The following is a 55,873-nucleotide window of genomic DNA, read 5'->3' as shown; positions in this document are numbered from 1 at the left end:
GACGAGCCTCAGCACATTGTAGGCAATGACCAGCATCACCGGGGCAAGCATGAACGATGGCAGCGGCGGTGGCGTTTTGAAGCCGCCCGCCAGCGCATCGGTCGCCCATTTGAAGAAATAGGGACCGGCGACCAGCGTCACCTTGGCGACGACCAGCAGCAGCGTCGCCCAGGTCACCCGCGCCCTGAGATCGGCGCGGTCGGCCGGCCACATATAGGGCCAGAGATTGCGCAGTGTCGTTAGTGTCGAGGTGTCGGAGGAGACGGTTTTTTCGGCCACTTTTCTTGCCTTTTGGGTGAGAGGGTCAGCGGCCGGAGCAGCAGGAATTGATGAGCGCGCCCAGCGATGCCGACACGTCGGCCAGTGCCGCGCGATCGACCGCATAACGCGATCGCTGACGGTCGGGCTCGAACCGGACAAGGCCGGCCTCGACCAGTATTTTCAGATGCTGGGAGATCGTCGACTGGGCCAGAGCGAAACGGTCGACGACCTCACGGCAGCAGCAGGAATTGCTGGCCGACAGATGCCTCAGTATCTCGATCCGCGCCGGATGCGAAAGTGCTGCGAACCGCGCCGCGACAGCGCGGCTGTCCGGCATGCAGCCAGGCAGTGCCGAGGCGGCATGGTCTGGTAAGGGAACGCATTCTGTCATCGTTCATCGGCGATAGACGATGAACGATGACAGGGCAAGCTAGGCCGATGGGTAGATCGCCGGAATTGCCGGTCTATCCCTATTCCGTCTTCATCGGTGCGGTCGTCGCCTGCTCGCCCATTGCCTTGAGGTCGGCGGCTTCGCCTTCCTTCGACTTTTCCGGAACCTTGAACACCTGCCCCGGCCAGATGCGGTTCGGATTCCTGATCTGGTCCTGGTTGGCGAGGTATATGGTGGAGTAGCGCACGCCGTGACCATAGACGCGCCGTGAGATCCGCCACAGTGTGTCGTTGCGCCGAATGATGACCGCGCTGTCGGCATGTTCGAGCTTGGGCGACACGATTTCGGGCACGTCGCTTGACGGCGTGGCTGCTGCGACGTTAGCCGGAGCCTCGGTGGCTGGCGCGGCGGGAGCCGGCGCGGTCTCGCCCGGAGCAGCGGCGGCAACAGCGGGCGCCGCGGGCTTGGCCTCGGCGGGCTTGGTCTCGGTGGGCTTGGTCTCGGCGGGGGCAACGGCGGCGACCGCCTCGCCCGGTTCGCGCTCGAAGGGCACCGCGGCGCGGGCCACCACCTTCACGCCATCGGCATCGAGGCCGTCGACATGGATGGTATAGCTGCCGACCGGAATATCGCGCGTCGCCTCGACCAGGAAATGGCCGTCCGACGAGGTCTGCGCGTCGCCGAGCAGGATGTCGTTGGCGTAGGCGCGCACCTTGCGGCCCGGATCGGCGAGGCCGGCGACAAAGATCTTGTTGCCGTCGATCTCGACTGCCTCGACCACGATCTTTGGTTCGGCCACGGCTGCCGCGGGCGCGGCCGGTGCCGCCGGACTGGGTTTTGCTTCAACCACGGCTGGCGTGGCCGTCGCCGGCGCGGCGGGCGCTTCAGCAGCAGGAGCGGCAGCCTGGTCGCCGGTTGCCGGCGCCGGCTTTGGCTCAGATGCCGGAACCGTCAGCAGTTCGGCCGGCTTGCCCGGCTCCTCGACCATGGCCAGCACCTGGCCAGCCGCATTCGCGGGCACCGAGACGACTGCGGTCTGCGCCGAGGCGGTCACGACCGCGCCAACCGTCGAACGCAGGGCGATCGTATAGTCGCCGGGCTTCAGCGGATCTTCGAGCACGATGACAAAGGCACCATCGGGACCAGCAACCGTGGAGCCGATCACCGTCGCGCCGTTGAGAATTTCGACCTTCGAGTTGGGCGCCGCGTTGCCGGCAACGACGATCGAGCCGTTGCTCTCGACCCGTACGACATCGAAAGTCGGCGCGATCGGACCCGCCGTCGCGGGCGCCGCAGGCGCCGCAGCGTCGGTTGCAGATGCTGCCGGGGCCGTCGCCTGAGGTGCCGCGCCCGGCGCGGCCGGCATCGCCGGAGCCGGCAGGCGCCCTTCCGTGCCAGGATCGGCCGGCTTCGGCGCCGCGGGCGGCGTCAACGCCGCGACTTCCGCCGGCGGTGTGCGATGAAGATACGGGTCGAGTGCGCCCGATACATAGGCGGTTCCCGCAGCCGCTACGGTCCCACCCGCCGCGAACAAGAACGCCTTCAATGGATTGATTGCCATGTATTTCCCTGCCCCTTAGCCACCTAACGCCGGTCTAGCGTGTTTTGCCATGACCGACAAGAAAAAGCCCGGCCTTCTCAACCCTAGGGCTTGACCGCGCTTTCAGACCCAATCACCAATCATCGGCATGAACACGATTCGATCCGTTTGCGTCTATTGCGGCTCATCTCCGGGCCGCGATGAAATCTATGTCAAGGCCGGCCACCTGCTTGGACGCTCAATTGCAAAGGCAGGCCTGCGGCTGGTCTATGGCGGCGGCACCAAAGGCATTATGGGCGCCGTCGCCGAGGGCGCGCTCAAGGCCGGCGGCAAGGTGACGGGCATCATTCCGCGCTTCCTGATCAACAAGGAAGCAACCGAAACCGCGCTTGACCGGCTCGACGAGTTGTCGATCACCGACAACATGCACGAGCGCAAACACAAGATGTTCGAGAAATCCGACGCCTTTGTGGCGCTGCCTGGTGGCATCGGCACAGTCGAGGAGATCGTCGAGATCATGACCTGGGCGCAGCTTGGCCATCACCGCAAACCGATCGTCTTCGGCAACGTCAACGGATTCTGGGATCCGATGACGGCGTTGCTTGATCACATGGCGGCGGAAGGCTTCATTCATACCGCGCAGCGTGTGAAGCCGCTGGTCGTCAACGACCCCGAGGCCATCGTCGCCGCCATCATGGTCGCCGGCTCCTCGGTCGACGCACCGACCGAGGGCGTCCAGTCGGTGATCGACAAGATGTAAGGTTGCGGGAGTAGAGCAGTAGGTTTGCAGTGTCGGAGCGTACACTTCCCCCTACTGCCTGCTCCCTACTCCCTCCGAGCAGCTTGCCCCAGGTCGGCGACATTCCCGGCAGCGGCATGATGTTCGAAGTCGGCAGCGATGCCGATGTGCGCGGCCATCTCGCAACCTTGCCACTGGTCAAGGCTGGCATGATGGACATTGCCGCGATCGTGCCACTCAATCCCTATCGGGGATTTGGGCCGGAGCGCTGAGGCCGACGGCCGCGACAATCGAGGTCGTCAGCAGGACCGCCAGGCCGACAAGCGCCTTGCATCTCATCAAGCCACGCGGCACGCTGGCGCTGCCGCTTGCCAAGGGCCGAACGAGCCTTCGACTGACGGGCGATAAATCGCAATCGATGAAGGTGCAAATTGCATTCGACCGACTATCTCGGCCAACTGTTCGGCCTCGAAGGCAAGCATGCCTTCATAACCGGCGCCAGCCGTGGCCTGGGCCTCGCCTTCGCGGAGGCGCTTGCGAGCGCCGGCGCGCGCGTCACGATCGGCGGCCGCAAGGCCGACGATCTCAAAGCGGCCGCGGACAAGTTGCGCGCCGCGGGCCATTCGATCACGGAAGCGGTGATCGACGTAACCGACACCCAGTCGGTCGACCAGGCAATCGCGGCGGCGGAAACCGGCACCGCACCGATAGACATCCTGGTCAACAATGCCGGCATCCAGCGACGGGCGCCGTTGGAGACCTTCAGCGACGCCGACTGGGACGCGTTGATGGCCACCAACCTGGACGGCGTGTTCAAGGTGAGCCGGGCCGTCGTAAAGGGCATGATCGCGCGCCAAAGGGGGTCGATCATCAATGTCTCCTCGGTGCAGAGCGTGCTCGCACGCCCGTCGATCGCGCCCTACGCGGCGAGCAAGGGCGCCATCACCATGCTGACCAAGTCGATGGCCGGCGAATGGGGCCAGCACGGCGTGCGCGTCAACGCCATCGCGCCGGGCTATTTCAAGACCGAGCTCAACGCCGCGCTGGTCGCCGACGAGACATTCTCCGCCTGGCTGACCGGCCGCACGCCGATGCGGCGCTGGGGCGAAGTGAGGGAACTCGCGGGCGCTGCCGTGTTCCTGGCGTCCGACGCCGCCAGTTTCGTGAGCGGACAAACGCTGCTGGTGGATGGCGGGATCACCAGCGTCCTGTAAGGGGGCACGCCGTCACGAAACAGTCACACGAAATCGGGGATGCCATGCTAGTAATCGCGCTTGGCCGCCCCCGCGACCCCGACCGCATCAGAGACCGGCGAAGCCGCCATGAACATCGCCATCCCCTCCGAAGGCACTGACCTGTCGCCTTACCTGCCCGATGAGCACGGTCTGTTCTTCATCTACCACTTTACCACCGAGGGGGTGCGGACCAGGGATACCGCCGCAGCGCATTGGACATGGCGCAGCTACCAGCTTTCCGACATGCGCGCCCGCCACGAGATCGGCGCCGATCAGGCCTTGCCGGCACCGGTGCGCGAAGCCTTCCTGACCGCCAGTCATGGCTGCCACATCGACCTCGAGGATGACTGGCTCTATGGCGATCTGCCGGACCTGCGCCATGACTATTCGGCGGAAGCCGGCGGGCTTGGTCATTTCCGCTTCGCCCTCAACGACACGATGCTGGTCGGCGCCCGCAAACAGCCGCTGCAATCGGTCGACAACATCCGCAAGGCGATCGAGAACGGATCGCGCAAGTTTCGCTCGCCGGCCGAGCTGATCGAGGCTGTCGTCGGCCAGTCTTTCGACGGAATGGCGACGGAACTCGCGGCACTTAGCGACAGTCTCGACGGCATCGAGGACCGTATCGTCTGCGACGCATGGCACAATGAGCGGCAGGCGCTGGTCGATGCACGCCGGCACCTGGTGGTCATCCACCGGCAGATGGCGACGCTGACCAACCTGTTTCGCCATCTCGACCATTCGCACCGCAACGACCTGCCGGATTCGATCAACGACATGGCGGCGCGGCTTTCGCACCGCGCCCAGACGCTGCACTATGACGGCGAGCAGTTGCAGGCGCGCACGCGGCTGCTGCAGGACGAGTTGATGGCCAAGCTGACGACGCAGTCGAACCGGCTGCTCTACGTGCTCTCGGTGATGACGGCGGTGCTGTTGCCGATGACCATCATCTCAGGCCTGTTCGGCATGAATGTCGGCGGTTTGCCGCTGGTCAACACCCCATTGGGTTTTTGGGTGGTCACGGCCGTGTCGCTGCTGATCGCGGGCGTGACCTATCTTTTTGTCAGGCGGCTCGGGCAGATGTAGCCCGGCGCGCCGTCGCCAGCATGGACCAGGAATAGACCGCAAGAGCCGCCCAGATCAGGGCAAAGGCGATGGCCTGCGTGGTGCCGAACGGCTCGTCGAAGATCAGCACGGCAATCAGAAACACCATGGTCGGCGCTATGTACTGCATGATGCCGATGGTCGAGAGGCGCAGCAGCTTGGCGCCAAAGGCGAACAGCAGCAGCGGCACGGCCGTCACCGGCCCGCAGCCGATGAGCAGCGCGGTGTCGGTGCCATTGCTGGAGACGAAATGTCCTGTCCGGTGGTGATAAGGAAGACGATGTAGCCCAGCGCCGGCACCGACAGCAAAAGCACTTCGAGCAGGAAGCCCTGGCTGGGACCGATCGGCAGCGTCTTGCGGAAGAAGCCGTAGGCGGCGAAGGAAAACGCCAATGCCAGCGACACCCAGGGCAGTTTGCCGCCGTCGATTGTCAGCACGGCGACGGCGACCGCCGCAAGCACCACCGCCGCGATCTGCAACCGGTCGAGCCGCTCGCCGAGCAGCAGTGCGCCGACCACGACGTTCACCAGTGGGTTGATGTAATAGCCCAATGCCGTCTCGACGGTGCGGTCGACCGCGATCGCCCAGACATAGATGCCCCAGTTGACCGAGATCAGCGCCGCCGTCAGCCCCGCCATGGCGATGGTGCGAGGCGAGCGGATCGCCACCTTGAAGTCGGCCGTGCGGCCGGCCCAGACCAGGACCGCCGCGGCAATCGGCACCGACCAGACGATGCGGTGTGCAATCACCTCGGCAAGCGGCAGATGCGCCACCGCCTTCATGTAGAAGGGCAGCAACCCCCACAAGAGATAGGCACCCAGCGCCAGCAAGAAGCCGCGGCGGGCTTTCGATTCTGCATCGGGAGTAATTGCTTCAGCGGCCATGGCCCAACGCTATGGCCCAGTAATCTTGGCAAGACCATCGCAAAGTTCTGATGGATCAATGGACTTTCGCTGATGGTTCAAACTTACTCCGCCGCCACCAGCCCCGCCATCTCGCGATTCTTCATCAGCTTGTAGACGATCGAATCCATTAGCGCCTGAAACGACGCGTCGATGATGTTTTCCGAGACCCCGACCGTCCACCAGCGCGCGCCGGTACCGTCATGCGATTCGATGAGCACGCGGGTGATGGCCTCGGTGCCGCCATTGAGGATCCGCACCTTGAAGTCGGCAAGCTCGAGATCCGCGATCTCGTTCTGGTATCTGCCGAGATCCTTGCGCAGCGCAATGTCGAGCGCGTTGACGGGGCCATGGCCCTCGGCCACAGACATCTTCTCCTCGCCCTCGACCAGCACCTTGACCACTGCTTCCGACACCGTCTTCAACTGGCCATTGGCATCGAAGCGGCGTTCGATCATGCAGCGGAACGAGGTGACGTGGAAGAATTCGGGCAGGCCGTGCAGCATTTTGCGCGCCAGGAGTTCGAAGGAGGCGTCGGCGCCCTCATAGGCGTAACCCGAGGCCTCACGCTCCTTGACCACCGATATCAGGGCGTCGAGCCGATGGTCGTCCTTCGGCACATCGATGCCGCGCCGCTTCAACTCGGCGAGGAAATTGGCCTTGCCGCCCTGGTCGGAGACCATGACGCGGCGGCGGTTGCCCACGGCCTGCGGCTCCACATGCTCATAGGTCGCCGGCTCCTTGGCCAGCGCCGAAGCGTGGATACCCGCCTTCGTGGCAAAGGCGGAGGAGCCGACATAGGGCGCCTGCGCTTCCGGAGCGCGGTTCAACAATTCGTCGAAGGCGCGCGACAGGCGCGAAATGCCGGTCAGCGCTTCGGCTGAGATTCCCGTCTCGAAGCGGTCGGCGAAAGCCGGCTTCAGCGCCAGTGTCGGCACGATCGAAATCAGATTGGCGTTGCCGCAACGTTCGCCGATGCCATTCAGCGTGCCCTGGATCTGGCGCACGCCGGCCTCGACGGCGGCAAGGGAATTGGCCACCGCCTGGCCGGTGTCGTCATGGGCATGGATGCCGAGATGCTCGCCCGGAATGCCCGCGGCGATAACCTTCTCGACGATTGCCCGCACTTCCGAGGGCTGCGTGCCGCCATTCGTGTCGCAAAGCACCACCCAGCGCGCGCCGGCGTCGTAGGCCGTCTTTGCGCAGGCCAGCGCATAGTCCGGATTGGCCTTGAAGCCATCGAAGAAATGCTCGCAATCGACCATCGCTTCCTTGTCCGAAGCGACCGATGCCTCAACGGACACTTTTATGGAGTCGAGGTTCTCCTCGTTGGTGCAACCGAGCGCCACGCGAACATGGTAGTCCCAGCTCTTGGCGACGAAGCAGATGGCGTCCGACTTCGATTGGAAAAGTGCCGCCAGCCCCGGATCGTTAGAGGCTGAGACCCCGGCCCGCTTGGTCATTCCGAACGCAACGAATTTTGCGCGTGCCGTGCGCTTCTGCTGGAAGAATGCAGTGTCGGTCGGATTGGCGCCGGGATAACCACCTTCGACATAGTCGAAGCCGAACTCGTCGAGCAGTTTGGCAATCGCGATCTTGTCCTCGACCGAAAAGTCGATGCCCGGCGTCTGCTGGCCGTCGCGGAGCGTGGTGTCGAAGAGATAGAGGCGCTCGCGGCTCATCGTCATTTGCCCGCAAACTTGTCCGTCGCGCGGATCAGCCGGTCGAGGATGCCCGGCTCCGAATAGGCATGACCGGCGCCTTCGATCAGATGAAAGTCCGCCTTCGGCCAGGCCTTGTGCAGCGCCCAGGCGTAGCGCGCCGGGCACGGCATGTCGTAGCGGCCGTGAACGATGGTGCCGGGGATGTCCTTGAGCTTCCCGGCATCGCGCAGCAACTGTCCCTCCTCGAGCCAGCCGGCATGGACGAAATAGTGATTTTCGATGCGGGCGAAGGCGACGGCATAGTCGTCCTCGCCAAACGGACCGCTGGTTTCGGGTTCAGGAAGCAGCGTGATCGTCTCGCCTTCCCACAGGCTCCAGGCGCGGGCGGCCTCGATCTGCGCCTTTCGGTCGGACCCGACCAGCCGCTTGCGGTAGGCGGCCATCATGTCGCCGCGCTCGGCCTGCGGGATCGGCGCCAGGAAACGCTCCCATTTGTCGGGGAACATCTCCGAGACGCCGAATTGATAGTACCATTCGAGCTCGGCGCGGGTCAGCGTGTAGATGCCGCGCACCACCAGTTCGCTGACGCGATCAGGGTGTGTCTCGGCATAGGCGAGCGCCAGCGTCGAGCCCCAGGAACCGCCGAACACCAGCCAATTATCGAAGCCGGCCATTTCGCGCAGTCGCTCGATGTCGGCAACGAGATGCCATGTCGTGTTGGCCTCCAGCGAGGCGTTTGGCGTCGATTTTCCGCAGCCGCGCTGATCGAAAAGGATGACGTCGTAGAGCTTGGGGTCGAACAGCCGCCGGTGTTTTGGCGAAATGGTGCCGCCCGGCCCACCATGCAGGAACACGGCCGGCTTGGCGCCCTCAGTGCCCGACCGCTCCCAATAGACCATATGGCCGTCGCCGACATCGAGCATCCCCGAGTCGAACGGTTCGATTTCCGGGTAGAGGGTGCGCAAGCTCATATTTTCAGGCCCTGTTGCGGCCAGTTGGCCGTTTCGTAATCGGGGTGTTGGAAGGAGATGATCTGCTCCTGCCGCGCGTAATAATCGGGATCCTGGTGGACAGGCTGGTCGAAGATCGTCTCGACCCAAGGCAGCCGTGCCGCATAGTTGACCTGGATCCGCGGCGCCAGATCCGAGCGGTCGTCGAAGGCGCCGATGGCGATCTCGAGCCCGCCGGGCTGCCGGTAAGTCAGCGGCGTGCCGCAGCGGGCGCAGAAGCCGCGATCGATGTTGACCGAAGACTGGAAATAACTTGGTTCTTCATGGGTCCATTCGACGCCATCCTTGGGTACCGTCACCAGCGCGCCGAAGAAGGAGCCGAACTGTTTCTGGCACATGCGGCAATGGCAGATGGACGCACGTCCCAGCGCGCCCTTGATGCGGAAGCGCACGGCGCCGCATTGGCAGCCGCCGGTTCGGACAGTTTCGGTCATGGTCTTTCCTCCGGCGGCCATTGGTCGGTGTCGTGGTCGGGATGCTGATAGGAGACGAGCTCGGCGAGATAAGGAGCCGAGCCGATATCCGCCATCGTGTCCTCGCCCGGCAATCGCGGAATGGAATCCACATAGGGCAGTTTTGCTTCCGTGCCCCACTGGATGGTCGGCGCGATACCAGCCGGATCGTCGAAGGCGGCGATCGCCAGAGCCATGCCGTCGGGCGCCTCGAAGGTCAGCGGCGTGCCGCATTCGGCGCAGAAACCGCGCCATGCTGCATTGGAGGAACGGAACCGCTTGGGTTCGCCGCGCGTCCAGTCGACCTTGGCGCCGCGCACCGAGACCAGCGGCAGGTAGAAATTGCCGCTGGCCTTCTGGCACATGCGGCAGTGGCAGACCGAGGCGTCGCCGAGCGCGCCTTCGACGCGGAAGCGCACCGCACCGCACTGGCAGCCGCCTGTGTAGACTGGCCGGTTGTCGAGGCTCATCGGTTTTCACTCCGGATCATGGCAGACCGCCTCGACATTGTTGCCGTCGGGATCGAGGACGAAGGCGCCGTAATAGTGGGGGTGATAGTGCGGACGCAGGCCCGGTCCGCCATTGTCCTTGCCGCCGGCTGCAAGGGCGGCGGCGTGGAAGGCGTCGACCTCGGCGCGGCTGCGCGCGGTGAAGGCGACGTGCTGATGATCTCGGGGCTTTTCCCTGGCCGCGCTCAACCAGAACACCGGCCGGTCGCGGCCATAGCCGCCGACCTTGGCGCCACCAGTGTATTCCTGCGGCACCATATAAAGCAGCGAGCCACCCAGCGGCGCCATCGCCTTGTCGTAGAAGGCCTTGGAGGCATCGAAATCGGAAACGGTGATGCCGAGATGGTCGATCATGGAACGAGCTCCTCCGTTGCTGGCTCCGGCACGTTGGCCATGCCAGCCGAGTTGACGATGTGCTGGCAGACATTGTCGATATCGCGGATCACGTCGTCATTCCAGAAGCGCAGGATGGTCCAACCGCTGGCGCTCAGATAAGCGCTTCTTGCCTGATCGCGTCTTGAATGTTCCGCGCCGGCATGCTGGCTGCCGTCAACTTCAACTATCAAACGATGGGCCGAGCAAGCAAAGTCAACGATATAAGGCCCAATCAGCACCTGCCGCCGAAAGCTCATTCCCATCAGCCGGTGAGCACGCAACTCATTCCAAAGCTTCAGCTCGGCATCGGTCATCACGCGCCGCATGGATTTTGCGTTTTTACGCTGACGGGACGGAACGAGATCGTGCCCCATCAAACACCCCTTCGCCGGCAATTAGCGAAATCGGCGACGAGAGCTGATCTCCCCCCTTGCGGGGGAGATGCCCGGCAGGGCAGAGGGGGGTGCTGTCCCGCCGACCTATCAGCTTGCGACCACTGCCTTCTCAATAAATGTTTGCAGCGAGGGTGAACAAACGGAAACGCCGGTGTTCCGTCACACCCCCCTCTGTCCTGCCGGACATCTCCCCCGCAAGGGGGGAGATCGGCTGTCACCGGCGCCCCCGCCAAAACCGCAATGGTGCCTGGCGCCACCCTCACCGCTTCACCTCCCACGTCGTCACGCGCTCGCCGGTGACCGGGTCCTTGCCATCCTTCAACTGCACGCCCTTGGCCAGAAGTTCATCGCGGATGCGGTCGGCCTCGGCCCAGTTCTTGGCAGCGATGAACTGCAGGCGCCTGGCGATGGTTTCCGCAATCGCGGCCTCGTCGACCTTGGCCGCGCCGACGTCGAAACCGAGGAACGCGAGCGAGGTTTTCAAGGAAGCCGCGGCGCCATTCTCGCCAGCGCCGCTGAAGTCGGTTGCCTCACCGGCAAGCTGGGTCAGTTGCTGGAAGGCCGCGTAGGTCGCAAGATCATCCGACAGCGCCTCCACGACTTCCGCCGGCACCTGGCTTCCCGCAGCCGGCGCGAGGTCCGACGCGCGTTTCCATTTGCGGAGCGTGTTCTCCGCCTCCTCAAGCTTGCGCACGGAAAAGTCGATCGGCTCGCGGTAGTGCGTCATCAGCATCGCCAGCCGCAGCACCTCGCCAGGCCATTTGCGGCCGCCGAAGGTCTCGGTCTCGAGCAATTCTTGGATCGAATAGAAATTGCCGAGGCTCTTCGACATTTTCTGGCCCTCGACCTGCAGGAAACCATTGTGCATCCACACATTGGCCATGACATCGGTGCCGTGGGCGCAGCGCGACTGGGCGATCTCGTTCTCATGATGCGGGAAGATCAGATCGAGGCCGCCGCCATGGATGTCGAAGACCTCGCCGAGATAGGCGGCCGACATGGCCGAGCATTCGATATGCCAGCCGGGCCGGCCCCTGCCCCATGGACTTTGCCAGCCGGGCTCTTCCGGCGATGACAGTTTCCACAGCACGAAATCGCCGGGGTTCTTCTTGTGGGCGTCGACGGCGATGCGGGCACCGGCCTGCTGCTCGTCGAGATTGCGCTTCGACAATTGACCATAGTCGGGCATCGAGGCCGTATCGAACAGAACTTCGCCTGCCGCGACATAGGCATGGCCGCGGTCGATCAGGCTTTTAATCAAGGTGATCATATCAGCCTTGCCGTCGGCGCGGGGTTCGACGAATTCGGTGGCGCGCGGTTCGACCGTCGGCTCCAGGCAGCCAAGCGTGGCGACATCCCTGTGGAACTGGTCGGCCGTTTTTTCGGTCACCCGTCGGATCGCTTCGTTGAGCGAAAGGGTTCCCGAAGCGATCTCGCCGCCGAAATCGCGCAGCGCCCGCGCGTTGATCTTGTCGTCGACGTCGGTGATGTTGCGCACATAGGTGACGTGCGTCTCGCCGTAGAGGTGGCGCAATAAGCGGAACAGCACGTCGAACACGATCACCGGCCTGGCGTTGCCGATATGGGCGAAATCGTAAACGGTCGGGCCGCAGACATACATGCGCACGTCAAGCGGATCGATCGGCACGAAGCCCTCTTTCGTGCGCGTCAGCGTGTTGTAGAGGCGCAGGCCCTTTGATGCGTCAGACATTCCATGCTTCCCGTTCAGAACTTCTTGTCTGGATGGAGCCAGCCCAGCGCCGAGGCGCAAATCAGGTTCCAGCCTGCTGGCCGGGGCGTTTGTCCACTCTGGGGAAGATGAGGCGAAAACGTCCGGACCAGCGCGAGGCTAGCCAATAATGCAAATGCCACAAATGGCGAAAGACGTTTTCATCGGCGGCTTTATCGCCCTGACCAGTGTTGCCGTCAAGTCGCGGATCCCGGGAAAAAGGTAGCGAGGGCTGGCAAACGCATCGCCCGGTCACGCGGAATCAGTCAGTGAAACATTTTATTAAACATGTCGGCACAGTCATGAAACATTCGCCGGCTAGATCACCACGCGTCACGATTTGGTCGGAATCAACCAGCAAACGCAGACACGGAAATGTTACCAGGGAAGAGAAACATGCCTCGAAGCAAGCAGGAAGCCAACCGCGCCAAGCAACCGGCGCTGGCCAACCACTATCGCGCAATCGGCCCGGCCGCCATCGTCGCTGCCCTTCTTCACACCGCCAAGAAGAAGAAGCCGGCGCAGAAGATCGTGTCGCCTCGCGCTGCCTGAGATGACGCGGCTGGCGCAATCGCCGACGATGAGGGCGAGAACAGGCGTCCTGAACTTAGACTTCGACCGGCTTCGCTAGAACAGCGTCATCTGACTGTCGTCCGCGCCAGGTTTCTGGCGCCTGACCTTCTCGGGTTCCGGCCCGATTTCGCCCCTCTCTTGAATCTCCGGTCCAGTGTTGGCAACCTTGTTGACGAGGTCGGAGACAGGGATCGCCTCGAAGGAATCGGACCGCGCCGGCCGCAGCAAATCGACGACATCGCGCGGTTCGAGCGTGCGGCAATCCAGCCAACGGGCAAAGTCAGAAATATCGACCACCACCGGCATGCGGTCATGGATATGGGCGATATCGGCGTTGGCGTTGACGGTCAGGATAGCGCCGGTGTCCATCTCCGAGCCACCGGGCTCGGCATAGGTTTCGATCAGACCTGCAAAGGCGATCAACCCGCCATGCCTGGGCCGGATCCAATAGGGTTGCCCCTTCTTGCCTCCGGTCTGCCGCCATTCGTAGAAACCGGACGCCGGCACCAGCGCGCGGCGATGGCGCATGGCGGCCTTGAACGAGGCCTTCTCGATCGCACCTTCGGAGCGCGCGTTGAACAGCAGCGGAAACTCCCTGGTGTCCTTCACCCAAGCTGGGATCAGGCCCCAGCGCACCAGCATCGGCTGTCGGTCCGGCAGATTGGAGCCTGGGGCTCGCGGCACGCCAGCGGTCACCATCAGGACCGGCTGTGTCGGTGCGATGTTGTAGCGGGCCGGGAAATCCTCCAGCTCCGCAAGGCCCAGCAAGGCAGCGGTCTGGTCCGGCGTGGCGGTCAAGGCAAAACGTCCGCACATGATCGATTGTGTCTTTCGAATAGTTCGGTGTTGAAAGTGGCGATCGAACCGGCGTTGCGCAACCGCTAAAGCTTGCCCATGCTGTCGGTCCACAAAAGACCTGTCTCAAATGAGTTGATCAAGGATCGATGGACACAGCACGCAAGGTACTTCCGGCCGTTTCCGTAGCCGTCGTGCGCGGCGACACCGTACTCTTGGTCAAGCGGGCGCGTTCGCCCTCGCAAGGGCTCTACGCCTTTCCCGGCGGTAAGGTCGAAGCCGGCGAGACGCTGGAGGACGCGGCACGGCGTGAACTGATGGAAGAGACCGGCTTGCGCGCCGCCGGCTTTCGCCCGCTTCGGGAAATCCACATCGACGGCAGGCAAGACAGCCACCCGGTCGATTATCTCCTCACGGTCTTCGGCGCCATCTATGCCGGTGGCGAGGCCGAGGCCCGCGACGACGCCGAGACAGCTGCCTTCTATACACTCAAGGAGATGACCCTGCTGCCGCTCGCCGGCTCGGTGTTCGCGGTCGCCGAGGAACTCCTCGGTCCCGTTCAAGCCCGCTGACGCAGCACTGAAAAACCGCCTTGCAGGCGACAAATTGTTTCGTCACAAGGCTTATGTTGTCTCGCCAGCCACGACGTCTCAGGCCATCAGGCAGACCACAAGGCCTAAGCCGTCAGGCAGAGAAGGTTTATGAACCGTCCGTCAGTGCTCCTTGCCATTTGCCTTGCCGTCAGCGCGGTCGTCCCGGCGCGGCCTGCCTTCAGTGCCGAGTCGCCGTTCGAGCCGGGGCTGATGCGATTGGCGGAAGTTCTCGGGTCGCTGCATTTCCTGCGCAATCTGTGCGGGGAGAAGGGCGACCAGTGGCGTGGCGAGATGGAAAAACTGCTCGATTCGGAAAACCCGGACCCAGAGCGCCGCGCCCGCTTCATCGCCAGCTTCAATCGCGGCTACCGTTCCTTCGGCACTTACACCCAGTGCACCGCTTCGGCCACTGAAGCCATCAGCCGTTACATGAAAGAAGGCGAGACGCTTTCGCGCGATATCGCCTCGCGGTATGGCAACTGAGCATTCATCAACAGATATCAGGCCCGCCGCCAGGGATCTCGATATATCCGGCTTGTGGCCGCCCACATCTTGGTGCAATTCTGATGTTGCACTTCTGCAACAGCGTTAATCAAACGTTATCACGCGAAGGCGCAATTAACTCAAACTGAAGGTTTTCGCCCCGCAGGCCAGCCTAATCGGCTAAGTTTGATCCGGGTTGAAACGCAGCTTCGCCAAACACAGTTGGCCCCTGTAAATGACGATCAAAAAAATGTCGTATTTACAGATACTTACTTGAAGCTGCCTATGAATGGAACAGATCAAGCCTGATCCACACTGATGGGTTGCCGCTTGGAAGGGTGGACATCGCTTATGGAACATGCTGCCAACGACATCGACGCGCTGGTCAGGGAAGAGAAGCGCCTGACGGCGGTTGAGAGCCACAGCGAAGCCTGGGCGGAAGGCCTCTCGGCCGGCATTGAGCCAGAAATCATCGCCGAGGCGGCCCTTGAGACGGCATTCGGTGAAATGTTGCGCGCCAACGGCGAAACCTCGGCCCTTGCCCTGCTCGACCGCATGCGCGAGAAGGTGATCGCAGGCGCCTTCGAACCTGAGCGGCTGCGGCACTGAACCGATATCAGGTTCTCTGACGATCGAATGCCGTTCGGGTGTCATGCCCGGAAGTAGGGAGATACGGGCAGTGAATTTTCCGATGTCAGGCAAGCCGAAGGGCTTGGGCCTCTACATCCGCCTCGCTGCTTGCTGTGCCGCGGTTGCCTTCACGACTTGCCTGGCCTGCAGTCCGGCTCAAGCGCTGAGCGAGATCAAACGCGAAGAGCTCCCCGCGCCAGCCACACCGTCGGAGGACGATGTTTCGCCGCCCGGAAGCGCGATTCCCATGCCTGACCCGGTGGGAACGCCGCCTTCAACAAGCCAGCCGGCCGCTCCCGACGCCGCTGAGCCGGACAGCCCATCGGATGGCGGCAGCAACAGGCCGCGTGTCGATCCCGAGGCACCTCTGCCGGAAGTCGTCTATGATCTCGGCAAGCTGCCCGAGCCCGTGCGGCGCATGCATGACTTGATCACCGAGGCCTGCAAGAGCGGCGACATCGAGAAGCTCAGGCCTTTGATCGGCAAGGGCGACAGCATGACCCAGCTGTCGCTGGCCGACATCGACGGCGACGCCATCACCTTCCTCAAAGGGCTGTCCGGCGACCCTGACGGCCAGGAGATCCTGGCCATTCTGGAGGAGGTGCTTTCCGCAGGCTACGTCCATGTCGATGCAGGCACGCCACAGGACCTCTATGTCTGGCCGTATTTCTTCGCGCTGCCGCTGGACAAGCTCGACGCCAAGCAACGGGTCGAGCTGTTCAAGATCGTCACCGCCGGCGATTTCGACGACATGAAGCGGTTCGGAGCCTACATCTTCTATCGCGTCGGCATCACGCCAGCCGGGCAATGGACCTTCTTCGTCGCCGGCGACTGAAGGCGCCCCCGCCTGGTTGCGCCAGGATGCGAACAGCATCGTGGACGATGTTGCTATTTGAGCGGGCCAGCAGGTTTTGCACTTACGTCAGCACCCGGCCAAATTCGAATGCTTTTCAACCCGATCGCTTGTCCCGCCACCGAACCAGCATTGGACCGCGGTCAGGAAATCGCGGTCCATAAGCGCGAGGGCTTCAGAGATAATCCTGTGCTCAGGCTTCTGACTTCCTTCATGGCCTTCGCTCGCGACGTGTCCGGTTTGATGTTGCAGATACGAGGCGAAAAACACCACGGGAGGACAATTCAGCCGGCAGTCAGAAGGATACCGTGACCGAATTCCCTGGCGAGTTCTGGATAAGCAATTTCTCGCGCGTCGTAAGCCGTGTCTGATCGACAAAGCGCCAATTGCGCTCGTAGAACGCAAATGCTTCGTTGGCCGGGATCAGTCGCGCGACATCGCGATTCCACAGGAGCGCTTGCAGCTCTGGAAACTCGGTCAATCATAGGCGCGACATGTGTCCGCATGATGCCTTGAACATAATGCGGAACGCTTAAAAGACGTGACGCACAGCCACAGGTGGCTAACCCGGCAGCGCCTCGGAAAACTCCACCGCCGTCCCCTGGCCTGGCGTCGCGATTTCGCCGTCCCACATAATGCGCTGACCGCGAATGACCGTGCCGACCGGCCAGCCCGTGACCTGCTTGCCGTCATAGGGGGTCCAGCCGGCTTTCGAGCCGGCTTGCGCGTTGGTGATGGTCTCGCGCCGCTTCATGTCGACAATGGTGAAGTCGGCGTCATAGCCGGCGGCGATGCGGCCTTTTCTGGCCATGCCGAAGATGCGCTGCGGGCCATGGCTGGAGAGATCGACGAAGCGCTGCAGGGTCAGCCGGCCGGCGTTGACATGGTCGAGCATGATCGGCACCAGCGTCTGCACGCCGGTCATACCCGAGGGCGAGGCCGGATAGGGTTTTGCCTTCTCGGCCAGCGTGTGCGGCGCGTGGTCGGAGCCGAGCACGTCGACGATGCCTTGCGCTATGCCATGCCAGACGCCGTCGCGATGGCGTTTGTCCCGCACCGGCGGGTTCATCTGGATCAGCGTGCCAAGCCGCGCATAGTCGTCGGCGCTCAGCGTCAGATGGTGCGGCGTGGCTTCACAGGTCGCAACATCCTTGTGCTGTTCGAGGAACAGGATCTCCTCGGCGGTCGAGATGTGCAGGACATGGATGCGGGCACGAACGGCGCGCGCGATGCGCACCAGCCGCTCGGTGCAGCGCAAGGCGGCGATCTCGTCACGCCAGACCGGATGCGATGACGGATCGCCCTCGACGCGCTCGTCCAGGCGCTCGCGCAGCCGGAACTCGTCTTCCGAATGAAAAGCGGCGCGACGGCGGGTATTCCTCAGGATCGAGGCGACGCCTTCATCGTCCTCGACCAGCAGGTCACCGGTGGACGATCCCATGAAGACCTTTATTCCCGCAGCCCCCGGCAAACGTTCGAGCTCGCCGACGTCCCTGGCGTTGTCGCGGGTACCGCCAACCCAGAAAGCAAAATCGCAATGCATGCGGCCGCTGCCGCGCCGGACCTTGTCGGCAAGCGTTGCCTCGCTGGTGGTCAGCGGATTGGTGTTGGGCATTTCGAAGACGGCGGTGACACCGCCCAGCACCGCGGCCCGCGAACCCGTTTCCAGGTCTTCCTTGTGTTCCAGTCCCGGCTCACGGAAATGCACCTGGCTGTCGACGACACCGGGCAGGATATGCAGGCCCCGGCAGTCGATCGTCTCGCCAGCCGATGCTTGGCGCAGATCGCCGATCGCGGCGATGCGCCCACCCTTCACACCGATGTCGCGTGGCCCCTCGCCGTCATGATTGACCACTATGCCGCCTGTCAGGATGAGGTCGTAGGTCATGGTGATGCTCTCTTGCGGGGGGAGTGTCAGCGGCTTACGTAATGGCCAACCGTTTTGCAAGATCAGGCTTTTAATCGCCCCATGCCCTTTGCCCTGCTGAAAGATCGCGCGCTCATCACCGTCTCCGGCCCGGATGCCGAGCATTTTCTGCAGAACATCCTGACCACCGATCTCGATACGCTTGGCAATGGCGAGGCAAAGCCGGGCGCGCTTTTGACGCCGCAAGGCAAGATCCTGTTCGACTTCCTGATCTCACGGGCAGGCGAAAACGCCTTCCGCATCGAATGCCGTGCCGATATTTCAGACGATTTCATTCGCCGGCTGATGCTCTACAAGCTTCGCGCCAAGGTCGAGATTGCGAAGTCGGGACAGGCACTTGTCACTGTCGCCTGGGGAAAAGAGTCAATCGCCTCAGAAAGTGATTCAACCGCGCTTGCCGACAGGCGCTTTGGCGACGAAGGCGTCACGCGCTTCCATGCCGGCACCGCAGACGCTGGCGACATTGGCGCGTGGCAGGCCTTTCGCATTGCCCACGGCGTCGCCGAGAGCGGGGCCGACTATGCACTTGGCGATGCATTCCCGCATGACGTGCTGCTCGACGAAATGGGCGGCGTCGGCTTCAAGAAGGGCTGCTATGTCGGCCAGGAGGTCGTCTCGCGCATGCAGCATCGAGGCACCGCCCGGCGGCGCGTGCTGATTGTCCAGGCTGGGCTTCCCCTGCCCGCTGCGGGTGCCGAGCTAACCGTCGGTGGGCGGCCGGTCGGCACGCTCGGCTCGAGTGCTACCGTGACAGGGCTCGCCATCGTCCGCATCGACAGGGTGAAGGCGGCGCTCGATGCCGGCCAGCCGATCCTGGCGGGTGACGTACCGGTGACGCTCATCATCCCCAGTTGGGCCAAATTCAGCTTTCCGCAGGAAATCGCCGGCGCGGAGGAAGCCTGATGGCGGCAGACCGCGCCGGTGCGCCGCCACGGGCCTGGCAGCGTATGCTGTCCGGCCGCCGGCTCGACCTGCTCGACCCTTCGCCGCTCGACATCGAGATCTCGGACATCGCCCATGGGCTTGCCCGCGTCGCCCGCTGGAACGGCCAGACCAGCGGCGAGCACGCCTTTTCGGTTGCCCAGCATTCACTGCTGGTCGAGGCACTGTTCAACGAGCTGGTGCCCCAGGCTTCGGCCGACGACCAACTGGCGGCGCTGCTGCACGATGCGCCCGAATATGTCATCGGCGACATGATCTCGCCATTCAAGTCGGTGATGGGCGGCAGCTACAAGGACTGCGAAATGCGCCTGCAGCGCGCCATCCATCTGCGCTTCTCGCTGCCGCCGGAACCAGGTGCCATTCTGCGCAAGGAGATCAAGCGCGCCGACCAGATCGCCGCCTATTTCGAGGCGACGCTGCTTGCCGGGTTTTCGACCGCCGAGGCGACCGAGTTCTTCGGCCGGCCGCGCGGTTTTTCCGCCGAGCGCTTCGACTTCGCGCCACGCTCGGTGACCTCAGCGCAGAATGCGTTCCTGAAGCGGTTTTCGGCGATCGAGAAGTCGCGGCATCACGTTCCGACGTCCGCGCTAGGATAGAAAACGCTAAATTAACCGGAAGCGTCAACAGTGTGGTGTTCGATCAAGCATCGCAGGGGCGCCTCATGCCCGTCGTGGATGTCAAGGGTGGTTCGGTCGTCCCGGAACGGGCGGCCGGAGGCATGGAACATCAGCGCCGCATGCAAGATGAGCTGCGCGAGCAGAACGAACGCTTTTCAGCTGCTGTCGAAAACATGTCGCATGGCCTGTGCATGTTCGACGCCGACGAGCGCATGATCATCTGCAACGGCAATTATATCAACATTTTCCGCCTCGACGCCAAAGTGGTACGGCCAGGTATCCGCTTCGTCGACATTCTGCGGCACAGCGTCGATATCGGGGTTGCCTCGCAAAGCGCCGAAGAACTCTACGCCATCCGCAAGCCCTATATCGACCAGGCAAAACCCTCAACTTACGAGGAGACGCTGTCTGACGGCCGCATCATCAACATCTCGCACCGTCCGCTTGCCCTGGGTGGGTGGGTTTCGATCTACGAGGACATCACCGAAAAGCGGCGCGCCGAGCAGGATCTCAAGGAGCAGCATCGCCGTTTCGACGCGGCACTCGCCAACATGTCGCAAGGCCTTCTGATGTACGACGCCGACGGCAAGATGATTGTGCGCAACAGGCGTTTTCTGGAGCTCTACAACGTCACTGCGGAGGACTTCCCGCTTGGAACGGCGCACCGCAACGCGCTCGAACGATTGCTGGAACTCGGCATCTACATGAAGATCGACGTCGACAGCGAAGTCGCCAAAACCGAAGCCTGTCTGGCGGCGGCAAAGACGCATTCGGCCTACCGGCATCTGACCGACGGCAGGACGGTTCTGGTCACACGCCGGCCGATGAGCGGCGGCGGCTGGGTGGTGACTTTCGACGACGTGACCGAGCGCCGCCGGACCGAAGAGCGCATGACCCATCTTGCGCATCACGACACGCTGACCGGACTGCCCAACCGCTCGATGTTTCGCGAACGGCTGGATCTTGCGCTGGAGGACGCGGCAGCCAAGCCGTTGGCGATCTTCTCGCTCGATCTCGACCGCTTCAAGGCGGTCAACGACACCTGGGGACACCCCGCAGGCGACTGGCTGCTGAGAAGCGTAGCCGAGAGGCTGCGGCATTGCGTCCGCAACGAAACAGACATCGTCGCCCGCTTCGGCGGCGACGAGTTCGTCGTCATGCAGTTCCATTTCAAGGGCATTGGCGATGCCGAAAAACTGGCAAAGCGCATCGTCGAAGCAATCGCAAAACCATTTAGAGACAAGAGCCGGGACATGCATGTCGGCATCAGCATGGGCATTGCCGTTTTCCCCAACGACGGCAGGGACGCCGACACGCTGCTGAAAAACGCGGATACGGCGCTCTACCGGGCGAAGAGCGAAGGACGAAACCTGTATCGCTTCTTCGAGCCCGGAATGGATGCTGTCGTGCAGGCCCGCAGGGCGCTTGAAGTGGACCTCGAGGCAGCACTACCGCGCCAGGAGTTCGATCTCCATTTCCAGCCCATCATGAACATCACTTCCGGCGAGATCACCGGCGCGGAAGCCTTGATGCGCTGGCATTCACCAGGGCGTGGCACTGTCGCGCCGGACGACTTCATCCCGGTCGCCGAAGAGACCGGGCTGATCGTGCCGCTCGGCGAGTGGGCGCTGAGGAAAGCCTGCGCAGAGGCCGCAAGCTGGCCACCCGGCCTACGCATTGCGGTCAATGTCTCGGCCGTGCAGCTCAAAAGCAACGGGTTTGCCCGCGGGGTGATCTCGGCGCTGGCTTTTTCCGGCGTTCCGGCTGGACGGCTGGAGCTGGAGATCACCGAAACCGTGCTGATGGACGAAAGCAAGGCCGTGCTGAAAACGCTGCGCCAGTTGCGTGAGCTCGGCATCCGCATCGCCCTGGACGATTTCGGCACCGGCTATTCCTCGCTCGGCTACCTCAGGCGTTTTCCGGTCGACAAGATCAAGATCGACCGATCATTCATTCGCGACATGGGCAACCGCGACACGGCGGCCATCGTTCGGACCATCATCGGGCTGGGTGCCGAGCTTGGCATCGTCGTCACGGCCGAAGGCGTCGAGACGGAGGCGCAACTCGACATGCTGCGCGACAATGGCTGTGTCGAGGCGCAAGGCTATCTGATCGGCGTGCCGTCAAAGCCGGCCGACATCCAGCGCCTGCTGAAGTCGCGTGCGACACGCAGCCAGACCGGCTGATGGCGTCAGCGCAAGTCAGCGCAGCGTTTCCAGGTATTTCTCATGGAAGCTGACATAGCCGGGCTCGACCACCTTCAGATGCCGCTCGATCAGCGCATGAAACCGCGGTAATTGGTGAAACGGAACGCCGGGATAGGCATGATGCTCGGCATGGAACGGCATGTTCCAGGCGAGCTTGCGCACCCCCCAGCTGGTCAGCGTCGTCCTGGTGTTTTCCAGCATGTTGGCCACCAGCGGGCAACGACCGTGCTCGGCCAGCAGATAGAGGCGCAGGAATGGCTGTCCGAGCAGAGCGGGAATGATCCAGACATAGAAAAGCACGGTGAGCCGGAAATAGACGGCGAGCAGAATGAGGACAGCGTAGAAGGCAATCATGGCGCGCGCCTCGGCCCGCACCTTGCGTCGGCCTTTCAGCGGTACATAGCTCTCCTGACTACCGCCAATCGCATTGGCGTAGAGTGTCTTGAGATGGCCCCACCACACCGGAAGCCCAGAGACGTGGACAATGTATTGCCGCAGGGTTTCGGGCTTCGGGGAGGCAAGCTCGGGGTCGTTTTCGGGATCCTGCGTGTACCGGTGGTGAGCGAAATGGAAGTAGCGGAACCAGTCGGCCGGCAGCGCGATGGCCAGGCTGCACAGCCGCGCCACGCCGTCGTTCAGCCACTGTGTTTCGAAAGCCGTGCGGTGCGCCGTCTCATGCAGCAGCGTGAACAGGAACACGATCAGGATGCCTTGCGGCAGCATCAGCAACGGCCAGAATGGGACCTCGGCCGCGATCAGTGATCCAATGAAGATAATCGCACCCAAGTGAGTGCAGAGCTGGAACAGGCCCGCAACATCGGACTTGGCCGTCAGGCGATTGCGCTCTTCCGGTGTCAATGAGGCGATAATGTCGCGATGGTCCATCGGCTTCGATCCATGCTGAAGAATGATGAAGCCATTCTAGTCGACGAAAAAGCTTTCCAGAAACGACGATTTCTGCGATTTAGATAAGCTTACCTTACCTATCTAGCGATCATGGCCACATCCCCATCCCTGAAAGGACTTCAGGCTTTCGAGGCCGCGGCGCGCACGGGCAGCTTTACCGCGGCGGCGGAAGAGCTTTCGGTTTCGGCCGCCGCCGTCAGCCAGCTTATCCGCACCGTGGAGGTGCAGATGGAACGCAAGCTGTTTCACCGGATCAACCGCCGCGTTGTCCTCACCGAGGCCGGCGTGGAAATGCTGCCTCGGCTGACCGTGGCCTTCCAGGAGATCGGCAGCGTCTCGCGCGAACTGGGCGCCGATGCATTCCGCCCGCGCCTGGTGGTGTCGGTGCCGCCATCCATGGCCATGGGCTGGCTCTCGCAGCGCCTCGCCGGCTTTGTCGCAAGCCACGGCGCCGCCGACATATCGCTCCGGGGCGATGACGACCCGGTGTCGTTCGACCGCGAGTTGATCGACATCAGGCTTTCCTATGGTCCGCATTATCGCGAGCACCCGACCGAGGAGATCGCCAGGGACGCCGTCTATCCCGTCTGCGCGCCAGGGCTTGCCGGCATCACCAAGGCGGGCGGCGAGCCGCTCGCCGGGCTGCCGCTCATCCACACCGACTGGGGGCCGACAGGCGCATCGTTTCCGTCCTGGCCCAACTGGTTCGAGGCCGCGGGTGCTCACCCTGGCCGAGCGGCACGGCGCGGCCTTTCGGCCAATTCGTCGCGCGCGGCCCTCGACCTCGCCATTTCGGGGTTGGGCGTGGCGCTGGCGCAAGGGATTTATTGTGCCGAAGCCGTGGAGGACGGCAGGCTGGTCCGGCCGGCCGGCGGCGCGATTGCATTGCGCCAGCCCTATTGCCTGACGGTTCCAGAGCGAAGCGCAAGCCGCGATGTCGTGGCCGCGTTCCGCGATTGGCTGGTCAACCGATGCCAACGCGCGGTTGGCTCGCCGGCGCTGCGCTGACCGGGAGGGAGATGGTCAGAGGTGTCCGCTCAAGGCCGCCACCATGTCCTTGCTGGTCGCCACGGGCACGATCTCGAACTCGACCAGATCAGCCCATTCGATGACCCAGCGCTGCAGCGACGTGACATCATCGGTCTCCACCAGCAGGAAACAGCGGCTCATATCAGCCGCGATCCAGCTGTGATGCACGACAAGCTCCTCCGGCTTCAGGCGGCCGCGGTCGCGCGGAACCGGCGGTAGATTTCCTTGCGGTCGCAGCCGGTGAAATCCTCGATGACGATGAACTGCATATTTCCCCTCGGATGATTACCGCCCCGGCCGGTCGAGCCGCTCCAGGAACCACTGCGTCAGCCGCACCCAGACCTCGTCCTTCTCGCCGGAATCTTCCCAGCCGTGATCGAGGTTTGGATTGTCGTTGACCTCGATGACGAAGACGCCGTCCTTGGTCTCCTTGAGGTCGACGCCGTAGAGGCCGTCGCCGATGCAGCGCGCCGCCTTGACGGCGGTCTCGACGACATGGGCCGGCGTCTCCTTCAGCGTGAAGGTCTTGATGCCGCCTTGGTCGGGCTTGCCATTGGCCTTGTGGTTGACGATCTGCCAATGTTTCTTGGCCATCAGATAGTGCACGGCAAACAGCGGCTGGCCACCGAGCACGCCGACACGCCAGTCATATTCGGTCGGGATGAACTTCTGCGCGATGAGAAGGTCGGAATCCTCCAGCCACTCGGTCGCGAGCCGCGTCAGTTCCTCCAGGGTCTCGCATTTCTTGACGCCGCGCGAGAAGGACGAATCCGGAATCTTCAACACGAGTGGAAAACCCAGCGTCTGTGCGGCCAGTTCGAGGTCAGAGGTGCCGGCGATCATCACCGTCGGCGGCACCGGCACCTTGTTGTAGGCCATCAGTTCGTTGAGATAGACCTTGTTGGTGCAGCGGATCATGGACAGCGGGTCGTCGATGACCGGCATGCCTTCCTGCTGGGCGCGGCGAGCGAAGCGGTAAGTGTGGTTGGAGATCGAGGTGGTCTCGCGGATGAACAGTGCATCGTAATTCGCGAGCTTGGCCAGATCTTTTCTGGTGATCGGCTCGATTTCGACCCCCATCTTTTCGGCGATCTTGGCCCAGTAGCGCAGCGAAGAGATTTCCGAAGGCGGCAATTCCTCATGCGGATCGACCAGCGTGGCGAAGGTGTAGCGCGCCGGCGTGCGGCCCTTGGTGTCGCGCCACTCGCGGTTGGTGTAGGTCTCCAGGCACTGGATGAAGCTTTTTTCCTCGTCCTCCGTCATCCGAGCCAGGGGGTGGAAGCCGATCTTGCGGATCGAAGCCCATTCGGCGCTGTCCTTGATATGGACTTCGAGCGCCGGCGCCCGGAACCAGTCGAACAACAGCTTGGCGAAACGGTCCCAGACCTTGGACGGGCCGATGCCGAAGAAGATGCAGACCTTCGCCGGAAATACACCGCCGAGATCCTTGCGGCATTTGTTGAGCGCCAGTTCCAGTTCCGGCAAGGCGTGCTCGTAGAGCTTGCGCTCCGATAGGTCGATCATCGTCTCCACAGTCGGGATGACCTTGTGGCCGCGCGAACTCGCCAGCAGCGAGGCATAGTAGCCGCGGCTCTGATAGCCGTAGTTGTTCGACAGGTTGATGACCTTAGGCCGCTGACCGCGAAACAGCGAGGGATGCGCGAGATAGTCGCGATTGGTGATGATCTTGTGCGGCGTCGCCACCTGGTCGAGATCGCTCTGCCTGCCGGTAAGAATGACCCAGGTCATTATCTCTTTCCCAAAGTGATGGCGGCACGCAGTCCGTCGCGGCCGAACTGCGCCATGTTCATGAAGATGCCGTAAGGCACGGGAATGTTGGCGGCATCAAGGATGGTTTCCTGCCTTTCATCCTCGACCCACGGATCGTGGATCAGAATATGATCGCCATCATCGCCGATGGCCAGCACCCAGTGCGGCACCTTCTTGCCGAACATCAGGAAGCCGCTGATCAGCACCAGCACCAGTTTGCCCCCGGCGAGAGCCGCCCTGATATCGTCGATGGTGAATGGACGGTAATTCACCGGGATGCCGTAAAGTTCCGCGCGGCGGCGAAAGTCGACCTGTGCCAGTTCCATGACCCGGCGCTTGTCCTCGCTACGCACCGACTGCAGGAACAATGCGCCGTAGAAGGAAACGTAAATCTCCGCCGCAAGCCCGCTTTCGTAGCCCGAGACAGCCAGGCCGAATGGTTCGCAGCCGCCCGGTCCTGACATCATGAAGACGGTCGTCGCCTCGCGCCAGAGTCGGATTTCCATCACCGGGTCGGGCACGAAGCCACGATCGAAATTGGCCATGGCCATCATCAGGCAGCATGGACCGCAGGTGAACTCGCAGGTCTGCTGATAGAATGGCACCCTGGTGGCGACCGGAAGGTCGCCGCGCAGGGTTTTTTCATAGCGCAGTGCCGTCGCGCCGTCCTCGTAGTAACCGGGCTCGCGGCCAATCTTGCGGTAGCCGGCCTGTTCATAGATGCTGATGGCACGGCCATTGTCCTCGCGCACTTCGAGACGCAGCATCATGCGGTCGTGTTCGAAGGCTGCCTCTTCGGCCGCGGCCAGCAATTGCCGGCCTATGCCGAGCCCGCCGAAAAACGGTCCGACGGCGATCGAATAGAGCCGTGCTACCCCACTGCCCTTGCGAAACAGCACGATCGCATAACCGCCGACGCGGCCATCGATTTCGGCGACCAGCGTCTCGGCGGTCTCGCGCTCGATGAACAGGCGGAAGGAGCGGCGGGAAATGCGGTCGCTCGAGAATACAGCTTTCTCGATGGCGGCGAGGTCATCGACGTCAGACGCGCGGGCCGTGCGGATCTCGGCAGGCATGCGGCTTGAGAAAACCTCGATTGCGTTGCGGCAACGTCCCCGGTCGAAAAGCGTCGCAAACACCGGCCGAAGCGCCGGTATTCATCAAGCGCTATCGCTCCTTGATTAGGGCCGAATTGTGACACTTTCCGCGACGGCAGGGAAGCTGACAAGCTTTGAACGGAATCGCTGTTTTCATGCCAGCCGACCGCGCAAGATCGCAGCCGGCTCAGCTGGAGAGACCGGCCAGAAGCTGGCCATACGCGCTCTTGGCCACGGCCGCCAACTGCTCGCGCGGCAGCGAACCAACGACGGCACAGCCATAGCCTTTATCCAGCCAGTAGACGGCCTGCGGACCGTCCTGCGCCGAAGCATAGGTGCCCTTGGCATTCTCGGTCGATTCCGCCGTCACGAAGAGGGATATGCGCTCGCCCTTGTCGTCTTCGTAGAGCAGCATCGCGGCCTTGCTTTCCCCCGCCGGCAGCAACCGGCCGCCAACCAGTTGGAAGCCGTTCGCGCTCAGGTCCGGTGCCACCAGTTTCAGGCCGACCCGACTGGACAGCCAGGTCTGCAGATGATCCTTGTCGCTGGCCGACACTTCCACCGCGTGCCGCTTCTCGGCGGCATAGATGACATGGGCGGCGATCGCTTGTTCGGCGAGCTGATCCTCCGCCGGATCCTCCTGCCCGATCCCTCCGATACCCGCAAAGTAGCCGCCAAATCCGCCCGTGGCGAGAAGCACGGCCGCGGCGGCGGCAAGCCACCAGCGTGAGCGTGGCACTGCTGCCTTAACAGGCGCTTCACCGAGCACCACCTTGCGCAAGCGCACTGGCACCACCTCGTCCAGCACGCCGGCGAAGGCCGAGCGCAACGCCTCCCGGTCGGCGGTGAAGCGGGCGCTCCTGGCCTTCATCTCGGGATTGGCGTCGAGCCAGGCATCGTAGGCGGCGCGCTCATCGGCCGGCAGTTCGCCGTCGAGCGCCATATGGATGTCCCGTTCGGAAAAATCGCGGCGGATCATTTCTCGACGATCCTTATGGCGCGGCGGCGCGCTGTGTCGTCCAGCAGCCCACGCAATTCCTCACGCCCCCGCGCGATGCGCGACATCAGCGTGCCGGCGGGAACACCCAGAATGTTGGCAGCCTCGGCATAGGAAAAGCCTTCTATGGCAACCATGACGATGGCCGCGCGGCGATCGGGGCTGATCGCCTGCAACGCGTCGATGATCTCGCGCGAAGCGATGCCCTCCAACTGTTCGGGCGGCTGGGCAACCGCCTCGCCCGCCTCCAGCGGCAGCATCGCCGCTTCGCCGCGGCGGTTCACCTTGCGCATCTGGTCGATGAACAAATGATGCATGATCGTAAACAGCCACCTCCTGGGGCTTTCTCCCGTCTGCCAGTTGTCGAGCCGCAACAGCGCACGCTCGAGGCAGTCCTGAACGAGGTCGTCGGCAGCATCACGGCCGCGCAGAAGCGAGCGTGCGTAGCGGCGCAGGCGCGGTATTTCACCAAGGATTGCTGCCTTTTTTTCGTCCATGACCGCTGGTTCTGAGGTCGCCCTTGTTGATCCGATAGAACGCGCCTTCCCGGCACGGCGCAAGCAGCCAGCGCGAAGCGGTCCACCGCTCCGGTCACCCAAGCAATGAGATAACGCCGGCGGATGCCGGTTTATTCCCGCGCAGCGTTGAATTCCGGCTATTATTGTTCGCCGGCCGGCAATTTCTCCTTTGCCGCCCGCGTCAGCAGCCGCTGGTAGAACAGGCCGATGCCGATCAGAACGGCACCGAGCCCGATAAAGGACAGCGCCCTGAGCACACCTTCCAGTTCCGACATGTCGAACAGGAAGACCTTCAGGACGGCCACCGCGATCAGCGCGGCGGAGGCGATGCGCAGTACCTGCGATTTCAGCCAGACGCCAGCCGTGAGCAGCGCCACGCCGATAACCAGCCAGAGCGCCGAATAGGTATAGGTCTCCAACTGCCCAAGGCCGCTCCACATGCCGATGAACTCGCCCTTGAACAGGCGCCTGACCGAGAGCGTGGCATAGGCGAAGGCAAGCAGCGCCGCCATCAGCGCCAGCATGGCCGAATACCATTTCGGCCGCTTGCCCCTGCTATAGAGCGCTAGAGCACCGGCGGCGACGGCCGGCAGGAGATAGGCGAGGAACAAGAGGTTGAAGACCGGTATCCGGCCGGTCGATTCGTCCGTGAACAACGGATTGAGCACCAGGAAATGCTGGATGACGATGAAGGCGGCCGAAAGCACGCCCACCGCCATCGAACCATAGCGCAGCACCGAGCTTGGCGATCGCCTGTCGATGGCGATCAGGATGGCGCCGGCACCGATAGCGATCAGCGTGTAGATCGCCTGTTCGGCGAGCGTCGGCGCATCGCTGTTGATGACGCCGCCATGCATTGCGTGACGCACCAGCATGGCGAGCGTCAGCAGCGCAAACAGTGCCGCCGCCGCTTCCATGGCCAGGCGTGGACGGCCATCGGTGGTGCGGGCGAGTTGCCAGGCCGCGAAGCCGAAGGCGAGCGCCGGCACGCCGTAGCCCGGCAGCAACCAGTTGAAGACCGGCGTCGTCGCCAGGAATTCGGATCCGACGATCGTCGGATCGAAGGCGGCGCGGCCAAGCACCGCGATGACAGCGGCGACCGAAATCCAGCCGAGCACAGGATAGGAGCGCCAGCGCGTGGCGAGCGCCGGCACGATCGCGGCGGCACCAAGCAGGATGGTGGTCCAACCGGAATCAAAGGCCATATGCAGCATCAGGAGGCCGGCGACTGCCGCGCCGCCCAAAACAAACGACACTGCGGCTCCCCCCTTGAGCGGCGGTTCCTCAGCCCGCGCGATCCACTCGCCGCCGGCGGCGAAGACCAGGACCAGCAGGGCCGCGACGGCGGCATAGACAAAGTCGCGGTCGAGATTGCCGAAGGTGAACCAGAGCGCCAGCAGGACGACCAGCGGCACGATGACACCCCATGCAGCCCAAGAGGCTGCTCGGATCCGCGCCGTGGCGGCGAAGCGGCGCGCGGCCCACAAACCAGCGGCGACGAAAACAAGACCGAGACCAATACCGATACGCAAGCTCAGCGCGTCAGCGGTGGCCAAGGGCACCCCATCAACACCCAAAGCGCCGCCCGAAAAGTCGGAAGCGATAGACGTTGGCGGGATGATGCCGAGATAGATCAGCACCGTCACCAGTCCCGCGCCATAAAGCAGTGGCAGCGCCAGTGGGCGGTAGAGCGCGACCGCTATCATCACGACAAGCAGCACCGCGCCCGGCAAAGCATCACCGGCAGCGGCGAAGACCGGGTCAACCGAGAGGCCAAGCGCCGAGAAGGCGACGAACAGTCCAGGCACGATGGATGGCCAGTCGAAAGTCCCTGCTAGCCCGGTGTCGCCGCCACGGCTGCTCAGCCAGACAAGGGCAAGCACAGCCAGCGTTACAGCGTCGATGAGCAGTATGGCGGAGAAGTTCGCGCCCGGTGCGTCGGTCATGTAGAGGATGGTCCAGACGCCGGTACCGAAAAAAGCGGCCGCCATCAGCGTCTTCCAGTCGCGCATGCGGGCGATCACGCCAGTGGCGGCGAGCACGATGGCGAGATAGCCGAACAACGCCCACGGATTGGGCGCCTGCGAAGCGATCAGCACCGGCGTCACCATGGCGCCGACGAGACCGATGCCGGCCAGCGCCTGGCCATGGACGAGAGCGGCGGCAATGGTCGCAACGCCGATCGCACCGAGCAGCGTGAAGGCAAGCGCCGGGCCGATAAAGCCGTAAATGCCATGGGCGGCATAGACGGTGCCGAACAGGATGAAGGCGCCGGCCGCGGTCAGGATCGCCGGAATATAGGCGCCGGCAATACCTTGCACCGGTACCTTGAAGCCGGTGCGGCGAATGAACTCGCCGCCGGCGATCAGCACCAACCCGAGCACCGCCGCCATGGTGAGCCGCACGCCGGGTCCGAAAATGCCGGCCTCGATGGTGTAGCGGATCAGGAACAAGCCGCCCAGAGCCAGCGCAATGCCGCCGACCCAGACCGCCCAACGCGTGCCGAGCGCGGTTTCAACGTCGGACTGGCGAGCGGCTTTGGCGACCGCGGCCGGCGCGACCTCTGGCGTTTTCGGTGTGATCTCGGGGGCGCTCCAAGGGCCGGGCCCTCCGGCCGGGATTTCCGCCTCCGTGGCCTGTAGCGCGGGAGCCGGCTCGCCGGTTGCTGCCGGGGCGATGTCGGCAGGCCTGGCCACCGGAGCCGTGTCGGCCCTGCCCTGCGCCGCCTCCAGTTCCGACGGCTTGACCGTGGGCGATACCGCGCCCGAAAGCACGAGGCTGCGCAGTGCGCCAAGTTCGCGCTCGATCAGACCGATGCGGCCCTGCTGACGCGAAATGATGACGAACAAGGCAATGATGGCGACGAGGCCGATCAGGCTCTCAAACATGGCGGTTCCCCCAAACCAGGCCAGTTTTCACTGACGCTTCATCTCACTGACATTGAAATACGGCGGCTAAACGGCTGAAAATTCAACGTGCCGCCAGATTGGCGGCTGGAAATATCGAACATGTCTCGGTACCGAAAGCCAGCAGCTTGCCGCCGGCATCCTTCAGCGTCGCTTCCGAAACGGCAAGCGTGCGGCCCTTGTGAACCACCTTGCCTTCGCAGACAACCTCACCGGTCCTGGGCGTGATCGGCCGCGTCAGGTTCACCTTGAACTCCGCAGTCGTGTAAGCCTCGCCCTTGTCGAGCAGGGTCTGCACCGCGCACGCCAACGCCGAATCGAGGAGCGTCGCCGCCCAGCCGCCGTGAACGGCTCCCAGCGGGTTGAGGTGGCGTTCGTTCGGCACGCCCCGGAACACGGCGCGACCTTCCGATACTTCGGTCAACGCGAAGCTGAGCTGGAAGGAGATCGGTGGTGCCGGGTATTTGCCGTCGACGATTCGCTGCAGCAATTCCAGGCCGGTGTATTTCAGGATGTCGGCATGAGGAATGGTGCCGAGGCCGAGCGGCGAGACCCGGCCCGGATAGAGTTCGACTTCGCTCATCGGCTGATTTCTCCGGCCGCGCTCTCTCCGGCGATGGGCTTCTGCGTTGCGTGGTGCTTGCGCAGTGCGGCCAGAAAGCCGGCGCGTGCATCGGGCTGATCGATGCCGCGCGGCTCGTAGACGTGACGGGTGAAGAAGAAGCCGGTCAGGCGGAAGGCGTCCGCGATCGCCGCATGATTGGCGCGCTGGCCGGAGCCGCGCTGCAGGAAGGCGGGCAGCACCAGCATCTTGTCGTGCCACGGAGCGCCGGCCCCGCGCGACACCGCGCGTCCGGATTTAGGCGAGACATAGGCCAGATCCTGCCTCGTGCCGGTGGCGGCGCATTGGCTGAGATCGAGGCCAAAGCCGAGTTCATCAAGGATCAGAAGCTCGAAGCGCGCCACCAATTCGCCGGCGGCATCTGCGTCGTCGAGATGAACGATCATCACCGAAAGCGCCTCGTAGAGGCCGCCATGGGCATCGCGCTCGGGCAGCAGGCGCAGATGCGCCGCCATCGTCTGAAGGCCGTAGACGGCAATGGCACTGTCCATCAGCCGGGCGGCGTTCATCTCGATGGCTTCGGCCTGGAAAGTGCCCAGGTGCTCGTCGAGGCGCGCGCGCCACAAGAGATCGACACGATTGCCTGGCTGGAGAACGGGCTGCTGCTTGCGCGAGCGGCCACCGCGCACGAGGCCGAGATGGCGGCCATGGGCGCGCGTCATCACCTCGAGAATGGCGCTGGTTTCGCCATGCCTGCGGGTGCCGAGAATGATTCCCTCGTCGCGCCATTCCATATCAGGAGCTTTTCACCGATCGGGTGGCGAAATCAAGGTATGGTCTGGCGCCTGTGCCGGCTCTCGCAACGAGGCATAAAAAAGCCGCCCGCAGCGATGTGCTGCGGGCGGTTGGTGAGGTCAGTCGATCCGTTAGAAGTTGCGCTGGAAGCGGACGATGCCGCCGACGCTGTCCTTCTTGTCGGCCTTGGACCAGTTGCCGTAGATGGATGGATTGCCGAAATTGCCGTAGTGATCCCAGTCGACTTCGGTCGTGACCGTGAAGCCCGGGACGATGGTGTATGCGACGTTCGCGGCGAGAGCATAGTTCTTGTCGTCGTCAGCCGAAGCCTGGACGTTGAACGAGGTCTTCTCGTTGAACTTGTAGGTACCGCCGCCCCAGACGGCCCAGTTGCCGCCCCACGGCTTGTACTGGCTGCGGCCATGTACGTCGATGGCATTGTGTGCGTCGTCTGTGAGGTTGTCGTCGGTGCCGTAGCCGCCCATGATGAACAGCGACAGTTCCTTGCTGACGTTGACATCCAGGCGAACCTTGCCGGCCACTTCCTCGTAGTTGCTGTCATAGGCGACAACACCGGTGATCGCGCCCCAGTCGCCCTTGTACTTCAAGCCGCCGACGACATGCGGAACATAGCTGTCGATGGTGTTGACGCCCGTGCCTTCTTCGAGCGAGACCACGCCCGTGAAGCCGCTGCCAGCGTCGAAATAGTACTGGACGACATTGGTGTCCTTGACGCCGTACGGGATGATCGTGTCCTGGATGACGTTGCCCGCGTAACCGATGAACTGGTCGTATGCAGTTTCATCCTTACCGACGCGCAGGCCACCGAGCTGTATCCAGGCGAAGTTGAGGCTGGTGGTTTTGTTGCCGGCCTGCCAGGAGGTCGAGGAGCTTCCATCATAGTCGCCCGAGGAGTTGCCGAACTGGAAGCGGGTCTCGGTGAAGGTCTTCAACGTGCCGAGTTCGGTTTCCTGGCCGGTATACGTCCTCAGCGTGAAGCGCATGTTCTTGTAGTAGGTGTCGTGGTTTCCGCCGTCCATGTGATCGCCAACGTTGTTGACGCCATCCAGCGTGCCGGAATCGCCGACGCCGATGTCATAGCGGAGATAGCCGCCGATGCGCAGGCAGGTCTCGGTGCCCGGGATGTAGAAGTAGCCGGCGCCGTAGACGTCGCAGATCTTGACGTATTCGGCTGGTTCCGGTTCGGCGACGACAACCGCGTCCGCGGCGCGCGCGCCGGACACCGCGATCAAAGCCGCGGCTGAGCCGAGAAGGAGGCTCTTGATGTTCATTTTCTGACCTCTCCAGTCAAGTTTGAAAAAATGGCTTCTGAATTGTGGCTGGCGGATATGTTTTCCCGCCTCACCCCCACAATGAAAAAGGCCCGCACCGCGTCCCCTTTTCGCGGCGAACATACCCACCAATCGTCCACCTTCAATGACAATTCCATAAATGCGCTGGATTCTCGCTACAGATTAAATACGTGTTGCACAAATAACACTAATGAGATCTGGCTTGAATTTAAAATGGCACAAATGGAACATCGTCATATTTTTGTAACAAATAAGTGTATCCTTCTGCATAGACCAGTTTAGTCTATGGATTGCGGTCTTTTAAAACTCTAAATCTAAAATAACTCGAGAAATTTGTGATTTCTGTCCTCGTATCGCTGTCGGCGCGAAAACAACACCGGCAGCGGCTCCAGATCACGGCGCGGAAGCCGGCCTCAGCGCGCGTCGCCGCTTCGTTGGCGGCTTGCCAAGAATCTGAGTTGGTCTCGCGCCAATCGCGGGCCGCATGGTGGAGCCCGCGCTTCGCCTTAGTCTGCTTCCCAGCACCCCGGGCGGTTCGCGGTTCGCGTAAACCGCGACGTGCTCTACAGCACGTCGCGGCGAATCGGATTCGCCGACCTGCTGTAAGCTTCTGATTTTATGCATGTCGTTGTCCCGGAACCGAGGACACTTCCGGGCGACATGCATTAGCCTCACGCCCAATGCTTGTGGTCGGCCACCGCGCGATGGCGCGCCAGGATTTTTCGGCCTTAGCGGGGGAACTCCAGCCCCATCTCGCGGTAGCGCTCGGGATCATCGCCCCAGTTCTCGCGCACTTTCACGAACAGGAACAGGTGCACCTTCTGTTCCAGTATGCCTGATATTTCCATCCGCGCGGCCTGCCCGATGGCGCGGATGGTCTCGCCCTTGTGGCCGAGCACGATCTTTTTCTGGCTGTCGCGCTCGACAAAGATGGTCTGGTCGATGCGCACCGAGCCATCCTTTTTCTCTTCCCATTTCTCGGTTTCGATGTGCGAGGAATAGGGCAATTCCTGATGCAGCCTGAGATAGAGTTTTTCGCGGGTGATCTCGGCCGCCAGTTGGCGCATCGGCAGGTCCGAAATCTGGTCTTCCGCATAGTACCAGGGGCCGGCCGGCAGCGCCTGCGCCAGATAGTCGAGGAGGTCCTTGCAGCCGGAACCGGTCAGCGCGGAGACCATGAAGGTGCGCTGGAACGGCACTTTCTCGTTCGCTGCCGCAGACAGGGCCAGCAGCGCCTCGTGCTTGACCCGATCGACCTTGTTGAGAATCAGCACCATCGGTTGGCGCACGTCCTTCAGCCGTTCGAGGATGGCGTCAGCATCGCCCCTGATGCCGCGCTCGGCGTCGATCAGCAGCAGCACGATGTCGGCGTCCTTGGCGCCTCCCCAGGCGGTGGTCACCATCGCGGTGTCGAGCCGCCGCTTGGGCTTGAAGATGCCCGGTGTGTCGACAAAGACGATCTGCGCGTTGTCGTGCGTGGCGATGCCGCGCACGATGGCGCGTGTCGTCTGCACCTTATGGGTGACGATCGAGACCTTGGCGCCGACCAGCTGGTTGACCAGTGTCGACTTGCCCGCGTTAGGCGCGCCGATCAGCGCAACGAAGCCGGAGTGCGTGACGGGAGCGGCTGCAGTGTCTTCTGCGGTCATGCCGCGCTCCCTTTATTGGCCCACACGCCTTCGCGCACGAGAAATGCCGAAGCCGCCGCTTCTTCAGCCGCCCTGCGGGAGCCGCCGGTACCGACGGAAGGTGCAAAGCCGCTAACCTGCAAAGAAATAGTGAAGACCGGCTGATGGTCGGGCCCTTCGCGTTTTTCGATCACATATTCGGGTCGCGCGTCACTCGTCTTGGCAATCCATTCCTGCAAATCGGATTTCGGATTAAGTGGCTTCGTCACAACCGTGCTCGAACGTGGCTCCCAATAACGCAGAACGAACCGCCGCGCGGCGTCGATACCGCCATCGATATAAACTGCCGCGATTAGCGCTTCGACGGCATCAGCCAGATAATTTCCGCCAGAGCCGCGCGATCGCGTCTTCAAGGCGGCGTCGGCCCGGACCAGATTCTCCAGCTGCATCTCGATGCCGACTTCCGAGCATGTCTTTGCATCGACCAGCGCATTGAAACGGGGCGCGATTTCACCTTCCGGCGCATCGGGGAATTTCTCGAAAAGCATATCGGCGACGACAAGACCAAGCACGCGGTCGCCAAGGAATTCAAGACGCTGATTGTTGCTTGCCGCCTTGACCGCGCTGGAATGCGTCAAGGCGGTCTCAAGTAAGCGGATGTCCCTGAAAACATGGCCGGTCCTGGCCACCACCAAACCGGCCAGGGTCTCGCCTGTCGGGCGCTTCAAGGCCATCAGTTGACGAAGTGGAACAGGCGCGAAGCGCGCATCAGCGACGGCCATTTCCAGATTTCGAGCGGGCTCGCCTTGCCGGCGATCGAGAAGAACACAAGGTTGGCGCGGCCGACCAGGTTCTCGGCCGGAACATAACCGACGGTGAAACGGCTGTCGGCGGAATTGTCCCTGTTGTCGCCCATCATGAAATAGTGGCCGGGGGGCACGTCGAATTCGCGGGTGTTGTCGCCAATCGAGTTCGGCGACAGGTCGAGCGTGTCATAGCTGACACCATCGGGCAGCGTCTCGCGATAGACGTCGATCGGATAATCCTTTTCCGTGATGTCGGGATTGTCGATCTGGCCCGTCTTGACGCGCGGCACGCCAACGCCATTGATGAAGACTTGGCCATCCTTCATCTGGATCTTGTCGCCGGGCAGGCCGATGACGCGCTTGATGTAGTCGACGGACGGATCAGGCGGGAACTTGAACACCACCACGTCGCCACGCTTGGGCTCGGAGCCCCAGATGCGGCCCGAGAAAATGTCCGGTCCAAAAGGCAGCGAATAGCGTGAATAGCCGTAGGACCATTTGGTGACGAACAGATAGTCGCCTTCCAGAAGCGTCGGCCGCATCGAGCCCGACGGGATCGAGAACGGTTGGAACAGCAGCGTGCGAATGACCAGGGCGAGCAAAAGCGCCTGGACGATGACGCTGACGGTTTCGCCAAGCCCGCCGGATTTCTTCTGAGATTTTTCAGCCACGCTCATGTCGTCCTCGATTGTGCGTTGGATGGTATAGAGTCTCGGCGCGCGCTGGGCAACGTCCATGCCGGTCGTCAGATGCAATCAATGTGGCGCTTCTTCGACCGGTAACGCCTCTATGATCACAAAGGCTTGAGCGAGCGGGAAATCATCCGTGATGGTGAGGTGGATCGCCGCCCGATGACCTTGAGGCAGGATCTTTTCCAGCCGCGCCAGCGCCCCGCCGGTCAGCGCCATCGTCGGCGCACCGCTGGGCAGGTTGACGACACCCATGTCACGCCAGAAGACCCCTTGTGCCAGACCAGTGCCCAGTGCCTTGGCGCACGCCTCCTTGGCGGCAAAGCGCTTGGCGTAGGAAGCTGCGCGGGCGCGCCGGTTCTCCGAACGCGCCTGTTCCACCTCGGTGTAGATCCTCTGGATGAAGCGCTGGCCGTGACGCTCAAGCGATTTCTCGATGCGTGTGATGTCGATCAGGTCGCTGCCGATGCCGATGATCATTGGGCGGCGGAACCGACGCTTCCGCCGGGATGAGGCGAATGCTCACGGCGTCTCGCGCGCTCGGCCAGCCGCTTGCGCCGCTGTTCGCGGAAGACATTCATGCCCCAGCGCGTGATGCCGTAGAACACCAGGCCGAACACCAGCCCGAGCGGCACCGCGCCGATCAGCATCGGCTCCAGGACGGGATGCCATAGTTTGGCGAAGGACAGCGTGTGCAGCATCTCGCCCAGATGCGCCGGCGGACCGTGTGTCGGCAGGCGATCGTGCAGGATGAGCTTGCCGGTTTCCCAGGATGCGCCCCACAAGAGCGGAAAAGTCAGCGGATTGCCGAAGAATACGGCTCCCAGAGCGGCGGCCACCAGATTGCCGGCGATCACCCAACACAGAACGGCGGCAATGATGAAGTGGAAACCGACGGGGAAGAACGAAGCAAAGACACCCGCGGCGACGCCGGCCGCCACCGCATGCGGGGTGGCCTTCAGCCGCAGAATGCGCTTGGAGAAATATTGAAGCGAGCGCGAAAACGAACGGCGCGGCCACAGATAGGTACGCACCCGCTCGAAAAGGCCATCAGGCTTGCGGCGACGAAAAAGCACTCTCTTCCTATTCCCGACAGTTCACAGCTTACACGCCGGCTGTTTCCAGCCAGGCTTCGACCGCCACATCTTGCGCTTTACGGTCGCCAGAAGGCAATCGCGACTTTGATATAGCCATCCGCAAGCCCAACAACAACCGAAGGCCGTACGCTCAGCGGCCGCAGCGCCAGATTTTTGGTCAGATCCATCTTCTCCACATCGGACAATCGCGGCGAATTTGAGAAGTGGTTTCGGCTAATTGTCGCAGCCGGATGACCGATATGCGGCCAGGGGTTCCGGCCGGCTTCGACAAGGTCACCATCCGGGGCCGAGACGATATCCTTCCGGCGCGGTGCCTACTTCAGATATTCGCTGACCTCGACCAGATTGTCGTCGGGATCGCGGAAATAGACCGACATCATAGGTCCTCGCGCGCCGATGCGCTCAACCGGACCGACTTCGATGGCAACGCCGTCGGCCGCGAGGCCGGCCTGGATTTCGGCGAGAGGCACCGCCGACACGAGGCAGAAATCGCCAGAACCCGGCGTCGGCGTCCTCGCCTTTGGCTCGAAAGTGCGGCCGACTTCGTGCAGGTTGATCTTCTGCGAACCGAACAGAAGCGCTGTCGGCCGGTTCGGCTGATCCAGGCGCCGCATGCCAAGCACGCGCCGGTAGAAGTCGCAGGTCGCTTCAACCGAGCGGACCGTCAGCACGAAATGGTCGATGCCGGCGATCATTTCGACCTCCTCGTCAGATGTTGCGGCTGCCCGGCTTGATGGCCGGGATGGCGGCAAGCTCCGGCGGCAACCTGTCCGGCGGGTAGGCTGGAACTTCATATTCGGCAAGCGCGATCAACGGCACGCCGACATGGGTCTTGCCGGCCGAACGGTCGATGATGCAGGCGGCCGCGACCACCTCTGCGCCAACGTCGCGCAGGCAATCAATGGTTTCGCGGATCGACAGACCGGTGGTGACGATGTCCTCGACGATGACGACGCGGGCGCCTCGATCGATCTCGAAGCGGCGCAGGCGGAACTCGCCCCCTTCCCGCTCCACCCAGATCGCCGGCACGCCAAGGTGGCGCGAGGTTTCGTATGCCGGGATCAAGCCGCCGATCGCCGGCCCGACGACATAGTCGATCTTGCCTGGCACGGCGGCGCGGATCTTCTTGGCCAGCGCCTTGCACAGCCGCTCGGTCTTGTCGGCATGCATGAAGACGCGTGCCTTCTGCAGGAAAACTGGACTGCGCAGGCCCGACGTCAGGATAAAATGACCCTCGAGAACAGCGCCAGCCTCACGGAATATGTCCAGCACTTCGTCGGTATTCATCTCGTCCCCCATGGTCGGCTATCGCTAGCCGTTGACGCGCCGCGCATCGCTGACGCTCGAATTGTCCTTGAGCTGCGACAGCAGCCGGTTGAGATGCTTCAGGTCCCAGACTTCGAGATCGATCAGCATTTCGGTGAAATCGGGCGCGGTGCGCACCATCGACAGCGTATGGATGTTGGCGTCGTTGGAGGCAACGACCTGGGCGATATCGGCAAGCGAACCCGGCGCGTTGATGGCGGTGACCGAGACGCGCGCGGGGAACCGTTCCTTGGTGCGCTCGTCGATGTCCCAGCGCACGTCGATCCAGCGCTCCGGCTGATCGTCGAAGGCCTGCAGCGCCGGAGACTGGATCGGGTAGATGGTGATGCCGGTGCCCGGCTGGACGATGCCGACGATACGATCGCCAGGGACCGCGCCTTCCGGCGCGAAGCGCACCGGCAGGTCGCCGCGCACGCCGCGGATCGGCACGGCGCCGGCGCCTGGCTGGTCCTTGTCCTTGCGCGCGGCCCGGCCAGGTATCTGGAACAGCATGCCTGCGGCGTTGCGGATCTTCGACCAGCCCTCCTCGCGCTGCTTGGGCGCTGCCGGCGTGACGCGCTCGTCCTTGTAGTCGGGAAACACCGCCTTCATGACATCGGTTGAGGCCAGTTCGCCGCGCCCCACGGATGCCAGCACATCCTCGATGTCCTTGCGTGCCAGCCTGTGCAGCACGGGCTTCAGGCTTTCCCTGGTGAAGGTCTTGCCGGCTCGTTCGAAGGCACGCTCCAGGATACGCGCGCCAAGGCCAGAATACTGCTTGCGGATCGCATTCTTGGTGGCGCGGCGGATGGCTGCGCGCGCCTTGCCGGTGACGACGACCGATTCCCATGCGGCTGGTGGTACCTGCGCTTTGGAGCGGATGATCTCGACCTCGTCGCCATTCTTCAGTTCCGTCATCAGCGGCATGATGCGGCCATTGACCTTGGCGCCGACGCAGGTGTCGCCGACATCGGTGTGGACCGCATAGGCGAAATCGATCGGCGTGGCGCCGCGCGGCAAGGCAATCAGCATGCCTTTCGGCGTGAAGCAGAACACCTGGTCCTGGAACAGCTCCAGCTTGGTGTTCTCGAGAAAATCCTCGGGATTGTCGCCCTCGGCCAACTGCTCGATGGTACGGCGCAGCCAAGCGTAGGCGTTGGTCTCCTTCGAGATCGCATGGCCGGCGCCGTTCGTCTTGCCGCCGGTGTCCTTGTAGATCGAATGGGCGGCGACGCCGTATTCGGCGATCTTGTTCATCTCGCGGGTGCGGATCTGCAGTTCGACGCGCTGGCGCGAAGGCCCGACGATGGTGGTGTGGATCGAACGGTAGTCGTTCTGCTTCGGGGTCGAGATGTAATCCTTGAAACGGCCGGGCACCATCGACCAAGTGGTGTGGATGGCACCCAGCGCGCGATAGCAGTCCTCGACGCTGTCAACGACAACACGGAAGCCGAAAATGTCGGACAGTTGCTCGAAGGACAGCGCCTTGGCCTCCATCTTGCGGAACACCGACCATGGCTTCTTCTGCCGGCTCTTCACGCCGGCGTTGATGGCGTGCTTTTCAAACAGGGCCGACAGCGCCTTTTCAATGTCGGTCAGCACGCCCTTGTTGCGCTCGAATATCTCGGCGAGCCGCGCGGTGACGGCCCGGTAGGCTTCCGGATTGATGAAGCGGAAGGCGATCTCTTCCAGCTCCTCGCGCATGCCTTGCATGCCCATGCGCCCGGCCAGCGGCGCGTAGATATCCATCGTCTCCTCGGCGATGCGCAGGCGTTTGGCCTCGGGCATGTGATCGAGGGTGCGCATGTTGTGCAAACGGTCGGCGAGCTTGACCAGCAGCACGCGAACATCTTCCGAGATCGCCAGCAAAAGCTTGCGCAGGTTCTCCGCCTGCTCGGCCTTCTTGGAGACGAGGTCGAGCTTCTTGAGCTTGGTCAGGCCCTCGACCAGCTTGCCCATTTCGGGGCCGAACAGATCGTCGATCTCGGCCCGCGTCGCCGTCGTGTCCTCGATGGTGTCGTGCAGCAGGGCGACGGCGATGGTCGCCTCGTCCATGTGCATATCGGTGAGGATGGCGGCGACTTCGAGCGGATGCGAGAAATAGGGATCGCCGGAAGCGCGCTTCTGGTGGCCATGCTTCTGCATGGCGTAGACATAGGCCTTGTTGAGCAACGCCTCGTTGACGTCAGGCTTGTAGCGCTGGACGCGCTCGACAAGCTCATACTGACGCATCATGGGCTAAATCTCTCGGCGATGAAATGAATCATGCGCCGCACTGTTGTACGGCGCATGCCGGTACCAACTGTCGCAAATACCAGATTCACGCATTATGCCAAGTGCGGCCAAAGCTGCATCTGGTATTTGCGACAGTTGGTACTAGATAGCCACGAAACCGCCGGGACGGAAGTGCCGGAAGATTGTTCCAGCGACCGCCGGAACGGAGGGCTTAGTAGTCGTCGCTCTTTTCCGGGGGCACCAGGCCTTCGATGCCAGCCAGGAGATCTTCCTCGGTCATCCGGTCGAAGGTGACGTTCTCCTCGGCGTCGTCGGCTTCGGCGGCCGCAACAGCGCCGCCGGTCTGATCGGCGATCACTTCGCCATCGGCTTCGGGCTCGTCGACCTCGACATGCTTCTGCAGCGAATGGATCAGATCTTCCTTGAGATCATCGGGCGACAGCGTCTCGTCGGCGATCTCGCGCAGTGCGATGACGGGGTTCTTGTCGTTGTCGCGCGGGACGGTGATCTGCGCGCCCTGGCTGATCTGACGGGCGCGGTGGCCGGCCAGAAGCACCAGCTCGAAGCGGTTGTCGACCTTGTCGATGCAATCTTCAACGGTTACGCGGGCCATGGACTGCCCCTTTCATGCCTGGATTTAATGGAAAACAGGCGCGGTCCATAACCCGAACGGCGCCAAAATACAAGCATCATGGCAATGCGGGCCCACAGGGCACTCAATCTCAATATCGAACTCCCGATCTAGCAAAGCAGCCGGGTCCAGGGTTCGGCGCCACGATCACAATTGCTTGCAGTGCGCCACATGCCCTTGGATTGCCACCAAACTGGCGTTATCTCGATTGGTCCAAGGTCGGCCGGTTATTAGAGCCTGACCGATAGTCGCTACCGCATTTCGTTTAGACGGCCGTTTTTTCGAAAAGGATTATTTCCATGTTCGACCCTCGTGAAAAAATCGCCCTGTTCATCGACGGCGCCAATCTCTACGCCACATCGCGCGCGCTCGGGTTCGACATCGATTATCGCAAGCTCCTGGCGAGCTTTCACAAGCGCGGTTACCTGTTGCGCGCCTACTATTACACCGCGCTGGTCGAGGACCAGGAATACTCCTCGATCCGGCCACTGATCGACTGGCTCGACTATAACGGGTTCAAGGTGGTCACCAAGCCGGCCAAGGAATTCACCGACTCGACCGGCCGCCGCAAGATCAAGGGCAACATGGACATCGAGCTTACCGTCGATGCGCTGGAACTCGCCGATGTCGTCGACCACTATGTCATATTCTCCGGAGACGGTGATTTCCGAACGCTGGTCGAAGCGCTGCAACGGCGTGGCCGCAAGGTGTCGATCGTCTCGACCATGGCCTCGCAACCTCCGATGATCTCAGACGACCTGCGCCGGCAGGCCGACCATTTCATCGACCTGGCGACGCTGAAGAACGAGGTCGGCCGCGATCCCTCCGAACGACCGGCACGGCGGCCCGAACCGGCTGAAGTCGACGAGGACGACTACTGAGGCCGGTCGACTTGACCGCCCCTTCGCTTTCCGAACCCAGCCGCGATTGCCCGCTCTGCCCGCGGCTGCATGATTTCATCGCCGAATGGCGGCAGCGCGAGCCGTCATGGTTCAACGCGCCGGTGCCGACCTTCCTGCCACTGGGCGGCGAAGATACCGTCCAGCTTCTGATCGTTGGTCTGGCGCCTGGCCTGCGCGGCGCCAACCGCACCGGGCGCCCCTTTACCGGCGACTATGCCGGCGACCTGCTCTATTCGACACTGATTGCCCACAACTTCGCACGCGGCGAGTTCAAGGCGCGGCCCGATGATGGGCTGGAACTCCTCGGCACGGCGATCACCAACGCGGTGCGCTGCGTGCCGCCGGAGAACAAGCCGGTCGGTGCCGAGATCGCTACCTGCCGGACATTCCTGGTGCCGACGATCGCTCGCTTTCCCAACCTGCGCGCCGTGCTGGCGCTGGGATCGATCGCGCACCAGTCGACCGTGCGGGCACTGGGCGGGCGCGTCGCCGCCTATCCGTTCAAACATGGCGGCCAGTTGGAAGCCGGCGGCATCATGCTGTTTTCGAGCTACCATTGCTCGCGCTACAACACCAATACCGGTGTGTTGACCGAAGACATGTTCGTCAGGGTGTTTGGCGAGATCGCGGCATTCCTGAAGAACTGAGCTCTCGGATACCGTGCGGTCTGCGGTGCGAGCTCACACCGGCAGCAAGGCATCCGGCTTCACGTCGCCGATCGAGGCATAGGTATGTGTCTCCTTCACCCCGGGCAGCGGCAGGATGACGCGTTTGAGAAAGTCCTGATAGTCGGCCATCTCGGCAATGCGGGCCTTCACGAGATAGTCGAAGCCGCCGACGACCATATGGCATTCCAGAACCTCGGGCGCCTTTGCCACCGCCTCGGCGAAGCGGTCAAAGATATGCGGGGCCGCGTGATCGAGCCGCACCTCGATGAAGACAAGCATGCCGCGGCCAATCTTTGCCGGATTGAGCACCGCCCTGACGGCGGTGATAAACCCGTCGCGAAACAGGCGTTTCACGCGCTGGCTGGCGCCGGTCGGTGACAGGCCGACGCGCGCTGCCAGGTCGAGCGTGGTGCGGCGCCCATCTTCCTGCAGCAGTCGCAGAAGACTGCGGTCGACGGCGTCCAGGTCGACTGGTTCAGGATTCACGTTCAAGTCCTCCTATTTGCGTGAATTACACTTCAAATTCTAAAAAACAGCGTATTTTGCCGCGACCATTTCGACCATAGACTGCGCTTCATCGCAAGGTCGGGGGCTGTCTCCTCCTGGCGACATGAACATGCGGCGGAACTGACATGGCGGACGGACGAGACACGGGAGACACAAGACTGGCGGTGATCGCCGGCCTTGTCATGATCGCCATCTATGCAGCGCAGTTCGTCGCCGCCCGCTTCAGCCTCAGGGAGCATCTGACGGCCACCGACATGGCCAGCCTGCGCTTTGCCGGTGCCGGCGCGGTGTTCCTGCCGATCGTCTGGAGGCGCGGCCTGGCGACCATGAAGGCGCTGGGCTGGCGGCGTGGACTGACGTTGGCTGCACTGGCCGGATTGCCCTATCCGCTGATCATCAACTGGGGTCTGACCCACGCGCCCGCCGCCCATGCCGCAGCGCTCTGCCCGGCCTCGATCGTGTTCTTCTCGTTCCTATTGTCGCTGTTCAGGGAAAGCGCGTCGCGTCGGCGGATCATCGGCGTCGTCACGATCATCGCCGGCTTGTTGCTGTTCATAGCACCGGCGCGCACCGGCGCCAGCGATGTCCTGTTCGGGGACCTGCTGTTTATCGGATCGGGCGCGATGTTTTCCACATATGCCGTTCTTGTGCAGCGATGGCGTGTCGACCCGGTCACGGCGACCGCGAGCGTCGTGCTTTTGTCCTGCCTGCCGCTGCCACTTCTTTATGTCTTTGCGCCAAGCGGCCTCCATGCCGCCGCAGGCGCCGAAATCGCCAGCCAGATCGTCATTCAAGGTCTTCTCGCGGGCGCTGCGGCAATGTTCCTCTACACTTACATTGTCGACCGATTGGGCTCACAGGCTGCATCGCTGTTCCTGCCGGGTGTGCCGGTCGCCACCGTGATGGTCGGCATGGTCGTGCTTGGCGAGACCCCGCTGGCTATCCAATGCGTGGCCATCGCCATCATGGCCGCCGGGATGGGTTATTCGGCGATGGGTCGACGCAGCACCAGGGAAAATCTGGCTGTCTCGACATCAGCTGGATCGTGAATGGTTTGAGGGGCATGGCAGGCTGCCGAAGAACCGGACCGGCATCGGATCGGGCCTGTTCATCAAGGTGTGGAGGCGAGCAGCGCCGCCAACTTCTCCGGCCCGCCCTGCAAAACGTTCAGATCGACGTCCCCCTCGATGCCGTTCACGCGCCCCCTGTTGTGGTACTGCCAGTAGATCCAGTCACGGCGGTCCGGTTCCACGAGCAGTGAGCGTAGCCAGAGTGGGCGAGCGGCGATTTGCCCGGCATAAGCGGCCTCGGCTTCATCCGTAAGATAGACGATCGCCGGCTTGCCGAATGCCGCCTCGACAGGTCCGAGGAAGGCCTGGAGTTCGGCATTCAACTGTTCGGGCGACGGACGCCGCGGACAGTTGCCGCCGAACTCGATGTCGACCACGGGCGGCAGCAGCGGCTGATCGTGCGGCACCACCGAGATGAAATTCCTCGCCTGGTCGGCGCCCGGCCGGCAGAAGGTGAAGAAATGATAGGCGCCGACGGCGAGTCCGGCGGCGCGGGCCTCGCGCAGATTGCCGGCGAAGGCGTCGTCGACATGGTCGCCGCCTTCAGTCGCCTTGATGACGACGAAAGCCACATCATCGGCGGCAACACGCCGCCAGTCGATCCGGCCCTGATGATGGGAGACGTCGATGCCCCTGACCGGATATCGGTCGCGGTCGGGAGAGTAGGTGCGGAAATAGGCCACTCCTCCCGCAGCAATGACACATGCCAGGGCAAGACTGGCCGCGCCCCAGAGAACAATCCGCTTCTTCAAGACCACCCCTGTTGGACTTGCCGGTTGTTCGGCGTTGAAAACCAGACCGTTGGCTTTGCAGGCTATCTCCCGATCACCCGCGTTCCTTCAGCAGCCGGCCTTTTTCGCGCGACCAGTCGCGTTGCTTTTCGGTCTCGCGTTTGTCGTGCAGTTTCTTGCCGCGGCCGACGGCAAGCAGCAGCTTGGCGCGTCCCTGGTCGTTGAAATAGATTTTCAGCGGCACCAGGGTCATGCCTTCGCGGTCCACGCTCTGCGACAGCTTGGCCATTTCGCGCTTGTTGAGCAGCAGTTTGCGGCGGCGGCGCGGCTCGTGGTTGAAGCGGTTGGCCTGCAGATATTCGGGCAGATAGGAATTGATCAGCCAGATCTCGCCGCCTTCGACCGAGGCATAGCTGTCCTGGATGTTGGCCTGGCCCTGACGCAGCGACTTGACCTCGGTTCCGGTCAGCACAAGGCCGGCCTCGATCGTGTCGAGCACCTCGTAGGAAAACCGCGCTTTGCGGTTTTCGGCAACGGTCTTGTTGTTGGGATCGGCTTTTCTGACTTGGTTCATGAGGTCTAGAGTCCGTTTCGAAACTCGCTCTCGCGAGTCAGATGATGGTGCTACCGAGAACCGGAGCGGAGCGTACATATAGTACGGGAACACCGGAAGCGCAGGTGGCGCCTTCAGATGATCGCGGGAGCAGACTTCCCAAACGGCTCGCTAATTGATCAAGCCGGCGTGCTTCATGGCCGCATCGATCCTCTCGGCCGTTGCCGGTTCAACAGTCACCAGCGGCGAACGCAGCACGTTCTCGACCTTGCCCAGCTTCGACAGTGCATATTTCGCGCCGGACACGCCGGGCTCGATAAAGATCGCCTTGTGCAGCGGCAAGAGACGGTCCTGCAGCTCCAGCGCCTTCGCACTGTCGCCCGAAAGCGTTGCTTCCTGGAATTCGGCGCAGAGCCGCGGCGCGACGTTCGAGGTCACCGAGATGCAGCCGACACCACCATGCGCGTTGAAACCGAGCGCGGAAGCGTCCTCACCCGAAAGCTGGATAAAATCCTTGCCACAGGTCATGCGCTGCTCCGACACGCGCTCGACCTTGCCGGTGGCGTCCTTGACGCCGACGATGTTCTTGAAGTCGTGCGCCAGCCGGCCCATCGTCTCCGGCATCATGTCGATGACCGAGCGCGGCGGGATGTTGTAGATGATGATCGGCAGCTTGGTCGCCCGGGCGACCGCGGCAAAATGCTCGTAGAGGCCGCGCTGTGTCGGCTTGTTGTAATAGGGCGTTACGACCAGGGCAGCATCGGCGCCGGCCTTTTCGGCATACTGCACGAGCCCGACGGCTTCCTCGGTGTTGTTGGAACCGGCACCGGCAACCACCGGGGCGCGGCCCTTGGCCACCTCGATGCAGATCTTGACGACGTGGCGATGCTCGTCATGCGACAGCGTAGGCGACTCGCCCGTTGTGCCGACAGGAACCAGGCCTGTCGTGCCCTCGCCAAGCTGCCAGTCGACGAACGCGCGAAAGGCTTTCTCGTCGAAACGCCCGCTCTTTTCGAACGGTGTCACGAGCGCGGTAAGCGAGCCTCTCAGCATGTCGTCCAACTCCTTGGGACTTCTCGGTTCACGCATGTCGTTGTCCCAAAACCGGTATCCACTTTTGGGCGCCATGCACTTTGTTGGTTGTGCATGTCGTTACCCCCAAAACCGGTATCCACTTTTGGGCGTCATGCATCGGTGTTTCGTGGTGCGCCTTCTAACCGAAAGCGAAGCCGCGCACCATAGTCTCGACATTGTTGCGCGGCAAGCATTGCCATGGTGCCAGCAAGCGTAATTCGAACGGCCTCGATAACCCTTTGTTTACGAGCCCTTCACGACCTAAGTTTAGGCTTCAAGGCTTCTTCGCCGCCGGTAAAATACTGGATTAAGGAAAGACACGCGATCATGCCGACCAGTCGGCCCCATCTCTTCGCGCTGCTTGGCGCCGTCGCCGCGCTGATGCCCGGCGTGGCGATCAGCGGCAGCGTCGATGTGCGGGTCACCTCGGCCATCCCGGTGCCTGGTGTACAGGACAAGGCGCAACAGGCCCCCTCACCCAGCGTCGCGCGGTTGAAAAGTGGGCTGGATGCGCTGGCGGCCGGCGATATTGCCGGCGCGCGCGGCGTGCGTGATGCACTGCCCGCACAATCGCTCGACCAGCACATATTGGCCTGGGCGATCGCGCTTTACGGCGGAGACAAGGTTCCGAGCGGCGACATCGCGGCGGCCGCGAAGATGCTGCCCAACTGGCCGGGCACCGTCGCCTTGCGCAAGAACAGCGAGCGCGCGCTCTACCGCGAAAACCCGGCGGCGGATGTCGTCGTCAAGGCATTCGACGGCAGCCAGCCGCAGACATTCGAAGGCGTGATGGTTCTCGCGCGCGCCTATGTGTCGTCCGGCAACGCCAAGGCGGCGCGATCGGTGCTGTCGCCGTTCTGGCGCACCGCGATCCTGGAGGCCAAGGACGAGACGGCTCTGATCAAGGAGTTCGGCAGCCTTGTTCCTGCAGCCGACCACCGTTTTCGCATGGAGCGCATGTTCTATGCCGACCGGGTGAGTTCCGCCTTGCGTGTCGCCGGCCTCGCCGGCGCCCAGCAGCTTGCCGACGCCTGGGCGGCGGCCGACAGGAGCGACAAGAATGCCGCCAAACTCCTAAAGGCGGTACCGGCGGCGCAGCGTTCGGCCGGCTATTTCTTCGCGCAGGCCGAGTATCTGCGCAAGCAGCAGGATTTTGCGGGCGCCGCGGCGGTTGTCATGAAGGCGCCGGCGGACCGTGACTCCCTGGTCGATCCGGATGCCTGGTGGGTCGAACGCCGGGTGCTGTCGCGCGAACTGGTCGACCAGGGCGACATGAAGACGGCATACAAGATAGTCGCCACGCATGCCGCCGAAAGCGCGGCCAATGCGGCGGAAGCCGAGTTCCATGCCGGCTGGTACGCGCTGCGTGGCCTGAACGATCCCAAGCTCGCGGCGACGCATTTCGCGCGTATCGCCGACCTTGCCCAGGGACCGATGACCCTGTCGCGCGCCTATTACTGGCTCGGCCGCGCGGCGGAAGTCGGAGGCCCTGGCAATGCCAAGGACTATTTTGGACGTGCGGCGACCTACGGCACCACGTTTTACGGCCAGCTCGCCGCCGAACGTGTCGGCCGGCAGGCGCTCAACATCGTCTATCCCCAGCCAAGTGCCGCCGACCGGCAGAGCTTTGCCGGCCGCGAGGCCGTCTCCGCCATCAAGCGCCTGCAGGAGGCGGGCTACGACCGCTATGCCGAAACGCTCTACCGCGACCTTGCCGGGCAGTTGACCAGCCCGGGTGAACTGGCGCTGCTCGCCGTCCTGGCGGAAAAGCAGGACAACCATTTCATGGCGCTGAAGATCGGCAAGATCGCCGGGGCGCGGGGCATCGACGTCGGAGCGCTGTCGCATCCGCTCGGCGTCATCCCCGATTCGGCCAATATTTCCGGTTCCGGCAAGGCGCTGGCCTACGCGATCGCCCGCCAGGAAAGCGAATTCAATATCGGTGCCATATCCAGTGCCGGCGCGCGCGGGCTGCTGCAGTTGATGCCGGCAACCGCCAGGCAGTTGGCGAAGAAGGCCGGATTGCAGTTTTCGCAGACCAGGCTGACAACCGACGCCGCCTATAATGCGACGCTTGGTTCGGCCTTCCTCGGCGAACAGCTGGATCGCTTCAACGGCTCGTACGTATTGACCTTCGCGGGCTACAATGCCGGCCCGACCCGGGCCGGCCAGTGGGTGGCGAAATATGGTGACCCGCGCGGCAGGGACATCGATGCGGTGGTGGACTGGATCGAACGGATTCCCTACACGGAAACAAGAAGTTACGTGCAGCGCGTGATGGAGAACTACGAGGTCTATAAGATGCGTATCTCCGGCAAGTACGACATCATCGGCGATCTCGTGAACGGGCGCGGCTGAAGCTTTTGCTCTTTCTTCGTGAGGAGAAGGAGGAGCCTTCCCATTTGACCCTCCCGCGCTCCGTCCATAGCGGACGTGGACGATCCGCGGCCAAGGAGCCCGTCCCATGTCGAGCAACCCAGGTTTCTCCGACTTCTTCTATGCCGCGCCAGATGGGCTGAGACTTCACGCGCGGGTCTACGGCGAAGCGAATTCCGCACATTGGCCGGTCGTCTGCCTGCCTGGCCTGACACGTAATGCGCGGGATTTTCACGAGCTGGCGCTCTATCTCTCAACGCGATCCGCCTTGGCGCGCAAGGTCATCGCCTTCGACTATCGCGGACGCGGACAGTCGGCCTACGATCCCGATGTTGGTCACTATAATGTCGGCGTCGAGGCGGGGGACATCCTTGCCGGGCTGACGGCGCTCGGCACCGATCAGGCGGCCTTCATTGGCACCTCGCGCGGCGGGCTGATCATCCATGTGCTTGGCGCGATGCAGCCGGCGGCACTGAAAGCCGTCGTGCTCAACGACATCGGGCCAGTGATCGAACCCGCCGGCCTTGCCCATATCCGCGCCTATCTCGATCCCACGCCAAGACCGAAGAGCCGTGCCAAGACTGTAGATGCCCTGCGCGACACGCATGGCGGCGACTTTCCCGCCCTCGCTTCGGCGGATTGGGAGCGGATGGCGTCGGCGCTCTATCGCCAGACGGATCAGGGGCTGATGCCGGATTTCGACCCGAGGCTGGTTGAAACGCTCGCCGCCCTCGACCTAAGCAAGAAACTGCCGGATTTGTGGGCGCAATTCGAGGCGCTGGCCGTCATGCCTATGCTGGTCATACGCGGCGCCAGTTCGAGACTTTTGTCCGTCGAGACGCTTGAAGAAATGAAGAAGTGCCACCCAAACCTCGAGGCGATCACGGTCGAGGGCCAAGGCCACGCGCCTTTCCTCGAGACCGGCAGCCTGCCCGTCGCCGTTGCTGCTTTTCTCGATCGCGCCGAGAGGCAAATAAGCGGCAAATAAGCCCCAAGACCAGATCAGATCCCGGGGCTGTTACGGCAGCAAAGGCAAGCTGTCGGAACTACTTGGCCTTGGAGCTTTTGCGGGTCGCTTTTGGCGGCGCCTTCGCCGAAGCGCCCTCATCCGCCTGCTTCCGCTTCGCCGACGGCGTCGTCACCGGCGACGAAAACAGAGAGCTTTCCGCGCTGCCGGCCGGTTGCTCGCCGCGAGGCTTCTCCAGCACGACAACGCAGCCATCGAGATCATTGGTGGCCAGATGCGCGTAGCGCATGGTCATCGACAAGGTCTGATGGCCAAGCCACATCTGAACGCGGCGGATGTCGATGCCGCCCTGGACAAGACGCGAAGCGCAGGTGTGGCGCAGGATGTGCGGCACGACCTGGTCGTCGGCACCGAGGCCGACTTCCGCCTTGGCATCGTTCCAGATGGCGCGAAATTGTGCCTGGCTGAGCTTGGTGAACGGCCCCTTAGGCCGGCGCCCTTCGGCCGGAGGCAGCTTGATGACCTCCTTGACCCGCTCGGTCATCGGAATGGTGCGGCTGCGACCGGACTTGGTGATCCAGAAGGAGACGCGATGTTCCTGGATATCGTTCCAGATCAGCCCGAGCGCCTCTCCGAGGCGGCATCCGGTGTCGACCAGGAAGACGGAAAGCCGGTAAGCATCCTCGCTGCGGCTCTTGATAGCGGCAAACAGCCTTGCCTCTTCCTCCCTCTCGAGGAAACGAATTCGTCCCGCCCGCTCCTTCTGGCGGCGAAACTCGGGCAGGCTGTGGATATCTCCCATCTTGTAAGCCTTGCGCAGCAGTTTGCTGAGAGCAGCCATCTTTCGATTGATGGTCGCGTTGCTGTTGCCGCGCTGGCGCAAGGTGCCGATAAGGTTGTCCAGGGTACTCTGGTCAAAGGCGCTGAAACGCTCCCCAAGGAGGATCTCGTCTATCTCGCCGATGAAGGAGCTGACATTATATTTATGTCGCCCATCATCCCACAATATGTCTCGATAAGCTGAAAAAAGCTCTCCGACCCGGTATGACTTTACTTCTCTTATCTTGTTATATGTGTAGTTGATCTTCGAGTTCTGAGAAGAAAACGTCGAAAACTGATCAGAGGGGTATCCCTCTTGAATCGCTTCGTTGGTCATTATCCGTCACTCCCCCGAGTGGATTGGGATCAGCCCTATCCGCTTGGGAGCGTCCTTTCAAGAGATTAAATCACGCAGTTGTGATCTCACCCGCCCACCGCGGATCCCACGAGACCAACCTACGGATCTGTTCAGCTACCGATTCCCCCTCTTTCCTTGGTTTGCGTTGACCCAGTCACGAAACAAAAACAGCCCGGGCGTTTGTGCGCCCGGGCTGGATTTCATCTGTAAGGAACCAGCCCTTAGAAAGAGCGCTGGAAGCGGAGGATACCGGCGACGTTGCTCTTCTTGGTCGCACCGACCCAGCCTTGCGACAGGTCGTCAGCACCGCCGACGTTCTGGTAATCGACTTCGGCCGTGACCGTGAAGCCAGGAACAACGTCATAGGCGATGTTCGCAGCGATGCCGAGGTTCTTCCAGTCATCATACGAGATCTGAGCGTTGAACGAGGTCTTCTCGTTGAACTTGTAGGTGCCACCGCCCCACACTGCCCAGTTGCCGCCCCACTGCTTGTAGAAGCCGCGGCCGGTACCGAAGTCGTTGAGGTTGTCGTCCGAGCCATAGCCGCCCATGATCCAGAGCGACAGCTCATTGGAGACGTTGACGTCCAAACGAACCTTGCCGGCAACTTCTTCGTAGTTGCTGTCATAGGAAACGACGCCGGTGAGAGCGCCCCAGCCCTGGGTCCACTTCAGACCGCCGACAACATGCGGAACGTAGCTGTCGATGGTATCGGCACCTGCGCCTTCTTCCAGCGAGACCACAGCCGAGAAGCCGTTGCCGGCGTCAAAGTAGTACTGAACGACGTTGGTGTCGAAATTGCCGTAGGGGACGATCGTGTCCTCAATGACGTTGCCGGCGTAGCCGATGAACGTATCGAAGGCCGATTCATCCTTACCAACGCGGAGACCACCAAGCTGGATCCAGGCGAAATTCAGCGAAACGCCCTTGTTGTGCGCCTCGAACGTGCCAGTCTGCGGGAAGTCATAGTCGCCATAGTTGTTGCCGAAGTTGAAGCGGGTCTCGGTATAGGTCTTCAACGTGCCGAGTTCGGTTTCCTGGCCGGTCCAGGTCTTCAGCGTGAAGCGGGCGTTCTTCCAGTAGGTGTCGTGATCGCCATCGCCCATATGGTCCGGAACGTTCTGGGCGCCACCGAATGCGCCGGCATCACCCACGCCGATGTCGTAGCGGACATAGCCGCCGATGCGCAGGCAGGTCTCGGTGCCGGGGATGTAGAAGTAGCCAGCGCCGTAGACGTCGCAAATCTTGACGTATTCAGCGGGCTCCGGCTCGGCGACGACGACGGCGTCGGCGGCGCGCGCACCGGAAACTGCGATCAGGGCCGCAGCGGAGCCGAGAAGAAGGCTCTTGATGTTCATTTTCTGACCTCCAGTCAAAAGTTAAAAAACGGGTCTGGGTATTCTTTGCTGAAGGACAGCGTTCCCTGCCCCATCCCCACTACCGAAAAAGATGCGCACCGCGCCGCTCCTTCGAACTCGACATTACCCATGAGCCGGCGGCGTTCAACAACGATCGTACCGGCGAAAGGGCTGTTCGGCTGCTATCCCCCAGCGTTGTTGCACAAATGACACGATTTGGCCTCACTCAGAAAGCTCTCGTTAACCATCGGGCCCGCCGCAGCCGGCTATTTCCGGCCGAATCCGGCATTCGGCCGATGGAATCGTGGCGAGGCCGCGAGTCACCTGCCAGGGATTTGCCGCATTACCGCCCCATCGCGGAAATCCGCGGCGACAGAGCGCCGTTATTTTCTATATTAATGATGCGGGCTTGTTGATTGTGCCGGCGCTTTTCTTTATCCAGCGGCTCAACGGAGAGGTGGCCGAGTGGTCGAAGGCGCTCCCCTGCTAAGGGAGTAGAGGTCAAAAGCTTCTCGTGGGTTCGAATCCCATCCTCTCCGCCATCCTGCTTCGCCCTTCGGGCTTCGCAGGACAAGCCCAGACATTCCCGCGAAGCAGGACGCCCTCCGAAGCCTCGGCGAAGGAGGGCCTATGGATAGCGAGCGATATGTCGGCATCACATCCGACCTGAAGCGCCGGATCGCCGAGCACAATACCGGAAAATCCACCCACACGTCTAAGTTTCTGCCCTGGCGGATCGTCACCTATGTAGCTTTCTCCGACCAAGCCAAGGCGGCTTCATTCAAGCGCTATCTGAAATCCGGCTCCGGGCACGCCTTCGCCAACAAACGTCTTTGGTGACTATTCGCACGACAGCGCGAAATCCACCTGGCCTCCGAAACAACTTAATTATCTCAATTAGTTGATGCCTGAACTAGCGTTGATAGGGCCGTCATTCGGTTCGATTCTGACTGGAGGTCAGAAAATGAACATCAAGAGCCTTCTTCTCGGCTCCGCTGCGGCCCTGATCGCAGTTTCCGGTGCGCGCGCCGCCGACGCCGTCGTCGTCGCCGAGCCGGAGCCCGCTGAATACGTCAAGATTTGCGACGTCTACGGCGCTGGCTACTTCTACATCCCCGGCACCGAAACCTGCCTGCGCGTCGGCGGCTATATTCGTGAGGATATCGGTGTGGGCGACGGTGGCTCGTTCGATGGCGTCAATCACGTCACGGACCACCAGCACGGTGATGACGACTCGACCTACTGGAAGCAGACCCGCTTCACGCTGAAGACCTGGACTGGCCAGGAAACCGAACTCGGTACGTTGAAGACCTACACTGAGTACCGCATCAACTTCGGCAACAGCTACGGCGACTATGGCACCCCTGGTCTCGCAGGCAACACCGAAGCGAACCCTAACGCTGGCGGCGACGGCTGGCAGGCGCGCAACAAGACCAGCGCCTTGGAATTTGCCTGGATCCAGCTCGGCGGTCTGCGTGTCGGCGCTGACGAATCGGCCTTTGATACGTTCATCGGCTACGCCGGTAACGTCATCAACGACACGATCGTCCCTTACGGCAATTTCCAGACCAACGTCATCCAATACTACTTCGACGCTGGAAACGGCTTCTCGGCCGTGGTCTCGCTGGAAGAAGGCTCCGGTGAGGTTGGCACCATCGACAGCTATGTTCCGCATGTCGTCGGCGGTGTGAAGTGGACACAGGGCTGGGGCGCCATCACCGGCGTCGTCGCCTATGACAGCAACTACGAAGAAGTCGCCGGCAAGGTTCGCCTGGACGTCAACGTATCCAACGAACTGTCGCTGTTTGCCATGGTCGGCTATGGCTCGGACAACAACCTCAACGACCCGACCAACAACATCGATGCGCTCGGCCGCGGCTTCTACAAGCAGTGGGGCGGCAACTGGGCAGCATGGGGCGGCGGCACCTACAAGTTCAACGAAAAGACATCGTTCAACCTCCAGGCGTCGTATGATGACTGGAAGGACATCGGTGTCGCGGCGAACGTCGCCTACACCGTCGTTCCCGGCCTCACCGTCACGGCGGAAGTCGACTGGCAGCGCGTCGGCCAAGGCGCCATCGACAACCAGTCCGTGTGGGTCAACGCGACCAAGAAGGACAACGTCGGCGGTCTCCTCCGCTTCCAACGCGACTTCTAGTCAATTCGCCTTGGCGAAATCAAACCCGGCGGGCAACCGCCGGGTCAGACTGCTGACAAACCCCGTCAATTTTGGCGGGGTTTTGTTTTTATGGTTTGAATGGGCTGGTTATTTCGGTGTC

At 62.5% G+C, this 55,873-nt stretch carries 57 protein-coding genes, 1 tRNA gene and 1 pseudogene (1 of these 59 cut by a window edge); 21 read left to right on the top strand and 38 right to left on the bottom strand.

What is annotated here, in order from left to right; translation table 11 throughout:
• From FJ936_RS25205 to FJ936_RS25195, 3 genes are all read right to left on the bottom strand, one after another.
• Window positions 1-279, bottom strand: the start of a protein-coding gene (locus tag FJ936_RS25205) for an ABC transporter ATP-binding protein/permease (protein ID WP_140791819.1). 1,605 nt of this gene lie to the left of the window's left edge; 279 of the gene's 1,884 nt are visible here — the first part of the coding sequence; it begins with the start codon at window positions 277-279; its stop codon lies beyond the left edge, outside the window.
• 25 nt (window positions 280-304) lie between these two features.
• Window positions 305-598, bottom strand: coding sequence for a metalloregulator ArsR/SmtB family transcription factor (locus FJ936_RS25200; RefSeq protein ID WP_085986606.1), 294 nt, complete (start codon window positions 596-598; stop codon window positions 305-307).
• Between the two features lie 133 nt (window positions 599-731).
• Window positions 732-2,213: a LysM peptidoglycan-binding domain-containing protein gene (locus tag FJ936_RS25195; RefSeq protein WP_140791817.1), complete on the bottom strand. Its 1,482-nt coding sequence runs from the start codon at window positions 2,211-2,213 to the stop codon at window positions 732-734.
• A 127-nt stretch (window positions 2,214-2,340) separates the two neighbouring features.
• On the opposite strand from FJ936_RS25195, the gene FJ936_RS25190 reads away from it, so the two are divergent.
• The 4 genes from FJ936_RS25190 to FJ936_RS25175 all read left to right on the top strand — a co-directional run bounded on the left by FJ936_RS25190 (window position 2,341) and on the right by FJ936_RS25175 (window position 5,252).
• Window positions 2,341-2,952: a TIGR00730 family Rossman fold protein gene (locus FJ936_RS25190; protein WP_015318539.1), complete on the top strand. Its 612-nt coding sequence runs from the start codon at window positions 2,341-2,343 to the stop codon at window positions 2,950-2,952.
• An 83-nt stretch (window positions 2,953-3,035) separates the two neighbouring features.
• On the top strand, window positions 3,036-3,203 hold the full coding sequence (locus FJ936_RS25185; protein WP_181171387.1) for a hypothetical protein: 168 nt from the start codon (window positions 3,036-3,038) through the stop codon (window positions 3,201-3,203).
• 159 nt (window positions 3,204-3,362) lie between these two features.
• A complete protein-coding gene (locus tag FJ936_RS25180) occupies window positions 3,363-4,145 on the top strand; it encodes a glucose 1-dehydrogenase (protein ID WP_140791814.1) in 783 nt (260 codons plus the stop codon).
• 108 nt (window positions 4,146-4,253) lie between these two features.
• Window positions 4,254-5,252: a transporter gene (locus tag FJ936_RS25175; protein WP_140791812.1), complete on the top strand. Its 999-nt coding sequence runs from the start codon at window positions 4,254-4,256 to the stop codon at window positions 5,250-5,252.
• On the opposite strand, the pseudogene rarD reads toward FJ936_RS25175, so the two are convergent.
• From rarD to cysS, 8 genes and pseudogenes are all read right to left on the bottom strand, one after another.
• A pseudogene (gene rarD, locus FJ936_RS25170) lies at window positions 5,230-6,155 on the bottom strand (EamA family transporter RarD). The gene FJ936_RS25175 and the pseudogene rarD sit on opposite strands and share 23 nt — an antisense overlap.
• A gap of 83 nt (window positions 6,156-6,238) precedes the next feature.
• On the bottom strand, window positions 6,239-7,861 hold the full coding sequence (gene cimA, locus FJ936_RS25165; protein ID WP_181171383.1) for a citramalate synthase: 1,623 nt from the start codon (window positions 7,859-7,861) through the stop codon (window positions 6,239-6,241).
• Entirely contained in the window at window positions 7,858-8,808 is a 951-nt protein-coding gene (pip, locus tag FJ936_RS25160; protein ID WP_140791807.1) for a prolyl aminopeptidase, read from the bottom strand. The genes cimA and pip overlap by 4 nt, the downstream gene beginning before the upstream one ends.
• Window positions 8,805-9,281 carry a GFA family protein gene (locus tag FJ936_RS25155; protein ID WP_015318546.1) on the bottom strand — a complete coding sequence of 159 codons (477 nt, stop codon included), beginning with the start codon at window positions 9,279-9,281 and terminating at the stop codon, window positions 8,805-8,807. Before FJ936_RS25155 ends, pip begins: the two co-directional genes overlap by 4 nt.
• Complete coding sequence (locus FJ936_RS25150) at window positions 9,278-9,769, bottom strand: GFA family protein (protein ID WP_140791805.1); 492 nt, start codon at window positions 9,767-9,769, stop codon at window positions 9,278-9,280. The genes FJ936_RS25155 and FJ936_RS25150 overlap by 4 nt, the downstream gene beginning before the upstream one ends.
• Window positions 9,770-9,775: 6 nt before the next feature.
• Window positions 9,776-10,162: a VOC family protein gene (locus FJ936_RS25145; protein ID WP_140791803.1), complete on the bottom strand. Its 387-nt coding sequence runs from the start codon at window positions 10,160-10,162 to the stop codon at window positions 9,776-9,778.
• Complete coding sequence (locus FJ936_RS25140; protein WP_140791802.1) at window positions 10,159-10,557, bottom strand: endonuclease domain-containing protein; 399 nt, start codon at window positions 10,555-10,557, stop codon at window positions 10,159-10,161. The genes FJ936_RS25145 and FJ936_RS25140 overlap by 4 nt, the downstream gene beginning before the upstream one ends.
• A gap of 280 nt (window positions 10,558-10,837) precedes the next feature.
• Complete coding sequence (cysS, locus tag FJ936_RS25135; protein WP_140791801.1) at window positions 10,838-12,289, bottom strand: cysteine--tRNA ligase; 1,452 nt, start codon at window positions 12,287-12,289, stop codon at window positions 10,838-10,840.
• Window positions 12,290-12,703: 414 nt separating this feature from the next.
• Between cysS and FJ936_RS25130 the strand changes: the two genes are divergently transcribed.
• Entirely contained in the window at window positions 12,704-12,859 is a 156-nt protein-coding gene (locus FJ936_RS25130) for a hypothetical protein (RefSeq protein WP_015318552.1), read from the top strand.
• 75 nt (window positions 12,860-12,934) lie between these two features.
• Here FJ936_RS25130 and FJ936_RS25125 read toward each other — a convergent pair whose 3' ends face one another.
• Window positions 12,935-13,696, bottom strand: a complete 762-nt coding sequence (locus tag FJ936_RS25125) for an SOS response-associated peptidase (protein WP_140791800.1) — start codon at window positions 13,694-13,696, stop codon at window positions 12,935-12,937.
• 128 nt (window positions 13,697-13,824) lie between these two features.
• Here FJ936_RS25125 and FJ936_RS25120 point away from each other — a divergent pair, with 128 nt between their 5' ends.
• The 4 genes from FJ936_RS25120 to FJ936_RS25105 all read left to right on the top strand — a co-directional run bounded on the left by FJ936_RS25120 (window position 13,825) and on the right by FJ936_RS25105 (window position 16,216).
• Window positions 13,825-14,247, top strand: a complete 423-nt coding sequence (locus FJ936_RS25120) for an NUDIX domain-containing protein (RefSeq protein ID WP_140663065.1) — start codon at window positions 13,825-13,827, stop codon at window positions 14,245-14,247.
• 129 nt (window positions 14,248-14,376) lie between these two features.
• Complete coding sequence (locus FJ936_RS25115) at window positions 14,377-14,751, top strand: TIGR02301 family protein (RefSeq protein ID WP_015318555.1); 375 nt, start codon at window positions 14,377-14,379, stop codon at window positions 14,749-14,751.
• A gap of 351 nt (window positions 14,752-15,102) precedes the next feature.
• Complete coding sequence (locus FJ936_RS25110) at window positions 15,103-15,360, top strand: hypothetical protein (protein WP_015318556.1); 258 nt, start codon at window positions 15,103-15,105, stop codon at window positions 15,358-15,360.
• 70 nt (window positions 15,361-15,430) lie between these two features.
• Window positions 15,431-16,216, top strand: a complete 786-nt coding sequence (locus FJ936_RS25105) for a hypothetical protein (protein ID WP_181171381.1) — start codon at window positions 15,431-15,433, stop codon at window positions 16,214-16,216.
• Between the two features lie 580 nt (window positions 16,217-16,796).
• On the opposite strand, the gene FJ936_RS25090 is transcribed toward FJ936_RS25105, so the two are convergent.
• Window positions 16,797-18,128: a dihydroorotase gene (locus FJ936_RS25090; RefSeq protein ID WP_181171385.1), complete on the bottom strand. Its 1,332-nt coding sequence runs from the start codon at window positions 18,126-18,128 to the stop codon at window positions 16,797-16,799.
• A gap of 75 nt (window positions 18,129-18,203) precedes the next feature.
• Between FJ936_RS25090 and FJ936_RS25085 the strand changes: the two genes are divergently transcribed.
• The 3 genes from FJ936_RS25085 to FJ936_RS25075 all read left to right on the top strand — a co-directional run bounded on the left by FJ936_RS25085 (window position 18,204) and on the right by FJ936_RS25075 (window position 21,906).
• Window positions 18,204-19,064, top strand: coding sequence for a folate-binding protein YgfZ (locus FJ936_RS25085; protein WP_141907126.1), 861 nt, complete (start codon window positions 18,204-18,206; stop codon window positions 19,062-19,064).
• Window positions 19,064-19,699: an HD family hydrolase gene (locus FJ936_RS25080; RefSeq protein WP_140791796.1), complete on the top strand. Its 636-nt coding sequence runs from the start codon at window positions 19,064-19,066 to the stop codon at window positions 19,697-19,699. The genes FJ936_RS25085 and FJ936_RS25080 overlap by 1 nt, the downstream gene beginning before the upstream one ends.
• A gap of 65 nt (window positions 19,700-19,764) precedes the next feature.
• Window positions 19,765-21,906, top strand: coding sequence for an EAL domain-containing protein (locus FJ936_RS25075; protein WP_141907125.1), 2,142 nt, complete (start codon window positions 19,765-19,767; stop codon window positions 21,904-21,906).
• Window positions 21,907-21,921: 15 nt separating this feature from the next.
• Here FJ936_RS25075 and FJ936_RS25070 read toward each other — a convergent pair whose 3' ends face one another.
• Complete coding sequence (locus tag FJ936_RS25070; RefSeq protein WP_015318563.1) at window positions 21,922-22,812, bottom strand: fatty acid desaturase family protein; 891 nt, start codon at window positions 22,810-22,812, stop codon at window positions 21,922-21,924.
• A gap of 111 nt (window positions 22,813-22,923) precedes the next feature.
• Between FJ936_RS25070 and FJ936_RS25065 the strand changes: the two genes are divergently transcribed.
• A complete protein-coding gene (locus tag FJ936_RS25065) occupies window positions 22,924-23,841 on the top strand; it encodes a LysR substrate-binding domain-containing protein (RefSeq protein WP_140791794.1) in 918 nt (305 codons plus the stop codon).
• Window positions 23,842-23,856: 15 nt separating this feature from the next.
• On the opposite strand, the gene FJ936_RS30980 is transcribed toward FJ936_RS25065, so the two are convergent.
• From FJ936_RS30980 to rpoZ, 18 genes are all read right to left on the bottom strand, one after another.
• Window positions 23,857-24,030 (bottom strand): DUF3303 family protein, encoded by a 174-nt coding sequence (locus FJ936_RS30980; RefSeq protein ID WP_246671945.1) that lies wholly within the window; start codon window positions 24,028-24,030, stop codon window positions 23,857-23,859.
• A gap of 117 nt (window positions 24,031-24,147) precedes the next feature.
• On the bottom strand, window positions 24,148-25,611 hold the full coding sequence (locus FJ936_RS25055) for a RimK family alpha-L-glutamate ligase (RefSeq protein WP_015318565.1): 1,464 nt from the start codon (window positions 25,609-25,611) through the stop codon (window positions 24,148-24,150).
• Window positions 25,611-26,708 carry a peptidase C39 family protein gene (locus FJ936_RS25050; RefSeq protein WP_140663080.1) on the bottom strand — a complete coding sequence of 366 codons (1,098 nt, stop codon included), beginning with the start codon at window positions 26,706-26,708 and terminating at the stop codon, window positions 25,611-25,613. The genes FJ936_RS25055 and FJ936_RS25050 overlap by 1 nt, the downstream gene beginning before the upstream one ends.
• A 208-nt stretch (window positions 26,709-26,916) precedes the next feature.
• Entirely contained in the window at window positions 26,917-27,708 is a 792-nt protein-coding gene (locus FJ936_RS25045; protein ID WP_141907124.1) for an anti-sigma factor, read from the bottom strand.
• Entirely contained in the window at window positions 27,705-28,223 is a 519-nt protein-coding gene (locus tag FJ936_RS25040) for an RNA polymerase sigma factor (protein WP_140726435.1), read from the bottom strand. Before FJ936_RS25040 ends, FJ936_RS25045 begins: the two co-directional genes overlap by 4 nt.
• Window positions 28,224-28,384: 161 nt before the next feature.
• Window positions 28,385-31,132 carry a DUF2339 domain-containing protein gene (locus FJ936_RS25035; RefSeq protein ID WP_140791793.1) on the bottom strand — a complete coding sequence of 916 codons (2,748 nt, stop codon included), beginning with the start codon at window positions 31,130-31,132 and terminating at the stop codon, window positions 28,385-28,387.
• Between the two features lie 82 nt (window positions 31,133-31,214).
• Window positions 31,215-31,733 (bottom strand): PaaI family thioesterase, encoded by a 519-nt coding sequence (locus tag FJ936_RS25030; RefSeq protein ID WP_140726441.1) that lies wholly within the window; start codon window positions 31,731-31,733, stop codon window positions 31,215-31,217.
• A complete protein-coding gene (recO, locus tag FJ936_RS25025) occupies window positions 31,730-32,506 on the bottom strand; it encodes a DNA repair protein RecO (RefSeq protein WP_140726444.1) in 777 nt (258 codons plus the stop codon). Before recO ends, FJ936_RS25030 begins: the two co-directional genes overlap by 4 nt.
• A 132-nt stretch (window positions 32,507-32,638) precedes the next feature.
• Window positions 32,639-33,799, bottom strand: a complete 1,161-nt coding sequence (locus FJ936_RS25020) for a porin (RefSeq protein WP_140618485.1) — start codon at window positions 33,797-33,799, stop codon at window positions 32,639-32,641.
• Window positions 33,800-34,548: 749 nt separating this feature from the next.
• Entirely contained in the window at window positions 34,549-35,469 is a 921-nt protein-coding gene (gene era / locus FJ936_RS25015) for a GTPase Era (RefSeq protein WP_140791792.1), read from the bottom strand.
• A complete protein-coding gene (rnc, locus tag FJ936_RS25010; protein WP_140791828.1) occupies window positions 35,466-36,182 on the bottom strand; it encodes a ribonuclease III in 717 nt (238 codons plus the stop codon). Before rnc ends, era begins: the two co-directional genes overlap by 4 nt.
• Complete coding sequence (lepB, locus tag FJ936_RS25005) at window positions 36,182-36,931, bottom strand: signal peptidase I (protein WP_027144187.1); 750 nt, start codon at window positions 36,929-36,931, stop codon at window positions 36,182-36,184. Before lepB ends, rnc begins: the two co-directional genes overlap by 1 nt.
• A 78-nt stretch (window positions 36,932-37,009) precedes the next feature.
• Window positions 37,010-37,423, bottom strand: a complete 414-nt coding sequence (acpS, locus tag FJ936_RS25000) for a holo-ACP synthase (RefSeq protein ID WP_015318576.1) — start codon at window positions 37,421-37,423, stop codon at window positions 37,010-37,012.
• Complete coding sequence (locus FJ936_RS24995; protein WP_015318577.1) at window positions 37,420-38,019, bottom strand: DUF2062 domain-containing protein; 600 nt, start codon at window positions 38,017-38,019, stop codon at window positions 37,420-37,422. The genes acpS and FJ936_RS24995 overlap by 4 nt, the downstream gene beginning before the upstream one ends.
• Window positions 38,020-38,354: 335 nt before the next feature.
• Entirely contained in the window at window positions 38,355-38,735 is a 381-nt protein-coding gene (locus FJ936_RS24990) for a VOC family protein (RefSeq protein ID WP_015318578.1), read from the bottom strand.
• A 13-nt stretch (window positions 38,736-38,748) separates the two neighbouring features.
• Window positions 38,749-39,327 carry an orotate phosphoribosyltransferase gene (gene pyrE / locus FJ936_RS24985; protein WP_023771628.1) on the bottom strand — a complete coding sequence of 193 codons (579 nt, stop codon included), beginning with the start codon at window positions 39,325-39,327 and terminating at the stop codon, window positions 38,749-38,751.
• 24 nt (window positions 39,328-39,351) lie between these two features.
• Window positions 39,352-41,580: a bifunctional (p)ppGpp synthetase/guanosine-3',5'-bis(diphosphate) 3'-pyrophosphohydrolase gene (locus FJ936_RS24980; protein ID WP_140791791.1), complete on the bottom strand. Its 2,229-nt coding sequence runs from the start codon at window positions 41,578-41,580 to the stop codon at window positions 39,352-39,354.
• Window positions 41,581-41,791: 211 nt separating this feature from the next.
• Complete coding sequence (gene rpoZ, locus FJ936_RS24975) at window positions 41,792-42,193, bottom strand: DNA-directed RNA polymerase subunit omega (RefSeq protein WP_015318581.1); 402 nt, start codon at window positions 42,191-42,193, stop codon at window positions 41,792-41,794.
• A 317-nt stretch (window positions 42,194-42,510) separates the two neighbouring features.
• Here rpoZ and FJ936_RS24970 point away from each other — a divergent pair, with 317 nt between their 5' ends.
• Together FJ936_RS24970 and FJ936_RS24965 are read left to right on the top strand one after the other, a co-directional pair.
• The gene (locus tag FJ936_RS24970; RefSeq protein ID WP_015318582.1) at window positions 42,511-43,092 is read left to right on the top strand and encodes an NYN domain-containing protein; all 582 of its coding nucleotides are present in this window, start codon (window positions 42,511-42,513) and stop codon (window positions 43,090-43,092) included.
• An 11-nt stretch (window positions 43,093-43,103) separates the two neighbouring features.
• Window positions 43,104-43,760: a uracil-DNA glycosylase gene (locus FJ936_RS24965; protein ID WP_140663089.1), complete on the top strand. Its 657-nt coding sequence runs from the start codon at window positions 43,104-43,106 to the stop codon at window positions 43,758-43,760.
• A gap of 33 nt (window positions 43,761-43,793) precedes the next feature.
• On the opposite strand, the gene FJ936_RS24960 is transcribed toward FJ936_RS24965, so the two are convergent.
• On the bottom strand, window positions 43,794-44,267 hold the full coding sequence (locus tag FJ936_RS24960) for an Lrp/AsnC ligand binding domain-containing protein (protein ID WP_015318584.1): 474 nt from the start codon (window positions 44,265-44,267) through the stop codon (window positions 43,794-43,796).
• Window positions 44,268-44,413: 146 nt separating this feature from the next.
• On the opposite strand from FJ936_RS24960, the gene FJ936_RS24955 reads away from it, so the two are divergent.
• On the top strand, window positions 44,414-45,337 hold the full coding sequence (locus FJ936_RS24955; protein ID WP_140663091.1) for a DMT family transporter: 924 nt from the start codon (window positions 44,414-44,416) through the stop codon (window positions 45,335-45,337).
• A gap of 62 nt (window positions 45,338-45,399) precedes the next feature.
• Here FJ936_RS24955 and FJ936_RS24950 read toward each other — a convergent pair whose 3' ends face one another.
• From FJ936_RS24950 to dapA, 3 genes are all read right to left on the bottom strand, one after another.
• Window positions 45,400-46,110: a GH25 family lysozyme gene (locus FJ936_RS24950; protein WP_140791789.1), complete on the bottom strand. Its 711-nt coding sequence runs from the start codon at window positions 46,108-46,110 to the stop codon at window positions 45,400-45,402.
• Window positions 46,111-46,183: 73 nt separating this feature from the next.
• The gene (gene smpB, locus FJ936_RS24945; protein WP_006202221.1) at window positions 46,184-46,663 is read right to left on the bottom strand and encodes an SsrA-binding protein SmpB; all 480 of its coding nucleotides are present in this window, start codon (window positions 46,661-46,663) and stop codon (window positions 46,184-46,186) included.
• Between the two features lie 150 nt (window positions 46,664-46,813).
• Window positions 46,814-47,695, bottom strand: coding sequence for a 4-hydroxy-tetrahydrodipicolinate synthase (dapA, locus tag FJ936_RS24940; protein ID WP_015318586.1), 882 nt, complete (start codon window positions 47,693-47,695; stop codon window positions 46,814-46,816).
• Window positions 47,696-48,043: 348 nt separating this feature from the next.
• On the opposite strand from dapA, the gene FJ936_RS24935 reads away from it, so the two are divergent.
• Entirely contained in the window at window positions 48,044-50,074 is a 2,031-nt protein-coding gene (locus FJ936_RS24935) for a lytic transglycosylase domain-containing protein (protein WP_141907123.1), read from the top strand.
• A gap of 106 nt (window positions 50,075-50,180) precedes the next feature.
• Window positions 50,181-51,080 (top strand): alpha/beta hydrolase, encoded by a 900-nt coding sequence (locus tag FJ936_RS24930; protein WP_140794150.1) that lies wholly within the window; start codon window positions 50,181-50,183, stop codon window positions 51,078-51,080.
• A 58-nt stretch (window positions 51,081-51,138) separates the two neighbouring features.
• On the opposite strand, the gene FJ936_RS24925 is transcribed toward FJ936_RS24930, so the two are convergent.
• Both FJ936_RS24925 and FJ936_RS24920 read right to left on the bottom strand, forming a co-directional pair.
• Complete coding sequence (locus tag FJ936_RS24925; RefSeq protein WP_181171376.1) at window positions 51,139-52,215, bottom strand: site-specific integrase; 1,077 nt, start codon at window positions 52,213-52,215, stop codon at window positions 51,139-51,141.
• Window positions 52,216-52,457: 242 nt separating this feature from the next.
• On the bottom strand, window positions 52,458-53,594 hold the full coding sequence (locus FJ936_RS24920; protein WP_015318589.1) for a porin: 1,137 nt from the start codon (window positions 53,592-53,594) through the stop codon (window positions 52,458-52,460).
• 451 nt (window positions 53,595-54,045) lie between these two features.
• Between FJ936_RS24920 and FJ936_RS24915 the strand changes: the two genes are divergently transcribed.
• The 3 genes from FJ936_RS24915 (at window position 54,046) to FJ936_RS24905 (ending at window position 55,752) form a co-directional block, all read left to right on the top strand.
• A tRNA-Ser gene (locus tag FJ936_RS24915) sits at window positions 54,046-54,136 on the top strand.
• An 88-nt stretch (window positions 54,137-54,224) separates the two neighbouring features.
• Complete coding sequence (locus FJ936_RS24910) at window positions 54,225-54,434, top strand: GIY-YIG nuclease family protein (RefSeq protein ID WP_140718085.1); 210 nt, start codon at window positions 54,225-54,227, stop codon at window positions 54,432-54,434.
• Window positions 54,435-54,558: 124 nt separating this feature from the next.
• Entirely contained in the window at window positions 54,559-55,752 is a 1,194-nt protein-coding gene (locus FJ936_RS24905) for a porin (RefSeq protein WP_015318591.1), read from the top strand.
• The last annotated feature ends 121 nt before the right edge of the window (window positions 55,753-55,873 follow it).

Origin of the sequence: Mesorhizobium sp. B2-4-13 (assembly GCF_006658535.1) — a bacterium.
Taxonomy (GTDB): domain Bacteria; phylum Pseudomonadota; class Alphaproteobacteria; order Rhizobiales; family Rhizobiaceae; genus Mesorhizobium; species Mesorhizobium australicum.
Note: the sequence above shows the minus strand (reverse complement) of the source record. Positions and strands in the feature narration are given on the sequence as shown.

Excerpts from the sequence above, each read along its gene's own strand:
- FJ936_RS25200 (WP_085986606.1), bottom strand. The coding sequence starts at position 598 with ATGCCGGACAGCCGCGCTGTCGCGGCGCGGTTCGCAGCACTTTCGCAT.
- FJ936_RS25195 (WP_140791817.1), bottom strand. The coding sequence starts at position 2,213 with ATGGCAATCAATCCATTGAAGGCGTTCTTGTTCGCGGCGGGTGGGACC.
- FJ936_RS25190 (WP_015318539.1), top strand. The coding sequence starts at position 2,341 with ATGAACACGATTCGATCCGTTTGCGTCTATTGCGGCTCATCTCCGGGC.
- FJ936_RS25175 (WP_140791812.1), top strand. The coding sequence starts at position 4,254 with ATGAACATCGCCATCCCCTCCGAAGGCACTGACCTGTCGCCTTACCTG.
- cimA (WP_181171383.1), bottom strand. The coding sequence starts at position 7,861 with ATGACGATGAGCCGCGAGCGCCTCTATCTCTTCGACACCACGCTCCGC.
- pip (WP_140791807.1), bottom strand. The coding sequence starts at position 8,808 with ATGAGCTTGCGCACCCTCTACCCGGAAATCGAACCGTTCGACTCGGGG.
- FJ936_RS25155 (WP_015318546.1), bottom strand. The coding sequence starts at position 9,281 with ATGACCGAAACTGTCCGAACCGGCGGCTGCCAATGCGGCGCCGTGCGC.
- FJ936_RS25150 (WP_140791805.1), bottom strand. The coding sequence starts at position 9,769 with ATGAGCCTCGACAACCGGCCAGTCTACACAGGCGGCTGCCAGTGCGGT.
- FJ936_RS25145 (WP_140791803.1), bottom strand. The coding sequence starts at position 10,162 with ATGATCGACCATCTCGGCATCACCGTTTCCGATTTCGATGCCTCCAAG.
- FJ936_RS25140 (WP_140791802.1), bottom strand. The coding sequence starts at position 10,557 with ATGGGGCACGATCTCGTTCCGTCCCGTCAGCGTAAAAACGCAAAATCC.
- cysS (WP_140791801.1), bottom strand. The coding sequence starts at position 12,289 with ATGTCTGACGCATCAAAGGGCCTGCGCCTCTACAACACGCTGACGCGC.
- FJ936_RS25130 (WP_015318552.1), top strand. The coding sequence starts at position 12,704 with ATGCCTCGAAGCAAGCAGGAAGCCAACCGCGCCAAGCAACCGGCGCTG.
- FJ936_RS25125 (WP_140791800.1), bottom strand. The coding sequence starts at position 13,696 with ATGTGCGGACGTTTTGCCTTGACCGCCACGCCGGACCAGACCGCTGCC.
- FJ936_RS25120 (WP_140663065.1), top strand. The coding sequence starts at position 13,825 with ATGGACACAGCACGCAAGGTACTTCCGGCCGTTTCCGTAGCCGTCGTG.
- FJ936_RS25115 (WP_015318555.1), top strand. The coding sequence starts at position 14,377 with ATGAACCGTCCGTCAGTGCTCCTTGCCATTTGCCTTGCCGTCAGCGCG.
- FJ936_RS25110 (WP_015318556.1), top strand. The coding sequence starts at position 15,103 with ATGGAACATGCTGCCAACGACATCGACGCGCTGGTCAGGGAAGAGAAG.
- FJ936_RS25085 (WP_141907126.1), top strand. The coding sequence starts at position 18,204 with ATGCCCTTTGCCCTGCTGAAAGATCGCGCGCTCATCACCGTCTCCGGC.
- FJ936_RS25080 (WP_140791796.1), top strand. The coding sequence starts at position 19,064 with ATGGCGGCAGACCGCGCCGGTGCGCCGCCACGGGCCTGGCAGCGTATG.
- FJ936_RS25075 (WP_141907125.1), top strand. The coding sequence starts at position 19,765 with ATGCCCGTCGTGGATGTCAAGGGTGGTTCGGTCGTCCCGGAACGGGCG.
- FJ936_RS25070 (WP_015318563.1), bottom strand. The coding sequence starts at position 22,812 with ATGGACCATCGCGACATTATCGCCTCATTGACACCGGAAGAGCGCAAT.
- FJ936_RS25065 (WP_140791794.1), top strand. The coding sequence starts at position 22,924 with ATGGCCACATCCCCATCCCTGAAAGGACTTCAGGCTTTCGAGGCCGCG.
- FJ936_RS25055 (WP_015318565.1), bottom strand. The coding sequence starts at position 25,611 with ATGACCTGGGTCATTCTTACCGGCAGGCAGAGCGATCTCGACCAGGTG.
- FJ936_RS25050 (WP_140663080.1), bottom strand. The coding sequence starts at position 26,708 with ATGCCTGCCGAGATCCGCACGGCCCGCGCGTCTGACGTCGATGACCTC.
- FJ936_RS25045 (WP_141907124.1), bottom strand. The coding sequence starts at position 27,708 with ATGATCCGCCGCGATTTTTCCGAACGGGACATCCATATGGCGCTCGAC.
- FJ936_RS25040 (WP_140726435.1), bottom strand. The coding sequence starts at position 28,223 with ATGGACGAAAAAAAGGCAGCAATCCTTGGTGAAATACCGCGCCTGCGC.
- FJ936_RS25035 (WP_140791793.1), bottom strand. The coding sequence starts at position 31,132 with ATGTTTGAGAGCCTGATCGGCCTCGTCGCCATCATTGCCTTGTTCGTC.
- FJ936_RS25030 (WP_140726441.1), bottom strand. The coding sequence starts at position 31,733 with ATGAGCGAAGTCGAACTCTATCCGGGCCGGGTCTCGCCGCTCGGCCTC.
- recO (WP_140726444.1), bottom strand. The coding sequence starts at position 32,506 with ATGGAATGGCGCGACGAGGGAATCATTCTCGGCACCCGCAGGCATGGC.
- FJ936_RS25020 (WP_140618485.1), bottom strand. The coding sequence starts at position 33,799 with ATGAACATCAAGAGCCTCCTTCTCGGCTCAGCCGCGGCTTTGATCGCG.
- era (WP_140791792.1), bottom strand. The coding sequence starts at position 35,469 with ATGACCGCAGAAGACACTGCAGCCGCTCCCGTCACGCACTCCGGCTTC.
- rnc (WP_140791828.1), bottom strand. The coding sequence starts at position 36,182 with ATGGCCTTGAAGCGCCCGACAGGCGAGACCCTGGCCGGTTTGGTGGTG.
- lepB (WP_027144187.1), bottom strand. The coding sequence starts at position 36,931 with ATGAGCGTGGCTGAAAAATCTCAGAAGAAATCCGGCGGGCTTGGCGAA.
- acpS (WP_015318576.1), bottom strand. The coding sequence starts at position 37,423 with ATGATCATCGGCATCGGCAGCGACCTGATCGACATCACACGCATCGAG.
- FJ936_RS24990 (WP_015318578.1), bottom strand. The coding sequence starts at position 38,735 with ATGATCGCCGGCATCGACCATTTCGTGCTGACGGTCCGCTCGGTTGAA.
- pyrE (WP_023771628.1), bottom strand. The coding sequence starts at position 39,327 with ATGAATACCGACGAAGTGCTGGACATATTCCGTGAGGCTGGCGCTGTT.
- FJ936_RS24980 (WP_140791791.1), bottom strand. The coding sequence starts at position 41,580 with ATGATGCGTCAGTATGAGCTTGTCGAGCGCGTCCAGCGCTACAAGCCT.
- rpoZ (WP_015318581.1), bottom strand. The coding sequence starts at position 42,193 with ATGGCCCGCGTAACCGTTGAAGATTGCATCGACAAGGTCGACAACCGC.
- FJ936_RS24970 (WP_015318582.1), top strand. The coding sequence starts at position 42,511 with ATGTTCGACCCTCGTGAAAAAATCGCCCTGTTCATCGACGGCGCCAAT.
- FJ936_RS24955 (WP_140663091.1), top strand. The coding sequence starts at position 44,414 with ATGGCGGACGGACGAGACACGGGAGACACAAGACTGGCGGTGATCGCC.
- smpB (WP_006202221.1), bottom strand. The coding sequence starts at position 46,663 with ATGAACCAAGTCAGAAAAGCCGATCCCAACAACAAGACCGTTGCCGAA.
- dapA (WP_015318586.1), bottom strand. The coding sequence starts at position 47,695 with ATGCTGAGAGGCTCGCTTACCGCGCTCGTGACACCGTTCGAAAAGAGC.
- FJ936_RS24935 (WP_141907123.1), top strand. The coding sequence starts at position 48,044 with ATGCCGACCAGTCGGCCCCATCTCTTCGCGCTGCTTGGCGCCGTCGCC.
- FJ936_RS24930 (WP_140794150.1), top strand. The coding sequence starts at position 50,181 with ATGTCGAGCAACCCAGGTTTCTCCGACTTCTTCTATGCCGCGCCAGAT.
- FJ936_RS24925 (WP_181171376.1), bottom strand. The coding sequence starts at position 52,215 with ATGACCAACGAAGCGATTCAAGAGGGATACCCCTCTGATCAGTTTTCG.
- FJ936_RS24920 (WP_015318589.1), bottom strand. The coding sequence starts at position 53,594 with ATGAACATCAAGAGCCTTCTTCTCGGCTCCGCTGCGGCCCTGATCGCA.
- FJ936_RS24910 (WP_140718085.1), top strand. The coding sequence starts at position 54,225 with ATGGATAGCGAGCGATATGTCGGCATCACATCCGACCTGAAGCGCCGG.
- FJ936_RS24905 (WP_015318591.1), top strand. The coding sequence starts at position 54,559 with ATGAACATCAAGAGCCTTCTTCTCGGCTCCGCTGCGGCCCTGATCGCA.